At 58.6% G+C, this 50,227-nt stretch carries 47 protein-coding genes and 1 pseudogene; 25 read left to right on the forward strand and 23 right to left on the reverse strand.

What is annotated here, in order from left to right:
* Positions 1–46 precede the first annotated feature (46 nt).
* From PMI18_RS03545 to PMI18_RS03515, 7 genes are all read right to left on the reverse strand, one after another.
* Positions 47–946, reverse strand: coding sequence for a LysR family transcriptional regulator (locus PMI18_RS03545; RefSeq protein ID WP_007906421.1), 900 nt, complete (start codon positions 944–946; stop codon positions 47–49).
* A gap of 80 nt (positions 947–1,026) precedes the next feature.
* A complete protein-coding gene (locus PMI18_RS03540) occupies positions 1,027–2,082 on the reverse strand; it encodes an alpha/beta hydrolase (RefSeq protein ID WP_007906423.1) in 1,056 nt (351 codons plus the stop codon).
* A 54-nt stretch (positions 2,083–2,136) separates the two neighbouring features.
* Positions 2,137–3,081, reverse strand: coding sequence for an alpha/beta hydrolase (locus PMI18_RS03535; RefSeq protein WP_177319039.1), 945 nt, complete (start codon positions 3,079–3,081; stop codon positions 2,137–2,139).
* A gap of 127 nt (positions 3,082–3,208) precedes the next feature.
* Positions 3,209–3,982: a carboxymuconolactone decarboxylase family protein gene (locus PMI18_RS03530; protein WP_007906432.1), complete on the reverse strand. Its 774-nt coding sequence runs from the start codon at positions 3,980–3,982 to the stop codon at positions 3,209–3,211.
* 233 nt (positions 3,983–4,215) lie between these two features.
* On the reverse strand, positions 4,216–4,701 hold the full coding sequence (locus tag PMI18_RS03525) for a (R)-mandelonitrile lyase (protein WP_007906433.1): 486 nt from the start codon (positions 4,699–4,701) through the stop codon (positions 4,216–4,218).
* A gap of 59 nt (positions 4,702–4,760) precedes the next feature.
* A complete protein-coding gene (locus tag PMI18_RS03520; RefSeq protein ID WP_007906435.1) occupies positions 4,761–5,339 on the reverse strand; it encodes a flavodoxin in 579 nt (192 codons plus the stop codon).
* Positions 5,336–6,325, reverse strand: coding sequence for an aldo/keto reductase (locus PMI18_RS03515; RefSeq protein ID WP_007906437.1), 990 nt, complete (start codon positions 6,323–6,325; stop codon positions 5,336–5,338). The genes PMI18_RS03520 and PMI18_RS03515 overlap by 4 nt, the downstream gene beginning before the upstream one ends.
* A 396-nt stretch (positions 6,326–6,721) precedes the next feature.
* Here PMI18_RS03515 and PMI18_RS03510 point away from each other — a divergent pair, with 396 nt between their 5' ends.
* The gene (locus PMI18_RS03510) at positions 6,722–7,420 is read left to right on the forward strand and encodes an ion channel (protein WP_007906439.1); all 699 of its coding nucleotides are present in this window, start codon (positions 6,722–6,724) and stop codon (positions 7,418–7,420) included.
* Between the two features lie 137 nt (positions 7,421–7,557).
* Here PMI18_RS03510 and PMI18_RS03505 read toward each other — a convergent pair whose 3' ends face one another.
* Complete coding sequence (locus PMI18_RS03505) at positions 7,558–9,147, reverse strand: winged helix-turn-helix domain-containing protein (RefSeq protein WP_007906440.1); 1,590 nt, start codon at positions 9,145–9,147, stop codon at positions 7,558–7,560.
* Between the two features lie 258 nt (positions 9,148–9,405).
* On the opposite strand from PMI18_RS03505, the gene PMI18_RS03500 reads away from it, so the two are divergent.
* The 8 genes and pseudogenes from PMI18_RS03500 (at position 9,406) to PMI18_RS03470 (ending at position 15,887) form a co-directional block, all read left to right on the forward strand.
* On the forward strand, positions 9,406–10,158 hold the full coding sequence (locus PMI18_RS03500; protein WP_007906445.1) for an SDR family oxidoreductase: 753 nt from the start codon (positions 9,406–9,408) through the stop codon (positions 10,156–10,158).
* Between the two features lie 43 nt (positions 10,159–10,201).
* On the forward strand, positions 10,202–10,615 hold the full coding sequence (locus PMI18_RS03495; protein WP_007906447.1) for a cupin domain-containing protein: 414 nt from the start codon (positions 10,202–10,204) through the stop codon (positions 10,613–10,615).
* Positions 10,616–10,713: 98 nt separating this feature from the next.
* A complete protein-coding gene (locus PMI18_RS03490) occupies positions 10,714–11,811 on the forward strand; it encodes an HlyD family secretion protein (RefSeq protein ID WP_007906449.1) in 1,098 nt (365 codons plus the stop codon).
* Entirely contained in the window at positions 11,808–13,403 is a 1,596-nt protein-coding gene (locus PMI18_RS03485) for a DHA2 family efflux MFS transporter permease subunit (RefSeq protein ID WP_007906454.1), read from the forward strand. Before PMI18_RS03490 ends, PMI18_RS03485 begins: the two co-directional genes overlap by 4 nt.
* Positions 13,404–13,599: 196 nt before the next feature.
* The gene (locus PMI18_RS03480; RefSeq protein ID WP_007906456.1) at positions 13,600–14,154 is read left to right on the forward strand and encodes a YdeI/OmpD-associated family protein; all 555 of its coding nucleotides are present in this window, start codon (positions 13,600–13,602) and stop codon (positions 14,152–14,154) included.
* 134 nt (positions 14,155–14,288) lie between these two features.
* Positions 14,289–14,429, forward strand: a pseudogene (locus PMI18_RS30755) (transposase domain-containing protein); the annotation flags it as partial.
* 113 nt (positions 14,430–14,542) lie between these two features.
* Complete coding sequence (locus tag PMI18_RS03475; RefSeq protein WP_007906458.1) at positions 14,543–15,007, forward strand: hypothetical protein; 465 nt, start codon at positions 14,543–14,545, stop codon at positions 15,005–15,007.
* Positions 14,994–15,887 carry a tyrosinase family protein gene (locus tag PMI18_RS03470; RefSeq protein WP_007906460.1) on the forward strand — a complete coding sequence of 298 codons (894 nt, stop codon included), beginning with the start codon at positions 14,994–14,996 and terminating at the stop codon, positions 15,885–15,887. The genes PMI18_RS03475 and PMI18_RS03470 overlap by 14 nt, the downstream gene beginning before the upstream one ends.
* Before the next feature lie 6 nt (positions 15,888–15,893).
* Here the strand turns inward: PMI18_RS03470 and PMI18_RS03465 are convergent, their stop codons facing one another.
* Positions 15,894–16,787, reverse strand: coding sequence for a LysR substrate-binding domain-containing protein (locus PMI18_RS03465; protein ID WP_007906462.1), 894 nt, complete (start codon positions 16,785–16,787; stop codon positions 15,894–15,896).
* A gap of 107 nt (positions 16,788–16,894) precedes the next feature.
* Between PMI18_RS03465 and PMI18_RS03460 the strand changes: the two genes are divergently transcribed.
* Positions 16,895–17,278 carry a tautomerase family protein gene (locus PMI18_RS03460; protein ID WP_007906464.1) on the forward strand — a complete coding sequence of 128 codons (384 nt, stop codon included), beginning with the start codon at positions 16,895–16,897 and terminating at the stop codon, positions 17,276–17,278.
* Positions 17,279–17,484: 206 nt separating this feature from the next.
* Here the strand turns inward: PMI18_RS03460 and PMI18_RS03455 are convergent, their stop codons facing one another.
* Positions 17,485–18,447 carry an AraC family transcriptional regulator ligand-binding domain-containing protein gene (locus PMI18_RS03455; protein WP_007906466.1) on the reverse strand — a complete coding sequence of 321 codons (963 nt, stop codon included), beginning with the start codon at positions 18,445–18,447 and terminating at the stop codon, positions 17,485–17,487.
* A 67-nt stretch (positions 18,448–18,514) separates the two neighbouring features.
* Here PMI18_RS03455 and PMI18_RS03450 point away from each other — a divergent pair, with 67 nt between their 5' ends.
* On the forward strand, positions 18,515–19,369 hold the full coding sequence (locus tag PMI18_RS03450; RefSeq protein WP_007906471.1) for a sterol desaturase family protein: 855 nt from the start codon (positions 18,515–18,517) through the stop codon (positions 19,367–19,369).
* A gap of 482 nt (positions 19,370–19,851) precedes the next feature.
* Positions 19,852–20,469, forward strand: coding sequence for a LysE family translocator (locus PMI18_RS03445; RefSeq protein WP_007906472.1), 618 nt, complete (start codon positions 19,852–19,854; stop codon positions 20,467–20,469).
* Positions 20,470–20,566: 97 nt separating this feature from the next.
* Here PMI18_RS03445 and katG read toward each other — a convergent pair whose 3' ends face one another.
* A complete protein-coding gene (gene katG / locus PMI18_RS03440; protein WP_007906474.1) occupies positions 20,567–22,855 on the reverse strand; it encodes a catalase/peroxidase HPI in 2,289 nt (762 codons plus the stop codon).
* A gap of 521 nt (positions 22,856–23,376) precedes the next feature.
* On the opposite strand from katG, the gene PMI18_RS03435 reads away from it, so the two are divergent.
* Both PMI18_RS03435 and PMI18_RS30760 read left to right on the forward strand, forming a co-directional pair.
* Positions 23,377–23,739: a hypothetical protein gene (locus tag PMI18_RS03435; protein ID WP_007906476.1), complete on the forward strand. Its 363-nt coding sequence runs from the start codon at positions 23,377–23,379 to the stop codon at positions 23,737–23,739.
* A gap of 3 nt (positions 23,740–23,742) precedes the next feature.
* Positions 23,743–23,925 carry a DUF1289 domain-containing protein gene (locus PMI18_RS30760; protein WP_081499894.1) on the forward strand — a complete coding sequence of 61 codons (183 nt, stop codon included), beginning with the start codon at positions 23,743–23,745 and terminating at the stop codon, positions 23,923–23,925.
* Between the two features lie 126 nt (positions 23,926–24,051).
* Here the strand turns inward: PMI18_RS30760 and PMI18_RS03430 are convergent, their stop codons facing one another.
* The 4 genes from PMI18_RS03430 to PMI18_RS03415 all read right to left on the reverse strand — a co-directional run bounded on the left by PMI18_RS03430 (position 24,052) and on the right by PMI18_RS03415 (position 27,170).
* Complete coding sequence (locus tag PMI18_RS03430) at positions 24,052–24,609, reverse strand: NADPH-dependent FMN reductase (RefSeq protein WP_007906478.1); 558 nt, start codon at positions 24,607–24,609, stop codon at positions 24,052–24,054.
* A 202-nt stretch (positions 24,610–24,811) separates the two neighbouring features.
* Entirely contained in the window at positions 24,812–25,357 is a 546-nt protein-coding gene (locus PMI18_RS03425) for a cupin domain-containing protein (protein WP_007906480.1), read from the reverse strand.
* A gap of 57 nt (positions 25,358–25,414) precedes the next feature.
* The gene (locus PMI18_RS03420) at positions 25,415–26,530 is read right to left on the reverse strand and encodes an alcohol dehydrogenase catalytic domain-containing protein (protein ID WP_007906485.1); all 1,116 of its coding nucleotides are present in this window, start codon (positions 26,528–26,530) and stop codon (positions 25,415–25,417) included.
* A 70-nt stretch (positions 26,531–26,600) separates the two neighbouring features.
* The gene (locus tag PMI18_RS03415; protein WP_238542629.1) at positions 26,601–27,170 is read right to left on the reverse strand and encodes an amino acid synthesis family protein; all 570 of its coding nucleotides are present in this window, start codon (positions 27,168–27,170) and stop codon (positions 26,601–26,603) included.
* Here PMI18_RS03415 and PMI18_RS03410 point away from each other — a divergent pair.
* The 3 genes from PMI18_RS03410 (at position 27,145) to PMI18_RS03400 (ending at position 30,497) form a co-directional block, all read left to right on the forward strand.
* Positions 27,145–28,161 (forward strand): fumarylacetoacetate hydrolase family protein, encoded by a 1,017-nt coding sequence (locus PMI18_RS03410; RefSeq protein ID WP_238542630.1) that lies wholly within the window; start codon positions 27,145–27,147, stop codon positions 28,159–28,161. The two genes, PMI18_RS03415 and PMI18_RS03410, sit on opposite strands and share 26 nt — an antisense overlap.
* A 40-nt stretch (positions 28,162–28,201) precedes the next feature.
* Positions 28,202–28,762 carry a VOC family protein gene (locus PMI18_RS03405; protein ID WP_007906491.1) on the forward strand — a complete coding sequence of 187 codons (561 nt, stop codon included), beginning with the start codon at positions 28,202–28,204 and terminating at the stop codon, positions 28,760–28,762.
* An 88-nt stretch (positions 28,763–28,850) separates the two neighbouring features.
* Entirely contained in the window at positions 28,851–30,497 is a 1,647-nt protein-coding gene (locus PMI18_RS03400; RefSeq protein WP_007906493.1) for a bifunctional 3-(3-hydroxy-phenyl)propionate/3-hydroxycinnamic acid hydroxylase, read from the forward strand.
* A 216-nt stretch (positions 30,498–30,713) separates the two neighbouring features.
* On the opposite strand, the gene PMI18_RS03395 is transcribed toward PMI18_RS03400, so the two are convergent.
* The gene (locus PMI18_RS03395) at positions 30,714–31,508 is read right to left on the reverse strand and encodes a GntR family transcriptional regulator (protein WP_238542034.1); all 795 of its coding nucleotides are present in this window, start codon (positions 31,506–31,508) and stop codon (positions 30,714–30,716) included.
* 339 nt (positions 31,509–31,847) lie between these two features.
* Here PMI18_RS03395 and PMI18_RS03390 point away from each other — a divergent pair, with 339 nt between their 5' ends.
* The 4 genes from PMI18_RS03390 to PMI18_RS03375 all read left to right on the forward strand — a co-directional run bounded on the left by PMI18_RS03390 (position 31,848) and on the right by PMI18_RS03375 (position 38,462).
* A complete protein-coding gene (locus tag PMI18_RS03390) occupies positions 31,848–33,500 on the forward strand; it encodes a DUF1302 domain-containing protein (RefSeq protein ID WP_007906497.1) in 1,653 nt (550 codons plus the stop codon).
* Between the two features lie 24 nt (positions 33,501–33,524).
* Positions 33,525–34,877 carry a DUF1329 domain-containing protein gene (locus PMI18_RS03385; protein ID WP_007906499.1) on the forward strand — a complete coding sequence of 451 codons (1,353 nt, stop codon included), beginning with the start codon at positions 33,525–33,527 and terminating at the stop codon, positions 34,875–34,877.
* Between the two features lie 88 nt (positions 34,878–34,965).
* A complete protein-coding gene (locus tag PMI18_RS03380; RefSeq protein ID WP_007906501.1) occupies positions 34,966–36,063 on the forward strand; it encodes a WD40/YVTN/BNR-like repeat-containing protein in 1,098 nt (365 codons plus the stop codon).
* A complete protein-coding gene (locus PMI18_RS03375) occupies positions 36,060–38,462 on the forward strand; it encodes an efflux RND transporter permease subunit (RefSeq protein ID WP_007906502.1) in 2,403 nt (800 codons plus the stop codon). Before PMI18_RS03380 ends, PMI18_RS03375 begins: the two co-directional genes overlap by 4 nt.
* A gap of 126 nt (positions 38,463–38,588) precedes the next feature.
* Here the strand turns inward: PMI18_RS03375 and lysA are convergent, their stop codons facing one another.
* Positions 38,589–39,824 carry a diaminopimelate decarboxylase gene (gene lysA, locus PMI18_RS03370; protein ID WP_007906503.1) on the reverse strand — a complete coding sequence of 412 codons (1,236 nt, stop codon included), beginning with the start codon at positions 39,822–39,824 and terminating at the stop codon, positions 38,589–38,591.
* A gap of 230 nt (positions 39,825–40,054) precedes the next feature.
* On the opposite strand from lysA, the gene PMI18_RS03365 reads away from it, so the two are divergent.
* Positions 40,055–41,083, forward strand: coding sequence for a LysR family transcriptional regulator (locus PMI18_RS03365; protein ID WP_238542631.1), 1,029 nt, complete (start codon positions 40,055–40,057; stop codon positions 41,081–41,083).
* Positions 41,084–41,123: 40 nt separating this feature from the next.
* Here the strand turns inward: PMI18_RS03365 and PMI18_RS03360 are convergent, their stop codons facing one another.
* Entirely contained in the window at positions 41,124–42,011 is an 888-nt protein-coding gene (locus PMI18_RS03360; RefSeq protein ID WP_007906505.1) for a LysR family transcriptional regulator, read from the reverse strand.
* A gap of 128 nt (positions 42,012–42,139) precedes the next feature.
* Here PMI18_RS03360 and PMI18_RS03355 point away from each other — a divergent pair, with 128 nt between their 5' ends.
* The 3 genes from PMI18_RS03355 to PMI18_RS03345 all read left to right on the forward strand — a co-directional run bounded on the left by PMI18_RS03355 (position 42,140) and on the right by PMI18_RS03345 (position 45,601).
* A complete protein-coding gene (locus tag PMI18_RS03355) occupies positions 42,140–43,561 on the forward strand; it encodes an MFS transporter (protein WP_007906506.1) in 1,422 nt (473 codons plus the stop codon).
* Positions 43,562–43,644: 83 nt separating this feature from the next.
* On the forward strand, positions 43,645–44,619 hold the full coding sequence (locus tag PMI18_RS03350; protein ID WP_007906508.1) for a quinone oxidoreductase family protein: 975 nt from the start codon (positions 43,645–43,647) through the stop codon (positions 44,617–44,619).
* A gap of 31 nt (positions 44,620–44,650) precedes the next feature.
* A complete protein-coding gene (locus PMI18_RS03345) occupies positions 44,651–45,601 on the forward strand; it encodes a LysR family transcriptional regulator (protein ID WP_007906510.1) in 951 nt (316 codons plus the stop codon).
* 146 nt (positions 45,602–45,747) lie between these two features.
* On the opposite strand, the gene PMI18_RS03340 is transcribed toward PMI18_RS03345, so the two are convergent.
* The 5 genes from PMI18_RS03340 to yghX form a co-directional block, all read right to left on the reverse strand.
* Positions 45,748–47,217, reverse strand: a complete 1,470-nt coding sequence (locus PMI18_RS03340) for a GDL motif peptide-associated radical SAM/SPASM maturase (protein WP_007906514.1) — start codon at positions 47,215–47,217, stop codon at positions 45,748–45,750.
* A 271-nt stretch (positions 47,218–47,488) separates the two neighbouring features.
* Positions 47,489–48,070 (reverse strand): DUF1842 domain-containing protein, encoded by a 582-nt coding sequence (locus tag PMI18_RS03335; RefSeq protein WP_007906515.1) that lies wholly within the window; start codon positions 48,068–48,070, stop codon positions 47,489–47,491.
* 54 nt (positions 48,071–48,124) lie between these two features.
* Positions 48,125–48,772: a DUF1842 domain-containing protein gene (locus PMI18_RS03330; protein ID WP_007906517.1), complete on the reverse strand. Its 648-nt coding sequence runs from the start codon at positions 48,770–48,772 to the stop codon at positions 48,125–48,127.
* 41 nt (positions 48,773–48,813) lie between these two features.
* The gene (locus PMI18_RS03325) at positions 48,814–49,002 is read right to left on the reverse strand and encodes a DUF1843 domain-containing protein (protein ID WP_007906519.1); all 189 of its coding nucleotides are present in this window, start codon (positions 49,000–49,002) and stop codon (positions 48,814–48,816) included.
* Positions 49,003–49,238: 236 nt separating this feature from the next.
* The gene (yghX, locus tag PMI18_RS03320; RefSeq protein ID WP_007906520.1) at positions 49,239–50,126 is read right to left on the reverse strand and encodes a YghX family hydrolase; all 888 of its coding nucleotides are present in this window, start codon (positions 50,124–50,126) and stop codon (positions 49,239–49,241) included.
* Positions 50,127–50,227 lie beyond the last annotated feature (101 nt).

Below are 50,227 nucleotides of genomic sequence, written 5' to 3' on the forward strand. Positions count from 1 at the left end.
GTCAGTGGGCTTTTTTGTGGGGGAGTGTTTATAGCAAAGAGCAGATTCATCTCGTTTTCTTATAGAGCAATGCATCAACCACGACGCCTAACGCTGACGAGTGCTCACGGCGATTGGGGTAGTAAAGATGGTAACCAGAAAAGGGTTGGCACCAATCCTCCAACACCCGCACAAGGCTACCGTCGGCAAGTTCATTCGCAACCATATCTTCCGGCAGGAAACCCAAACCGCATCCCGCAACGGCAGCGCGCAGAATCGGTACGCTACTGTTGAACGTCCATTGCCCTTCGACACGTGCCTTGAGTTCGTGACCATCCTTTTCAAAATCCCATTGCATCAGGCTCCCATGGGTGGGCAGGCGCAAATTGATGCAATTATGTGCGGCCAGATCACCTGGCTCCTTCGGATAAGGCCGCTGTTTGAAATACTCAGGTGATCCCACAACGGCGATGCGCAACGGCGGGCCGATTGGCACGGCGATCATGTCCTTGGCCACCTGATCGCCCAGACGCACACCGGCGTCGTAGCGCTGTGCGACGATGTCGGAGAGGGCGTAGTCGACGGTGATCTCGACCTTGATATCCGGGTAGGCGGGAAGCACCTTCAACAGCTTGGGCCAAAGGATGTTGTTTGCCGCATGTTCGGAGGCTTGAATACGCACATTGCCGGCAGGGGTATCGCGAAACTCGCTGACCGCCGCCAGTTCCAGTTCAATCTCGTCGAACCGCGGCGCCATGGACTGATACAACCGCTGACCGGCCTCGGTGGGGGAGACGCTCCTCGTGGTTCGGGTCAGCAGTCGAACGCCGAGCCGTGCCTCAAGAGCACGCATTGTATGGCTCAGCGCAGACTGCGAGACGCCCAGCTGTGCGGCAGCACGAGTGAAGCTGCCTTCGCGGGTGATGACCACGAAGGCTTGCAGATCGTTGAGGTTGGCGCGGGACATTGATGAGAACCTCTCATGCGGAGCGCGGGATTATTCTATGTAATCAGGTTCCGCATGAATGCGCGACCACAACGAACCCATCACAAGGTTCTGGCGTAGAACGGCGTCAACTTGCCGAGTGCAGCGTCCACATACTTGGGAACCCAGTAGGTTTCGATGTGCGTGGCGCCGTCGATAATGAACAACTCCTTGTCCTTGGTGCCGGTGGCCTTGGGGAACGCATCCTGGGTCATGTACAGGCTGTCGGCCTTGCTGCCCGCGATCATCAGCAATGGCTGGTTGATCAGTTCGATCTGGTTGGTGGCGTCGAAGCGCATCAGATCCAGCAGGCTGCTCGTGGTGTATTTGAAGGTCGAGTTAGGGTGGGCATGGGTCTTCCAGTAGTACTCGTAACCTTGGCGATACAAGGCGAACGGCAGTTTGGCGATCTGCTCGTCTGTGAGGTTGGCATCACCCGAATAAAGCACCTCGCCGCCGGCCGCTTCCTGGGCGCGGGCAGCGGAAGCCTGTTGTAGACGTTGTTGGATACTGTCCAGTTGCGAGTCATTGTAGCCATTGCGACGAACCCGCCCAGAGTTGAACATGCTGAGCGTCGCCACCGACTTGAATCGCTTGTCGGTTTGCGCGGCAGCCAACGAGTAACCACCGCCACCGCAGATGCCGAGCAGGCCCAGACGCTTTCCGTCGACGCCCGCATACTGCGTGATGAAGTCCGCCATGCCGTGGATATCCTCGATGCGGTACGCAGGCTTGTCGATACTGCGCGGTTGGCCGCCACTTGCGCCTTGATACGCGGCATCCGCGGTGATCGTGATATAGCCTTGTTCAGCCAGTCGCTGGGCATACAAACCGGCCACTTGCTCTTTCACGCCCCCATTGGGGTGCGCCACCACCACGGTCGGATAGTTCTTCTTCGCGTCGTAGTTGGTAGGCGTGTAGACATTGGCAGCGATGTCCAGGCCATTGAGCTTGTAGCTGACCGGGTGGATGTTGACCTTGCCGGGCTCGTTCTTGGTAATGGCGCCGTCGTAAGCCAACGTAAACGGGTTCTTTTTGTAGTCCGCAGCCCCGGCTTCGCCAGCCGAGAGACCGACCAGCGCCGACATGAGCGTGGCTTTCAGAATGGTGTTTTTCACTTGAATCTCCTGAGCGATCAAGGGGGAAGTTCAAAAAAATGGCGTGTGCTCTGGTCAATCCAGATGTTTTTCTTTGAGAAAACTCGACACCAGATCGGCAATTTGCACGTTGTTCAAATCCGACATGGGGAAGTGGGTATTGCCGTTAATGCCGATCTCCGGCAAGTGAATCAGCCGTACGTCGCCGCCGTGCCGATTGACCGCGTCACGCCATAGCCGGGCCATCTTCAGCCGAGCGCGCCAACTGTCCTGTGCGGGGAGGTCAACGGCTTGTTCCGGGATGTTGTCGCCGTAGAGGATCAGGATCGGAATGCGCGTGAGTGCCATGAATTGTTCCTTTGGCACCGCCGTGCCTTGCACCGTGTCGAACGCACTGGGTATCGGCGCCGGCACTTCACCCTCGGCAAACATGAAGCTGCTGCCAGGCTCGAACGCCACAATGGCCTTGACCTTGTCGTTCTTGATCGCCGTCAGCCAGCCCGGTCCGCCGCCCTGCGAATGAGTGAACAAAATGCCTGGGCCGATTCTGTCGAAGAGCGCCGACACGCCATCGGAAACCACGCCCATGTCGAACGGCCCGGTGTTCGGCGTCATCGCACGAAAAAACTGTTCGCGGGTTTGCGCATCCTGAGCCACTTGCACGCCATTGAAATAGTTGGGCCACAGGCCGATGCGGAACTGGTTGAACCACAGTTGTTCGTCCGGCACAGGTTTGAGCGTCGTCTCGACCATGCTTCGCCCGGCATCGCCACGCCGAGGCTGATCGATCAGATAGACGCCGTAGTGGCGGCGCAGAAAGATGTTCTGAAAGCCTTCGCGGCCGTCGGCGGTGGTTTCCCAGGTCTTGGAAAACTGACCCGCACCGTGCCACATGACGATGGGCAGTTTTCGCGCATCGACCGGGATTTGGTAGAACGCGTAGGCGTGGTCTCCGTGGTAGGTCTGGCCGTCGGGCGTCATCGGCTTGCGCGGATTGAATATTCCCGGCGCGGTGGTCATCGTTCCCCCGGCGGCGAAGCTGCCTTGTGTCTGAATCAGCAATGAGCCTGAGCCATCGGGCTGGTTCGCACATGCCGCCAACAGGCTCAGCAGAGTGATGCCCAGCAGTTTTTTTGCAGGCTTCATGTCATTTCCCCGAGGCCGCGAGTGCCTGCATCAGCGCCGTGTTCGCACGTTTGGCAGTCTGCGCATCGCCGTGCGCCTTCAGCCGCTCGATAACCTCGCGCAACTGTGCCGCGCTGAGCCCCACGCGCAGGCTCGCCAGCATGTGCGAGCGCAATTGCGATTCAACTCCCGGCGTCGCCGCCAGCGCCCCGACGGTCGCCAGTTCGCGGCTTTGCCAGTCGAGGTTGTCGCGCTCGAAGATGTCGCCGAACAGGTGGGTTTGCAGAAACCGGTTGATCACCGGGGCGAACTCGAACACCGGCCCTTTGACCGGGCCACCGGAAATTTTCGTTTGATTCGCCGTGCCGGCCGCCAGCAGATCATCACCGGTTGGAATGGCCCGGCCCGGCTCATGCCCCAGTGCATCCTCTATGCCGCGTTGTTTGCGCGCTTGCACTACCGTCATCAGCTCGTTCAAGGCATTGAGGCTGCGCGGGAAGCCGACGTAGGCATAAAGCTGAACCAATATTTCCCGGATTTCGCTGACGGTCAGGCCTGCATCGAGACCCTGGTTGAGCGCCGCGTTGAGATTGGGCATGTCGCTGGTCGCCATGAACGCTGCGATCAGGGGAATGGCCTGTTGTTTGCTCGACAGCGTTTCTGCGGTGGCTTGCGTGCTGGTCATGGCTGGCGATGCCTCGGCTGTTTGAGTGGTAACGTTGAACATCGCCCCAAGGCTTAAACACAGCGCCATCAGCGCGGGGAGAGGACTGGTCTTGTGTACGTCAGTAGTCATCGTGAAAGGCTCCGTCCGTTGCTGGTCTCTGCGATATCGCTAGATCGTACGGAGGATGGTTGTGGCGATTAACCCCAATATTGCGCAAGGACTCCTGAGTAGAACTCATGAATCGGCTTTTCAATTACCGCTGAAAACCTCACGTCGAGCAGCAGGAGCGGAGGCTTCACGGTTTGTGGTGGCATCCCCCGAAAGTGCCGAGCGAGAGGCGTCGACACATTCCGTAACCTCATTTACCGGTCTTGTGCTGGCGATTGACCGGCGTATTGCGCATCGGAGACTTTTTCTGCCCAAGTCACAGTCTTGCCGTTCTCGGCTTCAGCGATCGCGATATGGGTCATCCCATTACTGGCTGTGGCGCCATGCCAGTGACGGATGTGCGGCGCAATCCAGACAATGTCGCCCGGACGGATCTCCTGACGCGGGCCACCCTCTTGCTGCACATAGCCGATCCCTGCGGTGACGATCAGTGTTTGTCCCAGCGGATGGCTATGCCACGCGGTGCGCGCTCCGGGTTCGAAGGTCACCGTGCCGCCGCCGATGCGCGCCGGCAGGTCCCCCTTGAACAGACCATCAACGCGTACCGAGCCGGTGAAGGTTTCCGCCGCGCCCTTGATCGAAGGTTGAGAGCCATTCTGGGTGATGCGGATTTCGCCGGCGGCCTGGGCTTCAGCGGTCAAGAGCGATAGGGCAACGAGTGGTGCGATCAATTGGTTCATCGGATGAACTCCGGTCAGACAGTGAAGCTGCTCCGCAAACAGAGCAGCGCAGGGCAGGCTCAGAGCCCGCTCAACCATTCATTCACGCGTTCCATGGTCTTGCGCTCTTGCTCACCCTCCATCACAAATCCATCCATCAGTCTGGACTTCGGCGCATGTGTTTCGAGGACGCGGCGGCTATTGCCCAATCCGTATCCGCCGTGGGTGTTGAAGGGGATGAGGGTTTTGCCGGACAGGTCGTGGGCGCTCAGAAACGCACGCACGATCGGCGGGGCGGTTTCTCCCCAGATCGGAAAGCCGAGATAGACCGTGTCGTAGTCGGCCAGTGCGCGAACCCTGCTTTCCAGCTCGGGTTCGAAGCCGCTGTCGCGCTCCTGGCGCGCCTGTTCCACAGTTTGCAGATAATCCTCGGGATAGGCGTCGGCCGGGCGAATCTCGAAGAGATCGGCACCCAACCCGCGCTGGATAAGCCCGGCGACTACGCGGGTATTACCCGAGCGCGAAAAATACGCCACCAGAATCCTCGACCCCGAACGCGGCGTTTCGCTGTCGGTTTGCGTATCGGCAAGCGCCAGCAGCGGGGCGCTCGCAAGCGCGGCAATGATCGTGCGCCGCAGCGGATCATGATCGTTGCTCATCGCCCGACGCGCGCCTTGAGAGATTCGGGATACCGCTCGCCTTCAATGTGTATTTGCGCCAGTGCCGTATCGATAGCCTTGAGTTCGGCCGCGTCGAGCTTGATGTCCGAGCCGCCGAGGTTTTCTTCCAGTCGATGCAACTTGGTCGTCCCGGGAATCGGCACAATCCACGGTGCCTGGGCGAGCAGCCAAGCCAGCGCGATCTGCGCCGGAGTGGCCTGCTTTTGCGCCGCGATCTGGCGGATCAACACCACCAGCCCTTGATTGGCTAGCAGTGCCGGCTGGCTGAAGCGGGGCACGATGCTGCGAAAATCGTCGCTGCCGTAAGTGGATTCCGTCGACACTGTGCCGGTGAGAAAACCCTTGCCCAGCGGACTGAACGGCACGAAGCCGATCCCTAGCTCCTTGAGTGTCGGCAGAATTTCCTGCTCAGGCTCACGCCACCACAACGAATATTCGCTTTGGAGCGCCGTGACTGGTTGCACAGCGTGAGCACGGCGAATAGTTTGCGCACCGGCTTCCGACAGGCCGAAGTGCTTGACCTTGCCTTCGTCAATCAACGCCTTCACTACACCGGCGACTTCCTCGATAGGCACGTCCGGATCAACCCGATGCTGATAAAGCAAATCGATGAAATCGGTCTTCAGTCGGCGCAATGAACCCTCGAAAGCGACCCGAATATGCTCCGGGCGGCTGTTGAGAATCTGCTGTTTATTGTCGGCACCGAAGGTAAAGCCGAACTTGGTGGCGATGACCACTTGATCGCGAACCGGCGCCAGTGCCCCACCCACCACTTGCTCATTCAGGTAAGGGCCGTAAACCTCGGCGGTATCGAAGAACGTGACGCCTCGGTCAACCGCCGAGCGGATCAACGCAATGGCTTGTTGCGTGTCCGTCGCCGGGCCGTATCCATGGCTCAAACCCATGCAGCCCAAGCCCAAGGCTGACACTTCAAGTACACCGTTTCCGAGTGTGCGCTTGTGCATTTCGATCTCCCGACGTTCGCGTTGGGGGAACAGTAAGCGAGCTAACAAGTGGGCACTAGATGGGAAAATCGGCAAGGGTTCATGAGGTTTGCTCATCAGTCCCAACGGAGGGGGAAAGTGGCGACTGGGTCTTCACTAACGCGCAGGCGCTCCGTGTAAGGACTGCTCATTTCCCATGCAGAATTCTGTTCCCGGCAGAGGAACAGGCTTAGCGTCCGCTTTCGATAGGAAATAATCGAGAGTTCGCTTGTGGCCGACCGCTGCCCTTCCTGACAGGCAGAATTCAACCCATAGCCGCCACTCAAGGATTTCACCGCCGACTACTCTAAAGCCAAGTCAGATTTCAACTGTGCACGGTCAGACATCGAGCGTTACGTCAGCCTCTGGGAAACCGATATGACAAATCCTCAAAATAATGCCGAACCCGACGAGGAATTAGCTCGGTTGATTATGGGGAAAGGTCCCTACACCTATCTATTGCTGCTCTTGCTAGGGTTGATCCTTCTGTTTCCCTTTCTTGAGGAAGGTATATTTGCTCGTACCTTGCTCGGCATTCTTTTTTCGATCGTGCTGCTCGTGGGGGCTTTCGCCACCCGGCAGACTCGGCGGGGGTTCATTCTCAAACTGGGCCTGGCGTTGCTTGGGGTTGGCCTTCAATGGACGGCGTTATGGGCAGGGAGTATCGCGATTCTTAGCCTTGCCGGGATAGCGTATACGGCGTCTCTTGCCGTCTCGTTTAGCGGAGTGCTTTTCTACATTCTCAAGCGGGGGCCAATTACAGCGGGCAAGCTGCATGGCGCGCTGGCGGGTTACATCATGCTGGCTTTCGTTTGGTCCTTCGTTTATGCCCTGGTGGAGATATACAGCGCTGGCTCATTCGGTCCTGTTCCCCTCGACTTCGCACAGCCTGGCACGTTTTTCAAATTAATCTATTTCAGCCTCACGACGCTCACAACCACGGGTTACGGAGATGTTATCCCGTTGACCAATCACGCCCGCTCACTGGTAATGGTCGAAGAGTTTTCAGGCGTCTTTTACGTTGGTGTTGTGATCGCTCGTTTTGCCGGTCTTTATCCATCGAATCAGGCTAAGTGACGGACGACCGATTGCTGATGGCCCAGCGACCGGGCTTTTCTGTTTTCAGATCAAAAGATCGCAGCCTTCGGCAGCTCCTACGGTAGGGAATTCCTGCGTTGGCTTTAGCAAGCCATTCGCAGTTCACCGAACCACAGTCACTCCGGCAACCCAGCCAGCCGCAACCCATCGGCAAACCGCGCAAGATCCTCAGGACGCTGGATTGGCAGCCAGTCTTTCAGGTTGGAGACGCGCAAGGACGGATCCAGCTCGTGCAAACGCTGCATCGCTTGCTTCGCTTTGTCCATGCGTCCGCTGAGTGCATGACTGGCCGCCATCAGGGCAACCGATGCCAGGAGGCAGGGCAGGTTACCCAGCGCTTTTTCCGCCCAGGCGGAAGCGGGATCGAAGCGTCCGGCGAAGAAGTGTGCGAGTGCCATTCCAACCTGCATCCTGAACATTTCCGGATCCAGCGGACTCAAGCGAACGGCATGGGTTAAATCCGCAATGGCGGCATCTGTTTCACCGCGCAGTGCGCGCAGGATTCCGCCCAGGTACCAGGCGGGGGCGAGGTTGGGGTTGAGCAGGCGTGCCCTGTCGAGCAGGGCAATGCCGCCATCGACATCGCCGGCGAGATGGCCGAGTGCATGTCCGCCTCGCGTCAGCGCCACCGCATCGTCCCGGCCGAGCGCCACCGCCAAACGCGCAAGTCGTGCGCCCTCGGCGATCTCTTGAGTCCGATCGGTCATCCAGCCATTCAACTTGCGCCAGAAGTGGCACCAGGCTGCCATGCCATAGGCCGAGGCGAACTCCGGATCGAGCTCGATGGCCTTGTAGAACAACGGCAGCGCTTGCTCGATGGCTTCGCGGGTGCCGTTGTGCAGTTTCGGCATTCCACGCAGGTAATAGTCGTAGGCGTCCAGGCTTTCCGTCGGTTTGCGCTTGGCGCGCTCGATTTCCGCCCGTTCCAGCTGCGGTGCTATGGCGCCGACGACGCTTTCGGCGATTTGATCCTGCAGCTCGAAAATGTCGTGGAGCATGCCTTCGAAGCGCTCCGCCCAGATATGCGTCCCGGTTGTCGCGTCAATCAGTTGCCCGGTGATGCGTACCTTGTTCCCGGACTTGCGCACGCTACCTTCCAGCACGTAGCGCACGCCGAGCGTCTGGCCGACGCCCTGGACGTCCACGTCCCGACCCTTGTAGGTGAGGCTTGAAGTGTGTGCGATGACGAACAGCCAGCGGATACGCGACAGGGCGGTGATGATGTCCTCCACCATGCCGTCGGCGAAATACTCCTGCTCCGGATCGCCGCTCAGGTTGTGGAAGGGCAGGACAGTAATGGAGGGTTTGTCCGGCAGGACGAGGGTGGGCGCAGGCGTTTGCTTCAGGTCCACGGGCGTGGGTTCTTCGATGTCAGGCTGTCGCGTTTCCCCGACCTCATCCACCTTGATCTCGCCGACGAAGCGGTATCCCTTACGGGCAACCGTACGCACCAGGCGTTGCTCTTCGCCGGTATCGCCGATGGCCTTGCGCACCGCATTGATGTGGCTGGTGATGGTCGATTCCGAGACGATCCGGCCGCTCCACACGGCCTTGAGCAGGTCGTCCTTGCTCATGACGCGATCGCGGTTGCTGACGAGTTGCAGCAATAGATCGAAGACCTGCGGCCCGACAGCCACGACTTGCCCGCGCAAGGTCAGTTCCCGGCGCTGCTGATCGAGCACGTAGTCTTCAAACACGAATTGCAAGGTGAGGATCCCCTGGTCGAGCGCCCTCGACTCCGTGTCTGAGCTGGCGGTGGGTAAGTGGTATCGATAATACGGCAGCGCCTGACCCGCTGCACCGTTTGCGGCAAGGGAGACCCGTCGAATAACTGTTTTTCTGGACGAAAAACCAAGCTTCCTTGAAGGCAAAATCAAGGCCGGTACAAGGACGTTCCTGACGCGCACTGGCACTCTCGATCTACGTCGACAGCAATGGTTGCAGTCGAGAAGCGGAGAGAAACCATGAAGATCGTCGTCATTGGAGGCACCGGCCTCATCGGATCGAAACTTGTGCACAACCTCCGCGAGCGCGGCCATGACGTGCTCGCAGCCGCCCCCAGCACGGGCGTGAACAGCATTACCCGTGAAGGCCTGGCCCAGGCGATGGATGGCGCCGATATTGTCGTCGACGTGGCGAACGCGCCTTCGTGGGAAGACCAGGCCGTTCTCGAGTTCTTCGAAACGTCGAGCCGTAACCTGCTGGCTGCCGAGGCGGCCGCTGGCGTTCGCCATCACGTGGCCCTGTCGATCGTGGGCAGTGAACGGCTTCCCGAGAATGGCTATTTCCGGGCCAAGGTCGCGCAGGAAAACCTGATCAAGGCGTCCGGCATTCCTTACACCATCTTGCGTGCCACGCAGTTCTTCGAGTTTGTCGGCGGCATTGCGCAGGCGGCCACCGTCGGCGAGGAGATTTGCCTGTCGCCGGCGCTGATCCAGCCGATGGCGTCCGACGACGTGGTGGCGGCGCTCACCGAGGTCACGCTGGCAACACCGGTCAATGGCACGGTCGAAGTCGCCGGTCCCGAGGCCATGCCGCTCGACGAACTGGTCAGGCGCTTCCTGCGGGCTACTCAGGACACGCGCAAGGTGGTGCCGGACGTGCACGCGCGCTACTTCGGTTCGGTGCTCGACGATCAATCGCTGACCCCCGGCAAGAACCCACGCCTGGGCGCGGTCCGCTTCGAGGACTGGCTCGGTCAGTCGACGGCTCGGTAACGGGCCGCGCGCTCACACCACCTACGCATCAAGGAGCATTGCCATGGTTACCCGATTTCTCTTGGCCGCTGCCTTCGCGGCGCTGTCGATCAGCGCAGCGTCGGCCGCCGAGCCGCCCGCAGGCAAGGTGACGGTCGTATTCGATCGGCCCATTCCCAACCTCCCTGGCAAGAGCATGAAGGGCGTGCTGGTCGAGTATGGGCCGGGCGCCGCGTCGCCGTCCCACACCCATCCGAAAACGGCGTTCATTTATGCCACGGTCCTGGAGGGCTCGTTTCGCATCAAAGTCAAAGGCGAGCCGGAAAAGATCTACAACGTCGGCGAAAACTTCGTAGAAGAGCCGGGCTCCGTGCACGAAGTCAGCGCCAACGCCAGCGACACGAAGCCAGCTCGCCTGCTGGCCGTGTTCGTCCTCGACAGCAACGAAAAGGAGCTCGTCACCCCCATCAAAAAGTGAGCCGATCAACGCGCTCATCGACGCTCGACAGCCGGGCGGCAGGTCACTGCCGTCCTGTGGCTGCTGCGAATCCTTGGCATTGAACAGGAAACAAGAACATGAACTCGCTTCAGGACAAGGCCGCCATTGCCACCGGCGCAAGCGCCGAGATCCCTGTCGTGGTGGCGCGGCAAAGCAAGAGAAAGATGATCGGCATCCTGCTGTGCATCGGCGCCGTGGTGGTCGTGGCCGGCGGATGGGCCATGGCGTTTTCGAGCGGTTCGACCTCCACCGATAACGCTTATGTGCGCGGCGACCTCACCTCGCTCGCGGCCAAGGTTGCTGGCTATGTCACGGCGGTCGAGGTCGAGGACAACCAGACCGTCCGGGCGGGTGACGTCCTGTTTCGGATTGACGATCGGGACTATCGCGCACGGCTTGCGCAGGCAGTGGCCAATGTCAGTGCTGCCGAGGCTCGCCTGACCCATGTCGATGCCGAAACCCAGCTTCAGCGTGCTCTGATTCGACAGGCCGAAGCCCAGCGACGCTCGGCCTCCGCCGAGATGAATCTGGCGACCAAGACCCATGATCGCAGCCAAAAACTGATCGTCAGTCACGCGGTCAGCCAGGCCCTGGTCGATGAAACCGGCACGGCACGCTCCAGAGCCGAGGCGACGGTGTCGGCAGCTTCGGCAACGGTCGAGGCTCAACAGCAACGCATCACCGTCCTTGTGGCCCAGCGAGAAGCTGCCGTCGCTGCTGTGGCGCAGGCACAGGCCGCGCGCGATCTGGCCCAGATCGATCTCGACAGCACCGTGGTACACGCGCCTGTTGATGGCGTTATCGGTAACCGTCAGGTCCGCGTCGGCCGGTTCGTTACGCCGGGAGGGGCCTTGCTCGATATCGTGCCGGTCAATGATGTGTGGGTCGTGGCGAACTTCAAGGAAACCCAACTCGAACATATCCGCCCCGGTCAGCGCGTGCGCATCACGGTGGACGGCTATCCCGACGGGGCACTTGAAGGCGTGGTTGACAGCTTTGCACCGGGTAGCGGGTCGGCGTTCAGCTTGCTGCCCACAGACAACGCAACAGGAAACTTTGTGCGTGTCGTGCAGCGGGTTCCGGTCAAGATCCGCCTTGCCCACAACCCGTTGCCGGGTCGTATCGTCCCTGGCCTGTCCGCGCGTGTCGAGGTTGCGCAAGGGGACGGCTCATGAGCACGATTGCCAGCGCCACGCGGAGCAATGCCAGCGCCACGACCGGTGTCCTGCTCATGGCGGGCATCGTGCTCGCCACGCTGACGGAAGCGATCGCCAGCACCGTTTTGTCGCTCGGACGCAGCGACATCATCGGCGACACCTATGCAACGCCTGATGAGTTTGCCTGGCTGGATATCGGCTACATCGCGCTCAAGCTGATCGGGTTCATGACCGCCCCTTGGCTGATGAACCGTTTCGCTGCGCGTCATGTGATCATCAGCTCAACCTTGGTCATGGGCCTGGCGTGTGGCATTGCCGCGATCACCGCTCGGCTGGATTTGCTGGTTGCACTTCGAGTTATCCAGGGCTTCGCCGGCGGCACCCTGCTGGTCGGGGGCCAGGCGATCATATTTCGCTCTTTTCCACGGTCCCATCAACCCATCCTTCAAGCGCTGTTTGCCATGGGGTCCGTTGTCGCGCCCGCGACGCTTGCCCCGGCGCTTCAAGGGTGGTTGATCGATAGCCAATCCTGGACTTGGATCTTCTTCAGCGTTGTCCCGATTGCCTTGGCGGCTGCCGGGTTTGTGCTGATCGCAGACGGCCCAATGCCCGCCAAGGCCCGGCACCGTCCGTTTGACTGGATCGGCTTCTCGCTGATCTCTATCGCCCTGTTGTGTTTCACCTACGTTCTCAGTCAGGGCAGCCGATGGGACTGGTTCGAGGAGCCGCGCATCCTGTGGCTAACGGTGATCGGCACCGCGGCTATGCTGGCATTTCTCGGCCAACAAGTGTTGGCCAAAGGGCAGGGGCTGCTGGACTTCACCCTGTTCAAAACGAGCGATTTTTCCTTCGCCTTTATCGTCAGTTTTGTCGCCGGCGCCGCCTTGTTCGGCAGTGCGTTCCTGATTCCGGCGTTCGCCCTGTCGGTCCTCGGATTCACGCCTACCGATGCCGGTCAGCTGCTGTTGCCCAGTGGCGCGTTTTTTGTCGGCGCGCTGCTCATATCGGCCTGGCTCATGCAGGCCCGCCGCGTTGCGCCATTCGCCACCGTGCCCTTTGGAATCCTGATGATTATGGTGGCGATGTGGATGCTGTCCGGTTCGACCAGCGAAAGCGGCGCGGACGACATGATGGCAGCCATCCTGTTACGCGGCCTGGGGCTTGGCTTCCTGTTTCTATCGATCACGCTGATCGCTTTCAGCCACCTCAACAGCCGAAACCTCGCTGGCGGAATAGGCCTTTTCAATACGGGGCGCCAGTTGGGTGGCCTTATCGGGGTCGCAGGGCTCCAGACACTGATCGACCATAACGTCGTCACCAATGCCGTGGTCCTCGGCGCCAACGTCACCCCAGGCGGGGCCGCGGTCATCGAGCGGATGACGACCACGACAGCCATGCTGAGCGCGGAAGGAATGGATGCAGTGGCCGCGGGCCGGGCAGCGACGAGCCTTCTGAGCCGGTTGGTGACAAGTCAGTCCACGGTGATTGCCTTCGACACAGCGTTCGTCGCCGTGGCCCTGCTGTTTGTAATCGCCGCCCCCATTCTGGTCGGCATCAAGATCGGATTCGCGCGATACGAGAAAGTGCGCGCTTCACGAGCAGTTGCGTGAGACAGCCCCGGCCCGAGCCTTCGACAGCTCCTACAGTCACCTCGTTTCCCTGGGCTATGTCGCGTTGCTGCAATTCCTCCAGGCTAGACAAGGGCTTGCAGGATGACAAGGAACGTTATACGACATCACTGTTGCTTTTAAACGCGACAGTGATGTCGCCAAATAGTAGTTAGGCGTATTAGTTGGAGGAGTTGCAATGACAACAATCGATGTGAAATCCCGATTCGAAGCAAAGCTTCTTCGTCCGGCAAAGCTTGGTAATGATACGTCGTGGGCGTTCGTAGTACTGCCAAGAGACGCGAGTGAACAGCTTCCGAGGCGAGGAAGGACGACAGTTGAAGGCACAATCAATGGGCACCATTTCCAGGCAACCCTTGAGCCGGATGGTCAGCTGAGCCATTGGCTGCAGGTAAGTAGAGAGTTACACGAAGCCGCAGGGGCGGCCGTTGGGGATATCGTTACACTAGAGCTAACCCCTGTGAAGAAGGAACCCGAGCCTGACATCCCACCAGATTTTCAGGAGGCACTGGCAGCCACTCCTGAGGCTCGTAAAGTTTGGAACAATACGACGACCATCGCACGAGTAGACTGGATACACTGGATTACTTCAGCCAAGCAACTTAAGACGCGCGCAAAACGAATTGGTGATGCCTGCGATATGCTTGCATCCGGCAAGAAGCAGGTTTGCTGTTTCGACCAGTCAGGCTATTACAGTAAGGCCTTCCGTGCGCCCGAGGCAGAAAATTTTTAAATGGAACATTCCGTTGAATACGTCTAACAAGGCGCTGACTGGAACTCGCAAAAGCTACGCTTTTGCTCGCCTGTTAGCTTAATCGTTAGGGGGCACTCAATGGTCACGAGATGGGAATGCGTCTGTAAAAGTGAATCATGAGCCTGATCCAATAAGCGAAGCTCAATGGGCATGATCCGTATATTTACTTAAAGGACATCCTCACGCGCCTGCCGACACAACGGGCGAGTGAGATTACCGACATGCTGCCGCATCGCTGGGTGCCCGTAGGGTGAATCCACAGTAAGTCCGCCCGGCGGATGGGTTCAGCGGCATGCCTGCCAGCGACCAACTACACTTTCTCCAGCCAGTCTGGGCAACCGTCCGGGGGCACACTCCTGGAGGAATCATGACACGGAAAAATGTCTCCAGCCCCGAACCAGCGGGCACGAAACCCAATGCGCTATTGAGCCTGCCTGACATAGGTGCTCTCGCGGAGATATCCATCACCGATCCTGACAAAACGCACCCTGCGTGGATCAAGGAGCAGTTTCCTGAGTACGTGGACCCGCATGCAGGGCATGAAGCCAGGACGGTTCGCGAGATTAACCACAAAGGGCATGTTGTGCGGATCGTGACCACCTACCAGGTGGAGGTTGATGGGGCTCCGGTCCAGGCACATCTGTTTGTGGACGATGCGGGCCAGGTCCATACGCACGCCACCCCATTCGTCACTTACGGATCGGCTCTCGACTTGATGACGGCGGTGATCGATGCCTATCCAGAATCATTCGCCAAGGGCGATGGCGACGGGGGAGAGCACCCAGACCACCCCGTCCACCATGAGCACGGAGCACATCATGATCAGGTCTAATGCGGTCAAAGATCTCCCGGCGCTTAAGAAATACGTCGAAGGGGTAAAGCGACTCAAGGACCCCGCGCAGAATCCCTGGCCCGGGCAGGCCAACCTGTCGATTTATGACTCCTTCGTGGCCTGGCACCACCGGGCCATGATGATTTCAACGCCGGCCGGGCAGATGGCCAGGAATGCCGCGCATGGCGGGCCATCATTCTTGCCGTGGCATCGCTACTTCCTCGTGCGCCTGGAAACCTTGCTTCGCAAGGCGATAAACGACCCACACTTTCGAGTCCCGTACTGGGATTGGAACACTGACGCGGAACTTCAGGACCCGAGGACTTCACTCATCTGGTCCGATGAGTACCTGGGGCAGTTCGTGAATGGGAAGTGGCGGGTGCGATTGACGGGTAATGGCCGCACCATGGACCTGGACGGGGTAAACCGCCCCCTGGTGCGTTATTTGGGCGGCGGTGGGTCGCTGCCCAGTCGAGCCAATGTGCGCAAGGTCATCGATGAAAACACGGTGTATGACAAAGCGCCCTACAACGCGGCGCAGTCCACCGGTGGTGCGCGCAACAGCATCGAGGGATGGGCGGGCGAAGAACGCATTCATAACAACGTCCATGTGTGGGTCGGTGGTGACATGGGATTGTCGTCCTCGCCGAACGACCCAGTGTTCTTTCTGCATCATTGCAATGTCGACCGGCTCTGGGCTGCATGGCAAGCGAAGCATCCTGCCGCCGCATACGTACCTGCGGGGAATGCCCCGGATACGCTCAAGTTCCATCGGATAGATGACCCGATGTACAGCCCTTTCCCGGAAAAGGTGACGCCCCGGGATGTGCTGAATTACAGCCAGTATTACAAGTACGACACCTTGGGCGATTTGCTTTGAATAGCATCAAACGGAGGCGCCTGCGGTGATACTGAACGGCTGCTCTTCCAGACTGGTTTGTATCAACGCAGCCAGTTGTCGGGTGGCAGGCGCCAGGTGTTCTGCGCCACGATAAAGCACATAGCCGAGGGTCGGCAGCGTGGGTAGGCCGGCAATGACGGCGAGATGTCCTGGCAGTCCAATGCGGGTTCGCAACGTGACGCCCAAACCGGCAGCAACGGCCGCCCAGATTCCACCCACGCTGGGGGTGGTCAGTGCGATTCGCCAGGGAATCCGCGCCTCATCCAGTGCCTGGGTTGCCGCGCTACGCAACACGCAAGGGGCGTCGAACATGATCAATGGCAGGGGGGAATCTACAGAGCAGTTAAGCGGTTGCGTATCACGAGATCCGATCCAGTGCATCTGTGTTTCACCCAGGCGTGTGGCATAGGGGGACATGTGCCCTGTGTCCCAAGACAGGGCCAGGTCCAGGCCTCCATCGTCGATCAATGCAAGCAATTCGGTATTACGCGCGATCCTGACTTCGAGGCTCACCTTCGGGTACATCTTGACGTAGCGTCGCAGGATGTCGCTGAGAAAGTGTTCGCCAAAGTCTTCCTGAAGCCCTAGGCGTACCGTTGCGGCGGTCTGGCTTTCGTGCAGCGTCTGGAAAATGCTGTCGTTCAGTTCAAGCAGTCGGCGGGCATGGCTGAGCAGGGATTCACCCACCGGCGTCAACACCAACCCCCGACCTGATTTGGACAGTACTGGCGCGCCTATCTGTTCCTCAAGCTTCTTGAGTTGTGCGCTCACGGCAGACGTCGAGCGATTGAGCCGATCCGCAGCCTTGGCAAAGCTGTTGAATTCCACACCGGTTACGAAAGTACGCAGCACATCAAGATCGAAGGTTGGACGGCGCATCGAATCATCCACTAATTCAGGACTATGGCCGCTATTAAATCGGATATTCGGAATTGTCGCGACTTGATAGTTTTCTCTGTCAGTGGGTTTTTCAGGAGTAGACCGCTATGCCATTTGCACGTATTTCATTGCACCGGGGAAAGTCGGCCGAGTATTTACAGGCCCTCTCACAGGGGCTGCACGACGCATTGGTAGAAAGCTTCGAAGTGCCCATGGCCGACCGGTTCCAGGTCATTCACCAGCATGAAGTGGGCGAACTGATATTTGATCCCGGCTACCTGGGCGGTCCACGCAGCCATGACTTTGTGCTGATCGCGATTACTGCCGGCCGCCCTCGGGACATCGAGACGAAACAGCGTTTCTATCGCAACCTGGTCGAGAGACTGAGTCGAGCACCAGGCATCGACTCTGAAGACATCATGGTGGTGATTACCACTACCGCGGCAGATGAATGGTCGTTTGGTGGTGGGCGGGGTAATGATTGTACCTAAGGGGGCATGTGGTCGGCGTAGGAGCTGGCGAAGCCTGCGATCTTTTGATTTTCAGCGGTTTTGAAAATGGCAAAGATCAAAAGATCGCAGCCTGCGGCAGCTCCTACGGAGGTGGCGTACTTCAGGGGGATGCGGTCGGCGTAGAGTTGACTTGAGGGCAGGATAGATAAAGCAAAAGACAGGCTCGAAATAATCAGGCAGCTACCTTATTTCCTGTCACGCCATCGACTTCGGGCATGGAGGTAGGCAGTCAAGTCGCTGTAGCCCAATTGAGCTGCAATCTCTGTCAGCGACTCGCCTTGCAACTCAAGATGCAGTTCCAGTTCTGCACGAACCTGATCGAGTAATTGCCTGAAGGTCGTGCCTTGTTCTTCCAGGCGTCTGCGTAATGTCCTGGGTGTCTGGTGCAGCGTCTTTGCCAGATTGTCCAGATTTGGCGTTTCACCTCTGGCCAGAGAGCGTCGCGCACCTTCGGCAACTTTGGCTGACCAACCGCTGAAATTGCGATGCGCAGCAATCCGTCGATCCAGCTCCTGAGTCAATAACTCCAACATCCCGTGATGACGAGTCTGCATTGGCAGGCTCAAGCTTTGGGCATGGAAATAGAAGCGGTTAACCGGGCAGTCAAACTCGATGCGGTCTCCAAACCATTGGGTGTATTGCTTGTAATACGACGGACGCGAATGCATGAACTTTGCCAGAGTCGGCTGCACATCCTGCCCCGTTCCACGTCGCAATTGCGCGATGGACATCACGCCGTAGTGTTCGATGACATACCGCGCCAACTCGCCTGGCGCATCGATGCACAACTCGATTCCGACGCCGTTTTCGTCATTCACCAACCTCACATTGTCGGTGTCCGATGCAAGCGGTGCGTACCGCGCCCAAAGGTGCATGGACGACAAAACGTCGGGGCTATAGAGGCAAAGATAAGCCAGGACGTGCCAGTCCTGAGGCGTGAACAGCGCGAACAGTTTTAACCCGATCGCCGGATCAATGCGCGCCGCCTCGCGCCAAAGCTGATCCAGTTCGATCAGGCTGTAATCCGTGCTTTTTCGGGAAACCTGGCTGTCAAGGAAGCGCTCCAGGACTTGGCCCAGCCGGCCTCGATGAAAGCGCTGGGGCGGGCGATTGGCCGGTTCTAGCTCAATTCTGTCCATTTCGCGCATTGGGAGGGCTGACTCCTGGGATTCTAATGACATGGCATTGCCCGCAAGGGCCTGAATCGAGAGTGCCATGAATATAACAATGCTCGCCAATAACCCTGCTGTAATCGTGGCCGGGATTTTCCTTGCCTTCATTTTGCTAGAGCTTGCCTGCTCCTCGTTTCGTCAGTCGTCAGGCGGCAAGCGTGACGTGCTCATTGAAGTCGTCGGCTCCGGCATCTTGGTGGCGGTCACGTTCCCTTTAGTCATGTGGCTAAGCGGCAAAATATCAAGTCAGGCTGTACCGGAGATGAAGGACGCATTGGCTGGAATCCCGTGGATTGCAGGATTTGTCTTGTTTTTACTGTTCGATGACATGACCCAATACTGGTGGCATCGCCTGACTCACCGGGTTCCCGCACTTTATGCATTGCACCGTGCGCATCATTCCGCACCCTATATGAGTGTGCGCATCGTCTATCGCAACAACAGTTTTTACTATCTTCTGATGCCCGGCATCTGGTTATCCGGGGTGCTGATCTACCTTGGGCTTGCACCGGTTTATTATGGTTATCTGATTCTGAAAATGACCGTGATCTTCGCTGCACACAGTAGCGTTGCCTGGGACGACAAACTTTATCGCATCCGCGCATTACGCCCGGTTGTGTGGATTTTGGAACGAACCTTCTCCACACCCTCCACTCATTCTGCGCATCACGGTTTGACTGCCGAGGATGGTGTTACCCATTACAAAGGCAATTTCGGCAACCTGTTATTTCTTTGGGACATCCTGTTCGGAACCGCAAAAATTACCCGTCGGCGTCCGCCAGCCTACGGAATTGAACACTTGTCACCGATAAGCTGGAAAGAAGAATTGTTCTGGCCCATCGTGCGTTCCCGCCGCACCGCACCCAAGGTAAACGCTAACCAGAAGGTGGCGCGATGAGCCCTCGGGTTGTTCGGGGGCGGCGTCGTTCTGATCCGTATTTTTTCGCGCTATCTGCATCTGTAATGGGATCAGCCTCCGGCTCACAATGACAGCACGGTCGGCAGTTGCAGTAGCCGCTGCACCGCAAACTCATTACGTAGGAGGCCCCATGGGCAAGATGGCATTTTTCCTGGGTGGATTTCTGGTGTTGACCATTTTGATTGGTGCGCTTGCCACTATTTCTCCGGTGTAAGGAGAGGTGAGTTGCTCATATTTCAGCGAGTTGCTCAGCAAAAAGCCCCGTCTCATTTTTAGGTGAGGTGGGGCTTTTTCTTTTTGAAGATCAAGCGCGGCCCGAGCCCGAAATGACTGCTCCTGGCGTAAAAATACAACTACGCCGAAAAGCCCTGTATCGAATTATTATTTCGTTGTACGTTGAGTCCGCGGGCGGCCATGATCTGAAAGACGTCCCCTAGCCACAACACTCGCAAGGAATGCAGATGATCGATGGTCCCGCCGTTTTGACAGTCTTTTTGGTTTACCTGGCCGGTGTCGTTATTCCAGGACCAAATTTCGTTGCAGTAGTCCACAAAGCGGTGGCGGCTACGCGGTCAGAAGCTTTGGCCTTGGTAGCAGGCATCGTATTGGTCAATTTATTCTGGGCCACCTGTGCAATCGCAGGTATCGGCGTTGTATTTGCTGCGTTTCCTTGGGCGGCGCTGATCATAAAAGTTCTGGGGGCAGCCTACCTGATGTGGTTTGGATTCGGACTGCTGCTCAAGGCCGGGAACAGCGCGCGTGCCCCTTGTAACAATGCTGTCGTCGGAAACTTTCGGCAGTCATTTGTTCAGGGAGTCGTTACGAACATTGGCAACCCTAAATCCATGGCCTTCTATGCCGCTATTTTCTCAGCGGCAGCCCCCACCCACGTTGCACCAGGCACGTTTTTGTCGATGCTGGCAGTCGTAGTGGTGGTTTCGATGACTTGGTATGGAGTGGTCGCAATCGCTCTTTCGCAACCTGAGATCGCCTCAGCGTATCGAAGGAGGAAAAAAGCTATCGATCGACTGTGCGGCGGTTTGATTTTGTCTCTGGGGATCCGGCAGCTGGTTCAATAAGCCCACGATTGAGTATCTATCCTGGCCGATAGATCAGTAAAAACCACAACGCCTCCACACAGGGAGGCGTTGCGGATTTACAGCAATATTGCCCAGATCACCTCAGATCAAACCGGTCCAGATTCATCACCTTGTCCCAAGCCGCGACGAAGTCTTTCACAAACTTCTCCTTCGCATCGTCGCAGGCATAGACCTCAGCCAGTGCCCTCAACTGCGCATTCGAGCCAAACACCAGATCGACCCGCGTACCCGTCCATTTAAGGTCGCCGGTTTTCCGGTCGCGCCCTTCGAACTCCTCGTTGTCGTCCGAGACCGGTTTCCATTCCACACTCATGTCCAGCAGGTTTCTGAAGAAGTCGTTGGTCAACGCTTCCGGCTGTTTGGTGAAGACACCGTGTCGGGTTTGTCCGACGTTGGTATTCAGCACCCGCATACCGCCGACGAGCACGGTCATTTCTGGCGCGGTGAGTGTCAGCAGTTGCGCCTTGTCGATCAGCAAGGCCTCGGCCGGTACGCTGTAGCGGGTTTTGAGGTAGTTACGGAAGCCATCGGCGGCGGGTTCGAGGAACCCGAAGGACTCGACGTCCGTTTGTTCTTGCGAGGCGTCCATCCGTCCCGGCGTGAACGGCACCGTCACGGTCTGGCCGGCATTTTTCGCCGCTTGTTCGACGCCGACACAACCGGCCAGCACGATCAGGTCTGCCAGCGAGATTTTCTTGCCACCGCTGTTGAACTCGTTCTGGATGCTCTCGAGCTTCGCCAGTACGCTCGCCAGTTGCTCAGGCTGGTTGGCCTGCCAGAATTTCTGCGGAGCCAGGCGTAGGCGTCCACCGTTGGCGCCGCCGCGTTTGTCGGAGCCGCGGAAGGTGGAGGCTGCCGCCCAGGCGGTCGAGACCAGTTGCGAGACCGACAGGCCCGAGGCAAGGAGCTTGCCTTTGAGTGCAGCGACGTCGCTCTCGTTGACCAGGGCATGGTCGACCTTCGGAATGGGGTCTTGCCACAGCAGTTCTTCGTTGGGCATTTCCGGGCCGAGGTAGCGGGAGAGGGGGCCCATGTCGCGGTGGAGCAGCTTGAACCAGGCGCGGGCGAACGCGTCGGCCAACTGGTCCGGGTTCGCCAGGAACCGCCGTGAAATCGGCTCATAGATCGGGTCGAATCGCAGCGACAAATCCGTGGTCAGCATGGTCGGGTTACGCCGCTTCGACGGGTCGTGAGCATCCGGAATGATGCCCGCGCCAGCACCGCCTTTCGCGGTCCACTGGTTGGCACCCGCCGGGCTCTTGGTCAGTTCCCACTCGAAGCCGAACAGGTTTTCCAGGTAGTTGTTGCTCCACTTGGTGGGCGTGGTGGTCCAAGTCACTTCCAGGCCGCTGGTGATGGTGTCGCCACCCTTGCCGCTGCCAAAGGTGCTCTTCCAGCCCAGGCCTTGAGCTTCGAGGCCCGCGGCTTCGGGCTCGGCGCCGACGCTGTCGGCAGGGCCGGCGCCGTGGGTCTTGCCGAAGGCGTGGCCACCGGCGATCAGTGCCACGGTTTCTTCGTCATTCATCGCCATGCGCCCGAAGGTCTCGCGGATGTCCACCGCAGCAGCGACCGGATCCGGGTTGCCTTCCGGGCCTTCCGGGTTGACGTAAATCAGGCCCATTTGCACCGCGGCGAGCGGGTTTTCCAGGTTGCGTCCTCCGTCGGTACGGCTGTCCTCATTTTCCCCCGGCTCAGCAACGAGTGGGCCTTCGCCGGGTTCTTGCATGGGTTCCTTTTTGTCTTTTTCGTAGCGGGTGTCGCCGCCCAGCCACTTGTTTTCCGAGCCCCAGTAGACGGACTCATCCGGTTCCCAAACGTCTGGCCGGCCACCGGAAAAGCCGAAGGTCTTGAAGCCCATGGATTCCAGCGCGACGTTACCAGTGAGCACGATCAGGTCGGCCCAGGAGATGTTGCGACCATACTTTTGCTTGATCGGCCAAAGCAGCCGGCGCGCCTTGTCGAGGCTGACGTTGTCCGGCCAACTGTTGAGCGGTGCGAAGCGCTGCTGACCGGAGCCGGCACCGCCACGACCGTCACCGACGCGGTACGTGCCGGCGGCGTGCCAGGACATGCGAATAAACAGCGGCCCATAGTGACCGAAGTCTGCCGGCCACCAGTCTTGCGAATCGGTCATCAGCGCGTGCAGGTCTTGCTTGAGCGCCTGAAAGTCCAGATTTTTGAACGCTTCGGCGTAGTTGTAGCCTTCGTCCGTGGGGTCGGACAGCCGCGAATTCTGGTGCAGGATCTTCAGGTTCAGTTGGTTCGGCCACCAATCGCGATTCGTCGTGCCACCGCCCGCGGCGGCGTGATTGAACGGGCATTTCGATTCATTTGCCATGTGTGCACTACCTTTGGTCGTATTCATCCGGCTATCCGGCCCGGGGTGGGCGTTAAATAGCGACGAGTGAAATCAATGACATAGGCTGCAGCCGTTCGATCAACCGATCGTTGTGGTCACACGGGAAATCTGGATAGCAGCAATCGAGTTGCCTGTACGGTGGCCCACGGCAAGCCTAGTACGCTTCTGACTCATTCGTATTTTTTATCAAGTCTCAACCGGCCGGCTCACGCCAGCGCTCCAGTAAGGTTAGACGCCTATAAAGCAGTCAGCTAATAGGTGGAGTATTGGGGGGTGATAGGCATTTTCTTTTATCTGGCCTGTTGCAATCGTTTCCAGAGCATAAATTTTCGGCGGGTGTTTGGGCCTCTTCGCGGGCAAGCCTCGCTCCTACAGACTGTGTTATTCCCCTGTAGGAGCGAGGCTTGCCCGCGAAGACGACAGCCCAGACACAGCCGCTCTGGGATCAGCCCGAATTCCGTTATTCGCCAAACGGTATCGTATGATGAGCCCCTTTCCATCGACGCCCACCCAAGGACCCTTACCTGATGTCTTTAAGCAAACGCGATCAGGCCCATATCGAACGTCGCCTGGTCGCCACCCTGACCGAGGCGTGTGAAGCCGCCAAGGCAGAAATAGTCGGGTTCTGCTGGCTGACCCACGAAATCGATTACGCGGTCTTTCCCTCCAGCCTGCGGGTGATCTGGGTGTTCGATACGCAGGCCAACAAGGATCAGGCGCTGGCGAGCGGGCAGGGCGAGCGCATGGTCCAACTGACGGCCTTGGCATTAAGTGAAGCGGATAACCCGGTAGCGGCCCATGTGCAGTTCGATTCTGAAGAACAATGTCAGCGCACCCATGCTGGCAACTGGCAGCAACGCCTGGCGCCCAAGCGCTCGACGCGGGGTTGAAACGTGGCCAAGGACATCGAAAATCCGTGCATTTCCGTTTGCCAGCTGAGCGGTGAGTTGTGTGTCAGTTGTGGCCGCACCAAGGACGACATCAGAAAATGGAAGCGTATGAAGCGTCCGGAAAAGATGGCGGCGGCGCAGCGGGCGAGTTTGCGGTTGAAGGGACTGCAGAAGAGGAAGGTTTGAGGGCAATGCCAGTCAGTTAAGTCGAATGCGATCCTGTAGCAGCAGGCTTCGCCAGCTGCTACAGGGGGCGAGGTATCGGAGCCAACCGAGCGCGCTATTCAGCAAGCAGCGCCGCGATCTCACTCACTACACCCCAAGATTGATTTCACGGATTAAATCATCGACAGCCGCGAGCATGAATTCGATCGATGTTTCATCGACGAATTTGCCGTCCTCGATCTTTTGAGTGACGTGGGGAATGACGATTTGCGGGCGGGAGATCACCCTGGAAAGGGTAGCCGATAACGTCTCTCGGAGTTGAGACTGGGCGCGCACCCCGCCGAGCACGCCGGGTGACGAGGTCATGATCAGCACGGGTTTGTTTTTCAGGGGTGAATCGAAGCCCGGGCGGGAAGCCCAATCCAGCGCATTTTTCAAAACGCCAGAGGTGCCGTAGTTGTATTCGGGCGAGCAGATGATCAAACCATCGGCATGTGCAATGGCCTCTTTCAGAGCGGCCACCGATGCTGGCAGCGCCTCTGCTTCGAGATCACTGTTGTACAGCGGGATATCGTTCAAAGTGAAGAGATTCATCTCTGCCTGATCACCCAATCGCGAGGCAAGTGCCTTGAGTACCGCCGTATTCGTTGACTGTGAGCGCAGGCTGCCGGAGATACCGAGCAGACGATGAACGAGCGTGGCCATAAAAATCCTTAACCCGGAGAAATGAAAAAAGGGGGACAACTTGATGTCAGTCAGTTAAGGAATTGAACACCGCAGCCCCTGTGGGAGCGAGCCTGCTCGCGATAGCGGCGGGTCAGCCAACATTGATGCTGAATGTACCGCCATCATCGCGAGCAGGCTCGCTCCCACAAGTTTGCGCACTGACAGGCATTAGGGTTACAGCTCAGGTTTTCTCTGGAGGTGCAGTACCAATCATCACAAAAAGTGCTCGGGCAATCCGGTCACTTTTGTTGCGCCATGCGTGCCGGGTGCCATTCTGGATCACGATCTCGCCTGCCTTTACCAGACGGCTCTCACCGTTATCCAGCTCCAGCCACATTTCACCCTCCAGAATGACTCCGTAATCGATAGTGGGGGTGGTGTGCATGCCCGGATTATCCGCTTCAAAGCTTTCGAACAAGCCGGGCAGTGCGACGCCCAGTTCCTCATAGACCCGGACGCCATCGACGGGGTTCTGCATGACGGTGTCAGGCGGAAAATCATACATGGCGATACTTGTGCCTCCCTGAGGAGGAATCAGTGACGCGTAATCCAGCGTGGGGTCGGGCTCTTTTTCGAGCAGCGGCGGATTGGCGGGAGTGGTCCACAGCTGTGCCATCCCATGCCCCGGGATCGAGGCAAAGGATTGCGCCCTTGGGGCATAGTCGTCTGAAACGAACACAGAGTTGCCCTGTTCGTCGTGGCCGGTCACGATTCTTCTTATCTTCATTCTGGATTACTCAAAGAGGCAGCGAGGGAGGGGAACCGCTCCGCTCGCTGCGTTGTATCAAGGACAGATGACGTAGTTGCTAAAGCCGCCATGGCGGTTTTCGATACCGGTGATCGCGTTGTTGACGTCTTCCAGACTGAAGGCCGTGTTTTCGAAGAATGAGAGATCCAGTACCCCCGATTCAACCATGTCAGCCATGTCCTGGCCTTGCCCTGTCGTGAACCAGGCCGAGCCGCTGATCTGGACATCGTTGTCCATGATCCAGTGAAGGTCGATGGGGACATCACCGGCGATGGCGCCGACGTTGACCAGGTGCCCGCCGCGGTTAAGGGATTTAAGCGCTTGAGTCAGGGTTTCGTGTGGTGCGCCGGGGCCTAGGGCGTCAATGACGACATCGACACCTTCGCCGTGGGTGATTTCACTGACCCACTGGTTAGTCGGGACGGTACCGAGAGTATGGATTTCGATCCGGCCCGGGGCCCCCAGGTCTTTTACCTTTTGGAACAGGTCCTGGTTCCTGGCGGTGCCGAGGATTTTACGAACGCCCATGGCCAGCGCCAGGGCGACAGCGCCCAGGCCGAGTGTGCCGCTGATCCCGTTGATCAGCACGGTGCTACCGGGACCGACGTTGGCCTTGATCAATGCTTTATAGGCGGTGCCCAGATAGCCCAGGCGTGCGGCGGTCTCGAAGCTGATGTTGTCGGGCAGTTTGACCAGGCTGTATTGCGGGGCAGGGATGTACTCGCACAGACCGCCGTAAGGGTAGTCTTCGAACATGCGCGGGCTTTTGGCGGTGAACCCGAAGTAACCGTTGAAGGTATAGGCGCTGCAGGCAATGGTGTTGCCCGCGCGACAAGCCCGGCACGAGCCGCAGTGCCGACCCGGGTTCACATAAACCCGGTCACCGACCTTGAAGTCATAGACCTGGGCGCCGACGGCTTCGACGACCCCGGCAGGGTCAAGTCCGAAAATGGCAGGCAGCTTGGGCAAAGGGCTCTGCGGGAACCATTTGACCCAGTTGGTCAGAATGTTGTGAAGGTTCGGGACGATCCCGCACGCCTTGACCTTGACCAGCACCTCGGTCGGGCGAATCTCGGGGACGGGCACTTGCTCGATGACCATGGGTTTACCGCCTTCATACAGACGTGCGGCGCGCATAGTTTTTGCAGTCATGATGTTCTCCAACACACATATTGTTTTTGTAGTGGTACGTAACCCTGGAGCACGCTTTAAACCCTGAACCTTAACGCAGCCCGTCTTCGCCCTTCACGTCGGCGGCAGCCAGACCGCCCAGCCGTGCATGAATCCGGCCTCCGGTGGCCATCGCCAGGCCAAAAGCGATTTCGCCGCGACGGGGCCCGTCCCATACCGTCATTTCAGCCACACCGAAGTGGCTGCGAACATAGGCCGCCTGGATATGCCCGAGCGGGATCATCACCCGGCAACCGGGGCCGCCGATGGTTTTGCCCGCCGGAACGATCGCCTTCGGATTGCCGAGCGCTTCACGCATTGCCCAGCCACCGGCTTCGTGCCAGACCGCGCCGTGTTCCAGTTCACCGTCTTCACCGACGATTGCACCTTTGCCATAGGCCTGCACGTGTTGGGCACCGCCCAGTGCGTGGATCAGCCGCTCGGACAACTCTGCGCCCAGCCCCCTCAATTCCTGCATGAACGGCAGCAGGTCTTCTACATATTGACCCGCGTAGGGGTTGGCGACCACGGCGGTGGCGACCGCAATCCTGAGTGGGACCGACGAGCGAGGCCCGCCTTCGTGGAACACTTCTTCGATGTCCAGTTTTATCTTACGAACCATCACAAGCGACATGCCTAACCTCCAGAACCGTGAGCTTTATGCAGCTCGTTATTTTTTTAAAACCGGCCTTTTGCATTATGCATTTAATGATGTATGGTGCAAGAAATTAGTTTTTGTGCATAAAAAACAGGAGAAGAACATGAAGCTGATTTCGTACCGCAAAGAAGGAAAGGCCCATTTCGGCGCCGTATCAGGTGACGGTGTGGTCGAGCTGACCCGCCGTTTTGCGCAGGTTCCGGACCTCGCATCCTTTCTGGCCAATCCGTTGTTAGTACAGGAGGCACGTAAAGTCGTAGAGACCGTCCAGCCCGATTACCCGTTTTCCAGCATTCAACTGGAGTCGGTCATACCCAATCCCGGCAAGGTGATTTGTGTGGGCATCAACTATGTGGCTCACGCCGAAGAGGCGGGCCGAAAGGTTGGGGAATTCCCGGTGATTTTCCAGCGTTTTGCCGAAACCCTGCTTCCCCATGGCGAGCCGCTGGTGAGGCCTCAGGTATCAGAGCAATTCGACTTCGAAGCCGAGCTGGCCGTGGTGATCGGGAAGGGCGGTGCGCACATCGATCCTGCCGATGCAATGGATCACGTCGCGGGTTACACCTGCTTCAACGACGCCAGTGTTCGCGATTGGCAGTTCCATACGCACCAGTACGGCATGGGCAAGACCTTCAGAAAAACCGGCGCGTTGGGCCCATGGGTCATTCCAGCGTCGGAAATTCCCGATTACCGTAAGCTGGTGGTACGGGGTGTACTCAATGGCGAGCAATTGCAGGAAGGCAGCCTTTCAGAATTGGCATTCGACATTCCGCATTTGATTTCGTATGTGTCGAAAGCGCTTCCATGGAACCCGGGCGACATTCTGGCAACCGGTACGCCGAGCGGGATCGGCTTCAAGAGAAATCCACCGATTTTCCTGAAACCTGGTGATGTATTCGAAGTGGTCATCACCGAGATCGGGACGCTATCGAACGGCGTGATTGACGAAGCCTAAGCGTTGTCCTCTACACAATCATAAAAACCGGAGGTTCCAAATGCCCGCCTTACCGACCATCAATTTCACCCACACCGGCGTGTTTTGCGCAGACCTCGATCGTATGGTCGACTTCTACTGCCGCACCTTGGGCTTCATCGTCAGCGACAAGGGCGTGGCCTCGACCGGTCATCGTCTGTTCTTCATGACGCAGAACCCGGAACTGCATCACCAGGTCGTGCTGTTTGACGGCAAACCTGTCGATCTGCCATTCAACCCGATCAATCAATTGTCGTTTCTGCTCAATTCCCTGGATGACCTGAAGACTTACTACCAATTCGCCAAAAAAAGCGGCATCGAAGGGATTGTCCAGGTGGATCACGGGAACGCCTGGTCGATCTACTTCAAAGACCCTGAAGGCAACCCGATCGAAATGTATGTCGATGCGCCTTTCTACACCGCTCAACCCTGCAAGGAGCCGCTTGATCTCGAACTGCCGACCGAGGTCATCCTGGCCCAGACCGAAGCCATGTGTAAGCGCCGCCCCGGTTTCCAGACGCGAGAGCAGTGGATGGATTCCATTCGGGCGAAGATCGCAGAGCAGCGGGTTCGAATCGGCTGATGGTTGTTGAGGTCTGGTTGATGGGCGTGCGCAAGCCCGTTCATCAACCAGAAGTCACACGGGATAAAAACAAAAAGCGGAGTAGACGATGGACTACGATGTCATCATTGTTGGAATGGGTCCGGTGGGTGCTCTATGCGCAAATCTGGCCGGCATGTGGGGGCTGAATGCGCTCGTCGTAGACAAGTCCGAAACGGTGTACACCAATCCCCGGGCCATGGGTTTTGACCATGAAGTGATGCGTGTCTTCGGCAATATTGGCTTGGCCAATGAGATCGCCGAGCATGTCATGCCTTATCGGCCTTCGGAGTACCGAACAACCGGTTCCCGGCTGATCAAGCGCATCGATGCGGCCAAGCCGCCCTTTGCGCTGGGGTGGGCGCCTAACTACGTGTTCTCGCAACCACCGGTCGAGCGTGCACTGCGCGGCAAAATTGCCGATTTGAAGTCCGTCACCGTTGAACTCGGTTCAGAAGTGCTGTCGGTCGACTCCAGCGGTTCCCAGGCGCAGGTGCGCATTCAAGCCAAAGACGGGATTGAGCGCACGGTCACAGCTGATTATGTATTGGCGTGCGATGGCGGAACCAGCCCGATCCGCACCCGTCTGGGGCTGAAGATGGAAGATCTCGCGTTTGACGAGCCGTGGCTGGTGGTCGACGTGATCCTCAACGAAGGGGCGGGCGAGCATCTGCCGAAGACCAACGTGCAGTTTTGCGAGCTGGCCAGGCCGTGCACGTTTGTCGTCGGCCCCGGTCGGCATCGTCGCTGGGAATTCATGATCAATCCTGATGAACAGCCTTCGGAAATCTCACAGCCTGAAGCGATCAAGAAGCTGATCGCTCGTTGGTTGCCGGAGGGTGACTACCAGCTATGGCGGGCCTCTGCGTATAGATTCCACGCATTGATCCTGGAGCAGTGGAAGGCCGACCGAGTGTTCTTCCTCGGGGACGCGGCCCATATGACGCCGCCGTTCCTGGCACAAGGCATGTGTCAGGGGATCCGCGATGCGCTGAACCTGGTCTGGAAGCTTGCGCTGGTGAAAGGAGGGCTGGCAGCCCCTGCGTTTCTGAACACCTACCAGACCGAGCGAATTCCCCACGTCCGCCAAACCACGATGGCGGCCAAAGAATTTGGTGGGGTGATCTGCGAGCGCGATAGCGAGAAAGCCGCGATTCGGGATGCACGGTTGATCCAGCAGATGACGGAGAACCCTGACGGGATCATCAGGCAATCGCTGATTCCCGGTTTGTCTCAAGGCTTTGTCGCGCAAGTCGCGCCGGCCGGTGAGCTGTTTCCTCAGCCGATGGTCATCAACCATGCCGGCAAGCAGGCGCTGCTCGATGAATTTACCGGCCAGTCCTTTCGCGTGGTCATAGCGCCCGGGTTCGACGCCAGCGCGTTGTTGAGATGCCTGCACAGCAGTCAATCGCTAAAAGGTTTGCCCATCCATGTCGTGCGGTTGGTCAGCGCTCAACAACCTGGGGCGCGCACTGCCGATGATTATCAGGAGGTCGATGGCGTACTGGCGCAATGGCTTGAGCGTCGAGGCTGTAATGTCGTCATCGTGCGGCCGGATCACTACGTGTATGGCGGGGCGGTCACGGTGGCCTGGGCGATGGAGTTGCTTGAGGGAATGGAGCTTGCGCTGTGGTGCAAGGAGCCGGAACAGGCTGCGCAGGGTCATGGCGGCGCGAGCGATACGACGCTCAGGTTTGCACAGGCGCTAAGCCAGTAACAGGAATAGCCCTTCGCTTCGCACTGTCCACGAAAGCAGTGACGAGGCGAAGGGCTTTTTTCTGCACATTAACCTGGCACCCCAGATTACCTGTGGGAGCGGGCTTGCTCGCGAAAGCGGTGTGTCAGGCGACATCAATGTTGACTGACACTCCCTCTTCGCGAGCAAGCCCGCTCCCACAGGTATTTGCGCTGAGTTCAGTAGATGTGGATTGATCTATTGAAGCGTGGCCTGTTGGCGTTCGATCGCTTCGACGGTTCGGCCCAGGGTGTCCTGAATGTGATTGCGCAACAGCGTCACGGCTTTCTCGGAGTCACGCGCCAGGGCAGTCTCCATCAGTTCCTGATGCTCATTGCCCTTGTGTCTTGGGGTGATCCGCTGCTTGGCCGAAAAGCGCCGGTAGCGCTCGGCCCGGTCAAACAGGGAGTCGATCATCTTCAACATCAGCGGTGAAGGGCAGGCGGCGAACAGCGCAAAGTGGAAAGCCTTGTGCCGGGTGGACCATTCATCATCGAGCACGAGTTCGCCGCTTCCGAGTTTTTTCTCGATCAGATTCAAGCGATGAAACGCACCCAGCACGTCGGCTTCCCACGTGTCATCGCCATACTGAATGGCATCTGCCAGCGCCTCGCATTCCAGCAGACAACGCATCCGCGTGATGTCCCGGAAGTCCGTCGTGGAAATAGGCGCAACCCTGAACCCCTTGTTATCGCTGGCTTCGACAACGCCATCCTGGGTCAGTCGATTGAGCGCTTCACGAATAGGGGAGCTACTGAGTCCATAGGTTTTGGACAGCTCTGCGACTTTGAGTTTTTCGCCGGGGGCCAGCTCACAGCAAACAATCGCTTTTTTCATCTTTGCCAACGCGACATCGATCAGCGGACTGCTGGGGGAGAGGATCATGGTCGTGGTCATCCTGAAATTTTGCACTAAACGGATTTTATGCGCAAAAAACAGTTTAGTGCAAAGGATGAATATTGCTTCTTGCGCATGAATTTTCCTTCGTCGCAAGGAGAAAATTTCAGAACAGTCTTCGCAGCGCTCTAGTCCGGCCCTGAGCCTCCTTCCCTGAAGACGTGGTCAGTCTGCACCACTTCCTCCTCCTGCTACCCATCGCGCCACGCCCATGAACCTGGGTTCCCGAATCTGCTTGACATTGAATTTGCGCAGGAATATTTTTTGTGCACAAAGTGATTTGTAGTGCAGCAAAATGTTTTTTACGCACAATGTTTCTCGGGCGTAAAAACGGGCAACGAAGGAGCTCACAGCGGTACGCAGCCCCAGTGGTATTCGCAGCCGATGTTGCGAGTGGATGACCTTTTACAAAAACAAAAAAACAGGAACATCTCCATGAAAATAGCCAACCAGCGGCTCTGCCCGTTGCCGGTTTCCAGCCTCGCTTGCGCGGTCAGCGCAACGGTCCTGCTGAGCCTCTCGACGCCATCGCAAGCCTTCCAGATCGACACCGGCAATCCCGATCTTTCGGCGAGTTGGGACAATACGATCAAGTACAGCAACGCCTGGCGCGTGAATAAACTCGATCACAAGGTCGCGGTCGGGCCGGGCACGGCCAACAGCAATCCCAACCTGGACGATGGCGACCGCAATTTCGATCGCGGGCTCATTTCCAATCGCCTGGATCTGCTGTCCGAATTCGACATCAAGTACAAAGACGTCGGTGCCCGTCTCAGCGCGGCGTCCTGGTACGACAATGTCTACAGCCACGACAACGATAACGACTCACCCGGCACCGCCAACTCCGTAAGCGTCGATCACGATGAGTTCACCAGCGACACCCGGCGCATCCACGGCCAACGTACAGAAATCCTCGATGCCTTTGTCTACGGTTCAAAGGAAATCGGCACCACCTCGTTGTCCGGGCGCTTGGGGCAGTTCACGCAGATCTACGGCGAAAGTCTTTTCTTCGGCGCCAACGGCATTGCCAATGCGCAGTCCACTGTCGATCTGGTGAAGCTGCAGTCGGTGCCAGGTTCTCAGTTCAAAGAGATTCTGATGCCGACCAAACAGGTCTCGGGTAACTGGCAGCTGAACGATACGGTCAGCGTCGGCGCCTACTACCAATTCGAGTGGAACAAGACCCGCCTTCCCGCAGCAGGCAGCTACTTCAGTGGTGCGGACTTTGTGGGTGAGGGCGGGGAGCGGGTGTTCTTCCCGACCGGCGAACTGCGCCACGGCAAGGACATAGACGCCAGGGATTCAGGACAGTTTGGTGCACAACTGAAGTTCGCCGTCGAGGACTGGGAGTTCGGCCTGTACGCCGCGAAATATCACGAAAAGACCCCGGTGTTTTACTTCCGTCCGGCCGCGCTGGTACCGGGGGCAAATGACACGTTCGTCAACGTTTATCCCGAGGACGTCAAAGTGTTCGGGGCGAGTTTCAGCACCTTGGTGGGCGAAGCCAACATTGCCGGTGAAACCTCGATCAGGCTCGATACGCCGCTCGCGGGCGTCGGCGGAACGATCATTACCGGTATGGATGCCGACAACGATTCGAACCCGGCGTACCCCATTGGCCGGTCTTGGCATGCCCAGGTGTCGATGGTCAATGTCTACGGTGGATCCGCGCTGTGGGACGGTGCTTCGCTCGTCGGTGAACTGGCGTTCAACCGTCGTTTGAGCGTGACCAAAAATGCCGATCAGCTGGACCCCAACACCACGCGCGATGCGTTCGCACTGCGCTTCACCTTCGAACCTCAGTACTTCCAGGTTTTCCCCGGCATCGACGTTCAAGCCCCGATCACCGTGGGTTACAACCCGTCCGGGCGCTCTTCCGTCACGCCTCAGGCATTCGGCCCGGAACACGGCGGTGATCTGACCTTGGGTCTCAAGGCCGATTACAAGAAGCAGTGGTATGCCTCGCTGACCTACACCAACTTCTTCGGAGAGGCCGGGCCGGTCATCAACTCCGCTAACTCATTCACCTACCAGCAAAACATGAAAGACCGGGATTTCGTGGCGTTTTCGATCCAGCGAACCTTTTAAGCAAAGAACAGGCGGGCCCTGATAATGACAAAAATTAAACTGCTGTTGCTTTCCACCCTGTCGATTTCAATCTGTGCCAGCACTGCATTCGCGGCGGTGAGCCCTGATGAGGCGGCGAAGCTCAAGACTACCTTGACGCCCATGGGCGCCGAAAAGGCCGGCAATGCCGATGGCTCCATTCCCGCCTGGACCGGCGGGCTGACCAAAGAGGTAGCCGGGGCAAAGTCGGGCGATATGCCGGTCGATCCGTTCCCGGGTGAGAAGCCGGTGCTGCAGATCACCGCGAAGAACGCGGCGCAGTACGCGGACAAGTTGAACGAAGGGACGAAAGCCTTGCTGGCGAAATACCCCGACACCTTCCATCTCGATGTGTACCCGACCCATCGCACCGCTGCGGCGCCAGACAGCGTTTATCAAAACACCTTCGCTAACGCTACCCGCTGCAAGACCACCAGTAATGGCCTGTCTATCGAGGGCTGCTACGGCGGTATCCCGTTCCCGATTCCGAAAACCGGCAACGAGGTCATCTGGAATTTCCTGCTGCGGGTCGAGGCCGAATCCATTCAGATGGGCTATGCCAACATCATCGGCAATGCGGACGGAACCCGGACGCTGGCCAGCCGTGGCGTCGAGAACTGGCAGTACCCGTATTACTTCAAGGATGGGGCCGTGGACAAGTGGTCGGGGCAGTATGCGCTGCTGCGGTTCTTGACCAATGAACCACCGTTCAAGGCCGGCGAGTCGCTGGTGACGCACGACAGCGTCAACGCCCAGGAACCACGGGAAGCCTGGCAATACCTGGTCGGCCAGCGTCGCGTGCGCCGCGCGCCCACCGTGGGTTATGACACCCCGGACTTCGTTGCCTCGGGCGCCAACTACTTCGACGAGGTGCATGGCTTCATCGGTCATCCCGATCGCTATGACTGGAAACTGGTTGGCAAAAAAGAGCTGTACATCCCTTACAACGACAACAAGTTCAACGCCGAAAAACGCGATGACGCCTTTATGGCGAACCATCTCAATTCGGACAAAGTGCGCTGGGAGCTGCATCGCGTCTGGGAGCTGGAAGCCACTGTCGCCTCGGGCAAACGTCACGCTGTGCCCAAGCGCAAATTCTTCATCGATGAAGACAGCTGGACGGTCTCGCTGGTCGATGGCTACGACGCCGAGGGCAAACTGTGGCGCGTGTCCCAGGTGCTGCCATTTGTTGTTCCCTCCATTCCGGCTGTAGTGGTGAAACCGGTGGTGATCTACAACCTGCAAGCCAAGACCTACAGCGTGGTGCAAAGCCTGAACGGCGAAACCTATAGCGTTATCCCGCGCAAACCCGAGAACTTCTTTACCGGTAACTCGGTAGCGTCCGGGTCGGTGCGCTGAGCCTCGCAACAGCGTATTCAAACTTGTGTTCCAGGGGCGCGGTGTCACTGACATCGCGGCCACTGAACCGCATCATCGAGGCTCGCCAATGCGTACTCAAACACCCAGGCTTGTACATAAATATCCGCTCAAGGCGTTGATGTTGAGCGTGTCGATCATGACGGCGCTCACCGGCACGGCTGCGGCGGCACAACCCGATGGATTGCCGGCGACGCCTGCGATCACCAGCGCCATGGCCGCCCAATCGGTCATGCTCAGCGTTGCTCGGGCAGGGCAACGACTGGTGGCCGTCGGCGAAAGAGGTTTCATCATCATCTCTGACGACAATGGCACGACCTGGAAGCAAGTCAGCTCCCCGGTCAGCATGACGCTGGTCAAGGTTCGCTTCATTGATGAGCGCCAAGGGTGGGCGGTCGGGCATGCCGGGGTTGTCTTGCACAGCCAGGACGGTGGTCTGAGCTGGAGCAAACAGCTGGATGGCGTCCAGGCGGCCGAGATCGAATTGCAGGAAGCCAAGCGCGGCACCGATGAACAAATGGCTCAAGCACAGCAACTGGTCGATGACGGCCCCGACAAACCGTTTCTGGATGTGCTTTTTCTGGACGCCAGAAACGGCTGGGCGGTGGGCGCTTATGGCCTCGCGTTTGTCACCCATGACGGTGGGCTGAGCTGGCAATCCATCCGTTCCCGTCTCGATAACCCGAACGGATTGCATCTCTACAGCATCGAGCGGATGGGGGCGGATCTGTTCGTCGCCGGCGAGCAAGGCACGCTGTTGCGCTCAAGTGACGAGGGACAAACCTTCGAGGCGCTGGCATCGCCTTATGAGGGCACGACCTTCGGGCTTCAGGCGACCGGCAGCGGTTCGATTCTGGCGTTCGGACTTCGAGGCAAAGCCTTCGAGTCCGGGGATCGCGGGGCAACCTGGCAACCCCTCGACACGTTGCAGCCCGTCACATTGACCAGTGGCCTGCGGCTTGACGATGGCTCGGTACTCCTCGCCGATGAGTCGGGCAGAGTGCTGCGCTTTGCCGACGGCGATAGCAAAGCCGTTGTCCTGCAGATCCCCAAAACCAGTTACTTCACAGGCATGGCGCAAGCCGCGAACGGTGACCTGATCATCAGTAGCGCGCGTGGCATGCTGTCGTCCGCGTTTGCAGTCGAATCGCCGGAGCACGATCAATGAACAGCTTTACTCGTTCTGCCGAGCCTCTCATCGTCCCTGAACCGGATGTATTCGATCCTTCCTCCGGCACGCTGGTGGAACGGCTGTTGTTCAATCATCGCAGCATCGTGTTGAGCATCTGCGTGTTGCTTAGCCTGGTGCTCGGCTATCAGGCGTTGAGTTTGAAGCTCAATGCCGCCTTCGAAAAAATGATCCCGACCGATCACCCGTATGTGCAGAACTACCTGAAAAATCGTGGCCAGTTGGGCGAGGGCGGCAACACCTTGCGGATTGCGATCGAGGCCAGGCACGGCAGCATTTTTGATGCCGCCTACCTTGAGACGGTCAAGAAAATCAACGACGAGGTATTTTTGCTCCCCGGTGTCGACCGGTCTTACATGAAGTCCCTGTGGACCCCGGCGACCCGCTGGATCGGCGTCACCGAGGAGGGGTTCGACGGCGGGCCGGTGATACCGGACGATTACGACGGCTCTGCCAAAAGCCTGGATCAGGTGCGGCAGAACGTTGAGCGATCGGGAGAGGTGGGGCGGCTCGTCGCCGCCAATTTCAAGTCCAGCATCGTGCTATTGCCGCTTCAGGAAACCGCCTCCGACGACGGTCAGCCGCTCGACTACAACGCACTCTCAAGCCGTCTGGAGCAGATTCGCGCGCAATACGAAACCGACAACATCAAAATTCATATCACCGGCTTTGCCAAAGTCGTTGGCGATTTGATTGACGGCATGCGGCAGATGCAGCTGTTCTTCGCCGCGACGCTGGTGATGTGCGGCATCGTGCTGTTCTGGTACACCCGTTGTGTGCGCAGCACGTTGCTGGTGCTGCTGTGCTCGATCATCGCTGTTGTCTGGTTGCTGGGATTGCTCCCCACCCTGGGCTTTGATCTGGATCCGTATTCGATCCTGGTGCCGTTCCTGGTGTTTGCGATCGGGTTGAGTCATGGCGCGCAGAAAATGAACGGCATCATGCAAGACATCGGGCGCGGTGCCGACAAGTTGGTGGCGGCACGCTTCACCTTTCGCCGGCTGTTCTTGACCGGTCTGATGGCGCTGGTGGCAGACGCCGTGGGTTTCGCTGTGCTGATGATCATCAAGATTCCGGTGATTCAGGATCTTGCGGTCACCGCGACGATTGGCGTGCTGGCGCTGATTTTCACCAATCTGATTCTGTTGCCGATTCTGTTGTCGTACACCGGTGTCAGCAAAGCGGCGGCACAGCGCGAAGCGGCGAACGACAAGTTCTCGAAACTGGATGCCCATCACGCCCGGCATCCGTTTTGGGCGTTTCTGGATCGCTTCACTGAACGCAAGTGGGCGAGCGGTGCAATCATCGTCGCCCTGATGCTTGGGGTGGCCGGGTTTGCCGTCAGCCTGCAGGTGAAGATCGGTGACTTGAATCCCGGGGCACCGGAACTGCGTCCGGAGTCGCGCTACAACAGCGACAATCGCTTCATGGTCAGCAACTTTTCCGCCAGCAGCGACAAGTATGTGGTGATGGTGAAAACGCCCCAATACTACTGCGCCAACTACCAGACACTGGTGTCCGTCGATGCGCTGGAAGCGCAGCTTCAGCAGTTGCCGGGCGTGGTCTCGACGACGTCATTGGCGGCACTGAGCAAGCAGGCCGCAGCGGGCATGAACGAAGGCAGCATGACCTGGTATGAGATACCCCGTAACCAGGGGCTGTTGAATGCAATCATCACCCGTGCGCCGCGAGAGTTGTTCAACCAGAACTGCGACCTGCTGACGGTGTACGTCTACCTCAAGGACCACAAGGCTGACACGCTCACCAGTGTGGTCCAGACCGTCGAGCAGTTTGCGGCGATCCATAATACCGATCAGATCCAGTACCTGAATGCCGCGGGCAACGCCGGTATTGAAGCGGCCACCAATATCGTGGTGAAACGTTCAAACGTGCAGATGCTGTTCATGGTGTACGCGGCGGTCATCGCCCTGTGCTTCATCACCTTCAGGTCGTGGCGAGCGGTGGTGTGTACGGTGTTGCCATTGATGCTGACTTCGATTTTGTGCGAAGCCTTGATGGTGGGCCTGAACATCGGTGTCAAAGTGGCAACCCTGCCGGTGATCGCACTGGGTGTCGGCATCGGGGTTGACTACGCGCTGTACATACTCAGCGTGACACTCACAAACCTGCGCAACGGCTCAAGCTTGTCCGATGCCTATTACCTTGCGCTTCTTTCTACAGGCAAAGTGGTCGTCATGACCGGCATCACGTTGGGTGTCGCGGTGACGACCTGGGTACTGTCGCCCATCAAGTTCCAGGCCGACATGGGCATTCTGTTGGGCTTCATGTTCATCTGGAATATGGTGGGGGCGTTGGTGCTGGTTCCGGCACTTGGACACTTCCTGCTCAAGCCAAAGCCACTGCCTGTGGCCGCGTGAAAAGTCCTGGCGAGCGGGCAGGACCTGTGGGAGCGGGCTTGCTCGCGAAGGCGGTGTGTCAGGCGACATCAAGGGTGCCTGTGTCGCCGTCTTCGCGAGCAAGCCCGCCTGCGTCCGCTTATTGGTTTAAATCGTTTCCAGCGAAAGCAACTCATCGAATGTTTGACGACGACGAATCACGGTGACCGAGTCGCCATCCAGAAGCAGTTCCGGTATCAACGGCCGGCTGTTGTAATTGGACGACATGCTCGCGCCATAGGCGCCGCAATCATGGAACACCAACAGGTCATCCACTTCCATGTCAGGCAGCAACTGATGACTGATTTCGCCATTGCTCTGTTGAGTGAACACGTCGCCAGCCTCGCACAACGAACCGGCAACCACTGTTTCTCGCCACGGCGCATCATGGGGCGAAGGGTTTTTCTGGAGAGCGGTTATCTGGTGGTAACTGCCATACATGGCCGGCCGCATCAGATCGTTGAAGCCCGAATTGACCAGCACGAAGTGATTCGTACCGACATCCTTTTTTGCCCTGACCTGGGTCACCAGGCAGCCCGCTTCGGCGACCAGAATGCGCCCCGGTTCAATCTCGAGTGTTACGCCGTGTCCGAGGTGCTCCTCGATCTGGCGACGTGCCAGATCCCAGATCCTGTAGTACTCGGCAATGTCGATCTGTGGGGCTTCTTCGCGGTAGGCGACCGGTAACCCGCCACCCGCCGAGATTGCCTTGATGTCGAAAGGGCAGCGCAGCACCTGCTCGACCATGCTCGAACAAACCCGCTGCAGATGCTCGTAGTCGACACCGGAGCCAATGTGCATGTGTAGCCCCACTAGCTCAAGGTTGTAGGTTTCGATCAGTTGGTAACAGACGTCCAGGTTTTCATGCCAGTTTCCATGTTTGCTGCTCTGGCCTCCGGTGTTGGTTTTTCGACTGTGGCCGTGCCCAAACCCCGGATTGATCCGTAACCAGACTTTATGCCCGGGGCTCGCTTTCCCTAGCTGTTCAAGCATTTGCGGTGAGCCTGCGTTCACCGGGATGTTCAGTTCGATAACACGTTGCAGCGTGGCTTCATCCAGTACATCGCAGGTGTACACGATTTGCGCATGGTCTCCGTCGTTACGAAAACCGGCCCTGTGGGCCCTCTCGATTTCGCCCAGGGACACCGCATCGACGACAGCCCCCAGGCTCTTCATCAATTTGAGTATGTGGATGTTGGGATTGGCTTTCTGCGCGTAGCGAATCACATCGAATGCACGCATCTGCTCGACACGGCGGCGAATTGAGTCGGCGTCATACAACCAGAACGGCGTGCCGTATTCGTGAGCCAATTGTGTGAGCAGCAAAGGATTGATTTTTTTCACAGTGATACACCTGGATCAAAGAAGAGGAGGGCTGAGTTCGTACCAGACACAGGCCTTCCTGGAAGGCTCGAGCACGTTCCCTCGAAGTACTTTGCGCGATCAACGATAAAGGTCTGCCGTCGCCGTGAAAAAGGCACCGATGGGGGCTCTTGGGGAAGAGTGAAAGTTGTCTTGGTTAACTTGTCGGGCAAGTGTAGGCACTTTGCCGCTACCGTAAAAATATCATTTCTTTGGGGCTGTATTTCAAATCTGATATACCCCAATGGCAGACGGAATTTCTGCCCATGCTATGCTCGCCGGCGCTTTTTGAATGGATTCAGGCCGAGCCTGCCTTGGGGGATAGAGTGCGATTCAGTTTCAGGCAAGTCGAAATTTTCTGGGCGATCATGACCACCGGGAGTGTTACCAAGGCCGCCGCACTGCTCAAAACCTCACAGCCAACCGTCAGTCGTGAGATCGCTCGATTCGAACACGTGCTGGGGCTCAAACTGTTCGAACGCACACAGGCGCGTTTGCAGCCAACCGCTCAGGGGCTGAGTCTGTTTGAAGAGGTGAAAACTTCCTACTACGGACTCGAACGCATCCACAACGCCGCGCAATCGATCAAGAACTTCCAGACCAGCTTGTCGATCGCCTGCCTGCCTGCTTTTTCCCAGAGCCTGCTGCCTTACGTGTGCGGACGGTTCATCAATGCTTATCCCGACGTCAATATCAACATTACCCCTCAGGAATCCCCTCTACTGGAAGAGTGGATGACCGCCCAACGCCATGATTTCGGACTGACCGAGAACAGCGAAACACCCGCAGGCACCCGATGCGAAAACGTCTTCACCGGCGACGAAGTGTGCGTGCTGCCGCCCAATCATCCGCTATGCAGTAAAAAGGTGATCACCCCCCAGGATCTGGCGAGTATCAATATGGTCAGCTTGTCGGGCCAGGATCCTTATCGGATCATCCTCGACAGGATACTGACTGACGCACAGGTCAAATGTCGCACAGTGATCGAGACTCACAGCGCCGCAGCCGTCTGCTTTTTTGTTCAACAGAACGTCGGCGTCGGCATCATCAACCCACTGACTGCCTTGAGTTTTGCTGATCAAACCGTATGCATGCGGCGGTTTTCCGTTTCGATCCCGTTTTCTATCAACCTCATCACACCGCTGTACCGGCCTCAGACATCCGTCGCTACCTCCTTCATCAATGAGCTGAAGCTGTGCGCGGATGATTTGCACCAGCAACTTCGTACGCTGCTGGCCTAGGGAACCTGCGAACCAGCCGCCAGACAGGCTGACTGGCGGGTTACGTACAAACCTCCCGCACACATTCGCGCAGCCACCGATGCGCTGAGTCGGCATCCATGCGTGGGTGCCAGAGCATCGAAATGGTGATCGGCGGCAGCTCGAACGGAAGATCAAAACTGTGCAGGCCGGCGCGCAGGTTCCGGCTGTGTTGCGCGGGCACGGTGGCGATCAGGTCGCCGGCGTGAGCCAGCGCCAGCGCGGCCGAAAAGCCACCGACGATGGTGGTGATCTCGCGCTCCAGCCCCAGCACTTCCAAGGCTTCATCCATCGGCCCCTTATCGAGCCCGCGTCGTGAGACCAGGATGTGCCTGCCAGCGGCATAACGGGAGGCGCTGACCTCACCCTGACTCAGCGGATGCCCCGTGCGCACGACGCCGATGAAATGATCTTCGAACAACGCCCGGGTGCGCACTTCCGGGCTCGTCGTGCCGCCGACCACACCGGTTTCCAGGTCGACGGAACCGTCGCGAAGCGCGGCGCTGTCCTTGCTCAGCTTCTGCACAAAGTGCAGGCGCACGCCGGGTGCTTGTGCACTGACGCGGGCAATCAGCGCCGGGCCGAAGTTTTCGACGAAACCGTCGCTGGTGCGCAGCGTAAACGTCCGGACCAGTTGTTTGAGATCAAGCTGTTCGGCGGGGCGTAAAACGGCTTCTGCGTCTTGCACCAATCGACTGACCTGTTCGCGCAGTTCGAGTGCTCGGGGTGTCGGCACCAGCCCGCGTCCGGCCCGGACCAGCAGCGGGTCGCCCGTCGTTTCGCGCAATCGCGCCAGTGCCCGGCTCATGGCCGAAGGGCTCAGGCGCAGTCGTTGTGCGGCGCGTGCGACGCTGCCGGCGGTGAGCAGCGCATCCAGGGTAATCAGCAAATTCAGGTCGGGAGTCGTCATGACTCAACGTTAGCACGGCGTGCGGGTGACATGGCGTTAAACGCAACTATCAAGTGCAAGTGGTGCGCCTTCCGCCATGTCATGCACGGGCATACGCTGCTGATCTACCTTTCAGATGTGGCCAAACCATGAAACTCAGCACTCAATCACGCTCGGTCCGCTGGACGCTCGCGAGCCTTTCGCTGTCGATGTTGATGCCTTCGCTCGACACCAGCATCGCCAATGCCGGCTTGGCGACGTTGGCCCAGGCGTTCGACGCTTCCTTTCAGGAGGTGCAGTGGATTGTTCTGGCGTATCTGCTGGCGATCACCACACTGATTGTCAGCGTTGGACGACTCGGTGACCTCGTCGGTCGTCGGCGTTTGCTGCTGACGGGCATCGGCATTTTTACCCTGGCATCGCTGGCGTGTGGTGTGGCGCCGTCGCTTGGGTGGCTGGTCGGCGCCCGGGCGGTGCAGGGGCTCGGGGCGGCGATCATGTTGGCGCTCACCGTGGCGTTTGTCGGCGAGACGGTGCCGAAAGCGCAGGCTGGCAGCGCCATGGGATTGCTTGGCACGATGTCGGCGGTCGGCACCACGCTGGGGCCGTCGTTGGGTGGAATGTTGATCGCAGGCGCAGGCTGGCAGGCGATTTTTCTGATCAACGTGCCGCTGGGTGTTCTGAATATCTGGCTTGCGTATCGCTATTTGCCGGCGGATGCACCGCAGGCAAAAGCGCGGCGGACGGGTTTCGACAAGACAGGCACGTTGCTGCTGGGCTTGACGCTCGCGGCGTATGCGCTCGCCATGACGAGCGGGCAGGGTGAGCTGGGGCCGCTCAACATGGCGCTGCTGCTGACGGCTGTTGTCGGCAGCGGAATTTTCATATTCGTCGAGGCCAGGGTTGCCTCGCCATTGATCAAATTGGCGCTGTTCCGCGAGCCGGGATTGAGCGCGAGCCTGGCCATGAGCACGCTCGTTTCGACGGTGATGATGGCGACGCTGGTGGTCGGGCCGTTTTATCTTTCGGGGGCGCTTGGGCTCGGCACGGCACTTGTCGGTTTCGCCTTGTCGGTGGGGCCGTTGGTGGCGGCGCTGAGCGGTATGCCGGCCGGCCGCCTGGTGGACCGTTTTGGCACTCGGCGCATGACCCTTCTCGGGCTTGTCGCAATGGCACTCGGAACGGGGGCTTTATCGATAATGCCGGCGGGTTTCGGCATCCTCGGTTACCTCACGCCCATCGCGGTGATCACTGCCAGCTATGCTTTATTTCAGGCGGCCAACAACACCACGATCATGACCGACGTCCGACCGGATCAGCGCGGCGTGATTGCCGGCATGCTCAGCCTGTCGCGCAATCTCGGGCTGATCACCGGCGCCTCGGTCATGGGCGCGGTGTTTGCCTTTGCCTCGGCGACGGCAGACATCACCACGGCATCTCCCGCCGCCATCGCCAACGGTATGCAAGTAACGTTTGCCGTCGCCATGCTGTTGATCGTCCTGGCCCTTGCTGTCGCGTTGACGCTGCGAGTTTCACACTGCTGCACTGCATGCAGTAATGAACTGCAGTGAAGCTGTATTGTTCACGTGAAATCGAATACCGATACTTCCCCACATGGCGCAGATGGGCTGCGCTGAAGTGAAGGAGTCAGGCAATGGTTTCTGTCGTTCGTATCGCACACACCGGCGCACCTGAGGTGATGACCATCGAGCAGGTGACGGCGCGTGAGCCGGGGCCGGGTGAAGTCTGGCTGGAGCAGGATGCGATTGGCGTCAACTTCCTGGATGTGAGTCAGCGCAAGGGCGCCGTACCGCTGCCATTGCCGTCGGGGCTGGGCCTTGAAGGGGCGGGCCGGGTTGCCGCCATCGGCGCGGGGGTGAGTAACGTCAAGGTGGGTGATCGGGTGGCGTACGCAACGGGGCCTGTTGGCGCCTACGCCAGTGCGCGATTGTTTCCGGCCGAGCGGCTGGTGCCGATTCCAGACGCATTGACGGCTGAAGAGTCCGCCGCGGTGTTGTTCAAAGGCATTACCGCGCAATACCTGCTGAAGACGACGTATCCGGTCGGCCCCGGCACCACCCTGGTTCTGTATGGCGTGGCAGGCGGCCTCGGGCAGATCATGGCGACGTGGGCCAAACATTTGGGAGCTTTTGTCATCGGCATTGTGTCCCGGGCCGAGAGTGTCGAGACAGCCAAGGCGCTGGGTTGCGATGCGGTGCTGGTGTTCAATGCCCAGACACTCGCCGCGGATGTGGCGCAGATCACCCACGGCAAGAAAGCCGATGTGGTCTACGATCCCATCGGGCGGGTATCGTTCGACGCGTCGCTCGACTGCTTGCGACCGCGCGGGTTGATGGTGTCTTTTGGGGCATCTTCCGGGGCGCCGACGGCGGTCGAAGTGGCCACGCTCAATGCCAAGGGCTCGTTGTTCCTGACCCGTCCTTCACTCGCCGCGCACACCACGGATATCGCCGAATACCGGCAACGGGCCGCGGATGTACTGGCGGCGGTCGAGGCGGGCATAATCAAGCCCGGCATCTGGGGCCGCTATGCGTTGGCCGATGTTGCCAAGGCCCATGCCGATCTGGAAGGTGGGCAATCTCGCGGAGCGATCGTCCTCAAGCCCTGATCGTCTGTTACCTGAAAAAAAAGAGTGTTTTGTGAACCCACTGGACAGCCGCCACATCGATGAAATTGCAGCGCTTCTTGCGGTCGCCTCGGCGCATTCGTTCGTCGCCGCCGGACGGTTGCTGCAACGCCATCCGACGGTGATTTCAAAGCGCCTGGCGGCCATGGAAAAGCGCTTGGGTGTGCGGCTGATGGAGCGCACGACGCGACAGGTGCGGTTGACCGATGCCGGCAACCGTCTCGTCGAACGCCTGCGCTCCGCCACGGGGTTGATCATCGAGGCTGAACAGGAAGCGTCGCTGGGCGCGGCGCAAGTTCGTGGCGTCCTGCGCCTGGCTTTTCCCGCCGCGATGGGGCGCCTGTGGCTGGCGTCGATGTTGCCGGAATTTCTGGCGGCTCATCCGCTGGTCTCCATCGAGGTGGATTACAGCGATCGTGTCGTCGACATCATTGGTGAAGGATTCGATGCAGCGATTCGTATTGGCGAATTGAATGACAACCGCCTGGTCGCGAAGAAGCTCAGCGATCATCGCCGCATTCTCTGCGCTTCACCGAGTTACATAGAACAGCATGGTTTACCGGCCAGCCCGAAACAACTGACCGAGCACAATTGCCTGGGCTTTACCGGCCTGGCGGCGTTTCCTGAATGGCGCTTGTCGAAGGGGGATCGGCAGGAGAGGGTCATCACCAGGGGCACCTTGACCTCGAACGACGGCGAGGCGTTGCTCGCCGCGGCCAAGGCCGGCGTCGGTATTTTGGGTGCCGGCGAGTGGCTGATGAGCCGGGAGATCGCCAACGGCCAGATGGTGCGCGTTCTGCCGGAGTGGGACCTGGATGCCCAGGGCGGGATTTATCTGGTGCGAGCATCCGCCGCGTTCACACCGGCGACGCTCATGGCATTCAAGGAATGGCTTGAGGCAAGATTTGCGCAAGGGCCGCCTTGGGCCAACCCTGCAAATACACCATGCGCCACTCCCACTTAAGTGCGACTCTTCACTCATGCCTACCTTTGTGGCGAGCGAGCTTGCTCGCGCTGGGCTGCGTAGCGGCCCCAAAATCTGACAACAATTACCGATTTTGGTGAGTGCTACGCACTCAAGCGCGAGCAAGCTCGCTCGCCACAGGTTTCTCACTGACTCAAGAAGGTATTTTGTGGCATCCCCAGCAGGCCGGTCAGGGTGTTGATGATCGCTTGTTGCCGCGCACGGTCTGTCTGGTGCACGGCTTCTGCGGCGGCGACATCGGCGTCGCAGTGAGGGCAGGTCACTTCGTGCGCATGGATGTACTGCAAGCAGCCGCGACACAGCGCCAGTTGCGGTGGAATACGTCCTTCGTCCGGCGATTTCTGGCCCTGGTTTGCCCAGGCCAGCTTGATCACCTGGCCGCTGTCGCTGACGCTGCTGACCGTCTCGCCGGTATCGATGCGTTCGGTGATCAGGTCAAAACGTCCGACGGCGAAGGACGTCTTGGCCGCGTCTTCGAGTTTGACGATGCGCTCGCGCAGCCCGCGTTTTTGCAGGTCCAGCGCGCGGTAATGGCAGTAGGGGTTGTTGCCGGGTTTGCCAAGCAGAGAGTGCGACGTCCAGGTGCAGCCACCACGGCAGACGTCGTTGTAGTAACAGCTTCGGCAGTAACCCCACAGGTCTTCGACGCCGCGCAGTCGGCCAAAGTGCATCCCTTCGCTGTAGTGCCAGATATCGTGCAGGCTCATATTGCGAACGTTGCCGCCGGAAAACCCCACTGTTGCCAATGACGGGCAACCCTTGACGGTGCCGTCGGCCTCCAGCGCCAGCACAGTCTGGCCGGCGGCGCAGCCACTCCAATGCACGCGCTCGTCGCCGAAACCACGCCACATATGTTCATAAGGGCCGTAGTAACCAATGTTGTTGCCCACGTTCATCAGCAGGCCGCGGTCGACCCCTTCGCGATACAGACGCGCCAGCAACGGCATCACTTCCAGCAGTTGATAAGGCTGCAACAACAGCTCCGGGTGATCGACGGCATTGCCCATCGCGACCGTCAGCTGGATCTGCCAGTGAGTGGCGCCGAGGCCGATGATCAGGTCCATCAACTCAGGCAGATCGGGCAACGTGGCCGCGCCGATCTGTGTGTTGACGCTCACCGCAAGCCCGGACTGTTTGGCGCGTCGCAAGGTGTCTACCGCCTTGTCGAACGAGCCCGGAACATTGCGCACCGCATCATGCAGCGGGGCCAGTCCATCCAGTGAAACACCGACGCCATTGAGCCCGGCATCCACCGCTGCCTGCATCTTCGCCGGTGTCAGGTTGCGTCCACCGGTTTGTATGGCGCAATACATGCCGTGATCGTGGATGGCCTGGATCAGCTGCGTCCAGTCCTTGCGCAAATAGGCTTCACCACCGATCAGGGTGATCTCGCGGGTGCCAAGGGCGGCCAGGGAATCAATGACGTCCAGGCATTCCCGGGTGTTCAATTCATCAGGGCGTCTGTGGCCGGCGCGTGAGCCGCAATGCAGGCATTTGAGATCGCAGGCCAGGGTGATTTCCCAGACCACATGCACCGGCACGTAGCGTTTGAGGTCGGTTTCACTGAGGTAGCGGGCAGGGCGACTGTCTGACATGGAAAATCCTTGCGCACAACGCGTGCGCGGCACGAATCCATCGAAGTGTTCGCGCCTTCCTTGGGGCAGTGGCGCGACCGGATTTACCTGTTGAAGTTGAAAAGAACCCGGGCTCGGCTAATGCCAGTCAGTTAAGGACTGAACACCGCAGCCCTGTGGGAGCGAGCCTGCTCGCGATGGCGTTGGGTCAGCCAACGTTGGCGCTGAATGTACCGCCGTCATCGCGAGCAGGCTCGCTCCCACAGGTTGGGGCCAAGCCCGGCAATGTGGGTTAGCGAGCCTCCAGTCGGGCGATTTCAACGTTCAACTGGTCCAGCGCGTTGCGCAACGCACCGCTGTGGGCCAGTTGCTGTTCACCCTGGCTGACCACGGCCTTCAGTTGCGCCAGGTCACCGCTGGTTTGCGCTTGCTGGACCGCGACGGCGTAGAGCGGCACCGCATGGTGCGGATGCTCTGGGCGCACAATAACGGGAGCCTGGCTGACCGCTGCGTGTTTCACGTAATGCCAGTGGCCCTGTTCCTGGTACTTGTAGTCGGCATAACCGCTCGCCCAATCGCCGCCTAAAATGCCCTTCAAACCGAAGGTCTGGGCGATTTGGCTGAGAGGACCGCTCGGGCTGCCCGCCAGGGTGAGGATGATGTGGTTCTCCGCCGTCGGCACCAGTTTGGCCTCGGAGTACTCACCCCAGACACGGGCACGGAAGTTGAGGGGTGGGTAGGTGCTTTGGAAAATACTGGCAATCCCGCTGACTTTTTTCTTTGTGGTATCCACCAGCAGATCGAGGGTTAAAACCGGTGCGCCCAGCAGGTGATTACTGACATTGAGGCGGGTATGAAAAAGTCCGATTGACATGGTGCTGCTCCCTTATTTGTATTCAAGACAAGTCGGGCATGTGTCGTGGTCGAGTCAGCGGCGTTCCTGTCGGCTGATTTCTTCCTTGGCCGTTTCAAGCGCACTCTGCAGTTGGGGTTGCTGATCCAGTTGCTGCTGGGCCAGGCGCGACAGGTTTTTCATCTGGGCCAGGTCACCGCTGGCCATTGCACTTTGAATCGGTGCGGCGTACAGCGGCATGATTGGCGGATACGATGACTCCGGTGGAATCACCGGGCCGGGTTCCAACGGCAGCGGAGAGACGTGGGACGGAACCGCCTCAATGAGATGGGCGGGAGCATTGTTGACCTCGACCCACTGCTGCTGACCATTCAAGTACGAATAATTGGCGACGCCTTCTTTCCAGTCGGTGCCCACCACCAGTTGCAACTTGAAGTTCACGATGGAATTCGAGCCTGAGCCGCCGTGATTGCCTTGTGCGGTGATCAGGATTTTGCTGACGCCGGGTGACATGACCGTCAGGTAGGTGTATTCGCCCCAGACATCGGAATGCACATCCAGAGGCGGGTTGGTCGCCTGAGTGATTGCGGCGGTGCCGTTGACAGTCTCGTCAGGGGTAAAGACCAAAAGATTAAGTGCCAGACTTTGTGCACCCGGTGCCGAAGTACCAATTCGGTAGCCGAGCGGGAACAAACCGACAGGTTGTTGATTAGAACCAGACATGGTTATTGCCTCCATTGCAATAAGGGGAGCGGAAATAGCTGTTAGTGCTTTTCCAGGCGTGCGACTTCCTTGGCCAACTGCTCGTAAGCAGTACTTAGCTCTTTGTTTTCTGGTGTGGATGCATCGCGTTGTTTCAATAGCGTCTTCATTTCCGGCAGGCTGCCTGCCTTGATCGCGCTTTGGATGGCCACCCCATAGGGGGGCATGCTATGGCGGGTTGAACTGCTCATAACGATTCCTTCCGTGGTGTTTTGCGGGCACTGCTGTCATCAGCAGTTTTTGCAGTTAAGCAGGCGCGGATAAATATGCAATGGGCAACAGAAGAGTAATTTTTAATATTATTTTATTAATCGCGATGGGTTAGGAGGTGCTGTGTTCAATATTAAGTTTGGCGATGAAGGAAGTGCTGTTCACTTACTTCTTCATAAGCGTCAAATTCCTTATCGCCATATTCGTATCTGAAAAATCAAGCCAGGTAGCGCCGAAACCAGGCCAGTGTTCGGTCCCAGGCAAGCCTGGCGGCGGCATCATCGTATCGAGGCGTGGAGTCGTTATGAAAACCATGGTTAACGCCGGGGTAGATATAGGCTTCATAAGTCTTGCCGGCCGCTTTCAACGCCTGCTCGTAGGCGGGCCATCCTTCATTGATGCGCGTATCCAGTTCGCCATAGTGCAGCAGCAGCGGGGCTTTGATTCTGGGGACATCTTCAGCCTTTGGCTGACGGCCATAAAAGGGCACGGCGGCCCCTAATTCCGGATAGGCCACGGCTGCGGCATTGGCGACTCCACCGCCATAACAGAAGCCGGTGATACCGACTTTCCCGCGGGTGGCGTCGTGTTTCATCAGCCACTCGATGGCGGCGAAAAAGTCATTCATGAGCTTTTCCGGGTCGACGGTCTGCTGCAATTCCCGGCCTTTGTCATCGTTGCCGGGATAGCCGCCCACAGACGTCAGGCCGTCAGGGGCGAGTGCGATGAATCCCGCTTTGGCGAGGCGCCGGGCGACGTCCTCGATGTAAGGATTGAGCCCACGGTTTTCATGCACGACCACCACCGCCGGCACCTTGCCGGTGGCTTTGGCAGGGCGCACCCAATAACCACGAACCTGCCCGTGACCCTTGGGCGAGGGGTAGGTGATGTACTCGGCAATGATGTCCGGGTCGGTAAATTGCACCTGCTCGGCCAGCGCATAATTCGGGCTCAGGGCGGCGAGGAGGGCTGTGGCGGTCAAACCGCCAAAGGTGAACAGCGCCGCACGATCAAGAAACGCTCGCCGGTTGATTTTGCCGTGGGCGTAGTAGTCGTAGAGTTCGAGCAGTTCAGGGGCAAAGTCTTTCGCCGTGAGACGGTCCATCTGCGTGCTTCCTGTTGGTTGATCCGGATTTGGCTCGACGGCTTTTCGTAGGAGCCAGGCTTGCCGGCGAAGGCGTCCTTAAGAGCGCCTTCGCCGGCAAG

Source organism: Pseudomonas sp. GM102, assembly GCF_000282555.1.
In the GTDB taxonomy this organism is placed as follows: Bacteria; Pseudomonadota; Gammaproteobacteria; order Pseudomonadales; family Pseudomonadaceae; genus Aquipseudomonas.

What these genes read in the sequence shown, in the direction of transcription:
- PMI18_RS03545 (WP_007906421.1), bottom strand. Translation starts at nt 946, where the DNA reads ATGTCCCGCGCCAACCTCAACGATCTGCAAGCCTTCGTGGTCATCACC.
- PMI18_RS03535 (WP_177319039.1), bottom strand. Translation starts at nt 3,081, where the DNA reads ATGACCACCGCGCCGGGAATATTCAATCCGCGCAAGCCGATGACGCCC.
- PMI18_RS03530 (WP_007906432.1), bottom strand. Translation starts at nt 3,982, where the DNA reads ATGACTACTGACGTACACAAGACCAGTCCTCTCCCCGCGCTGATGGCG.
- PMI18_RS03525 (WP_007906433.1), bottom strand. Translation starts at nt 4,701, where the DNA reads ATGAACCAATTGATCGCACCACTCGTTGCCCTATCGCTCTTGACCGCT.
- PMI18_RS03520 (WP_007906435.1), bottom strand. Translation starts at nt 5,339, where the DNA reads ATGAGCAACGATCATGATCCGCTGCGGCGCACGATCATTGCCGCGCTT.
- PMI18_RS03515 (WP_007906437.1), bottom strand. Translation starts at nt 6,325, where the DNA reads ATGCACAAGCGCACACTCGGAAACGGTGTACTTGAAGTGTCAGCCTTG.
- PMI18_RS03510 (WP_007906439.1), top strand. Translation starts at nt 6,722, where the DNA reads ATGACAAATCCTCAAAATAATGCCGAACCCGACGAGGAATTAGCTCGG.
- PMI18_RS03500 (WP_007906445.1), top strand. Translation starts at nt 9,406, where the DNA reads ATGAAGATCGTCGTCATTGGAGGCACCGGCCTCATCGGATCGAAACTT.
- PMI18_RS03495 (WP_007906447.1), top strand. Translation starts at nt 10,202, where the DNA reads ATGGTTACCCGATTTCTCTTGGCCGCTGCCTTCGCGGCGCTGTCGATC.
- PMI18_RS03490 (WP_007906449.1), top strand. Translation starts at nt 10,714, where the DNA reads ATGAACTCGCTTCAGGACAAGGCCGCCATTGCCACCGGCGCAAGCGCC.
- PMI18_RS03485 (WP_007906454.1), top strand. Translation starts at nt 11,808, where the DNA reads ATGAGCACGATTGCCAGCGCCACGCGGAGCAATGCCAGCGCCACGACC.
- PMI18_RS03480 (WP_007906456.1), top strand. Translation starts at nt 13,600, where the DNA reads ATGACAACAATCGATGTGAAATCCCGATTCGAAGCAAAGCTTCTTCGT.
- PMI18_RS03475 (WP_007906458.1), top strand. Translation starts at nt 14,543, where the DNA reads ATGACACGGAAAAATGTCTCCAGCCCCGAACCAGCGGGCACGAAACCC.
- PMI18_RS03470 (WP_007906460.1), top strand. Translation starts at nt 14,994, where the DNA reads ATGATCAGGTCTAATGCGGTCAAAGATCTCCCGGCGCTTAAGAAATAC.
- PMI18_RS03465 (WP_007906462.1), bottom strand. Translation starts at nt 16,787, where the DNA reads ATGCGCCGTCCAACCTTCGATCTTGATGTGCTGCGTACTTTCGTAACC.
- PMI18_RS03460 (WP_007906464.1), top strand. Translation starts at nt 16,895, where the DNA reads ATGCCATTTGCACGTATTTCATTGCACCGGGGAAAGTCGGCCGAGTAT.
- PMI18_RS03455 (WP_007906466.1), bottom strand. Translation starts at nt 18,447, where the DNA reads ATGCGCGAAATGGACAGAATTGAGCTAGAACCGGCCAATCGCCCGCCC.
- PMI18_RS03450 (WP_007906471.1), top strand. Translation starts at nt 18,515, where the DNA reads ATGAATATAACAATGCTCGCCAATAACCCTGCTGTAATCGTGGCCGGG.
- PMI18_RS03445 (WP_007906472.1), top strand. Translation starts at nt 19,852, where the DNA reads ATGATCGATGGTCCCGCCGTTTTGACAGTCTTTTTGGTTTACCTGGCC.
- katG (WP_007906474.1), bottom strand. Translation starts at nt 22,855, where the DNA reads ATGAATACGACCAAAGGTAGTGCACACATGGCAAATGAATCGAAATGC.
- PMI18_RS03435 (WP_007906476.1), top strand. Translation starts at nt 23,377, where the DNA reads ATGTCTTTAAGCAAACGCGATCAGGCCCATATCGAACGTCGCCTGGTC.
- PMI18_RS03430 (WP_007906478.1), bottom strand. Translation starts at nt 24,609, where the DNA reads ATGGCCACGCTCGTTCATCGTCTGCTCGGTATCTCCGGCAGCCTGCGC.
- PMI18_RS03425 (WP_007906480.1), bottom strand. Translation starts at nt 25,357, where the DNA reads ATGAAGATAAGAAGAATCGTGACCGGCCACGACGAACAGGGCAACTCT.
- PMI18_RS03420 (WP_007906485.1), bottom strand. Translation starts at nt 26,530, where the DNA reads ATGACTGCAAAAACTATGCGCGCCGCACGTCTGTATGAAGGCGGTAAA.
- PMI18_RS03410 (WP_238542630.1), top strand. Translation starts at nt 27,145, where the DNA reads ATGTCCAGTTTTATCTTACGAACCATCACAAGCGACATGCCTAACCTC.
- PMI18_RS03415 (WP_238542629.1), bottom strand. Translation starts at nt 27,170, where the DNA reads ATGGTTCGTAAGATAAAACTGGACATCGAAGAAGTGTTCCACGAAGGC.
- PMI18_RS03405 (WP_007906491.1), top strand. Translation starts at nt 28,202, where the DNA reads ATGCCCGCCTTACCGACCATCAATTTCACCCACACCGGCGTGTTTTGC.
- PMI18_RS03400 (WP_007906493.1), top strand. Translation starts at nt 28,851, where the DNA reads ATGGACTACGATGTCATCATTGTTGGAATGGGTCCGGTGGGTGCTCTA.
- PMI18_RS03390 (WP_007906497.1), top strand. Translation starts at nt 31,848, where the DNA reads ATGAAAATAGCCAACCAGCGGCTCTGCCCGTTGCCGGTTTCCAGCCTC.
- PMI18_RS03385 (WP_007906499.1), top strand. Translation starts at nt 33,525, where the DNA reads ATGACAAAAATTAAACTGCTGTTGCTTTCCACCCTGTCGATTTCAATC.
- PMI18_RS03380 (WP_007906501.1), top strand. Translation starts at nt 34,966, where the DNA reads ATGCGTACTCAAACACCCAGGCTTGTACATAAATATCCGCTCAAGGCG.
- PMI18_RS03375 (WP_007906502.1), top strand. Translation starts at nt 36,060, where the DNA reads ATGAACAGCTTTACTCGTTCTGCCGAGCCTCTCATCGTCCCTGAACCG.
- PMI18_RS03360 (WP_007906505.1), bottom strand. Translation starts at nt 42,011, where the DNA reads ATGACGACTCCCGACCTGAATTTGCTGATTACCCTGGATGCGCTGCTC.
- PMI18_RS03355 (WP_007906506.1), top strand. Translation starts at nt 42,140, where the DNA reads ATGAAACTCAGCACTCAATCACGCTCGGTCCGCTGGACGCTCGCGAGC.
- PMI18_RS03350 (WP_007906508.1), top strand. Translation starts at nt 43,645, where the DNA reads ATGGTTTCTGTCGTTCGTATCGCACACACCGGCGCACCTGAGGTGATG.
- PMI18_RS03340 (WP_007906514.1), bottom strand. Translation starts at nt 47,217, where the DNA reads ATGTCAGACAGTCGCCCTGCCCGCTACCTCAGTGAAACCGACCTCAAA.
- PMI18_RS03335 (WP_007906515.1), bottom strand. Translation starts at nt 48,070, where the DNA reads ATGTCAATCGGACTTTTTCATACCCGCCTCAATGTCAGTAATCACCTG.
- PMI18_RS03330 (WP_007906517.1), bottom strand. Translation starts at nt 48,772, where the DNA reads ATGTCTGGTTCTAATCAACAACCTGTCGGTTTGTTCCCGCTCGGCTAC.
- PMI18_RS03325 (WP_007906519.1), bottom strand. Translation starts at nt 49,002, where the DNA reads ATGAGCAGTTCAACCCGCCATAGCATGCCCCCCTATGGGGTGGCCATC.
- yghX (WP_007906520.1), bottom strand. Translation starts at nt 50,126, where the DNA reads ATGGACCGTCTCACGGCGAAAGACTTTGCCCCTGAACTGCTCGAACTC.